General features: G+C 39.5%; 9 protein-coding genes and 1 pseudogene (2 of these 10 only partly in view). 3 read left to right on the top strand and 7 right to left on the bottom strand.

Annotated features, from left to right (window positions below; genetic code table 11):
- The 7 genes and pseudogenes from AC1M36_RS16465 to AC1M36_RS16495 form a co-directional block, all read right to left on the bottom strand.
- Positions 1-340: the 5' end (the start) of a 4'-phosphopantetheinyl transferase family protein gene (locus AC1M36_RS16465; RefSeq protein WP_336453350.1), read on the bottom strand. 392 nt of this gene lie to the left of the window's left edge; 340 of the gene's 732 nt are visible here — the first part of the coding sequence; its start codon is at positions 338-340; the stop codon falls past the left edge of the window.
- Between the two features lie 61 nt (positions 341-401).
- Entirely contained in the window at positions 402-10685 is a 10284-nt protein-coding gene (locus AC1M36_RS16470) for an amino acid adenylation domain-containing protein (RefSeq protein WP_431612935.1), read from the bottom strand.
- 29 nt (positions 10686-10714) lie between these two features.
- Complete coding sequence (locus tag AC1M36_RS16475) at positions 10715-18310, bottom strand: amino acid adenylation domain-containing protein (RefSeq protein ID WP_431612937.1); 7596 nt, start codon at positions 18308-18310, stop codon at positions 10715-10717.
- A gap of 32 nt (positions 18311-18342) precedes the next feature.
- Positions 18343-25983: an amino acid adenylation domain-containing protein gene (locus AC1M36_RS16480; protein WP_479846047.1), complete on the bottom strand. Its 7641-nt coding sequence runs from the start codon at positions 25981-25983 to the stop codon at positions 18343-18345.
- 49 nt (positions 25984-26032) lie between these two features.
- The gene (locus tag AC1M36_RS16485; protein ID WP_479846048.1) at positions 26033-36733 is read right to left on the bottom strand and encodes a non-ribosomal peptide synthetase; all 10701 of its coding nucleotides are present in this window, start codon (positions 36731-36733) and stop codon (positions 26033-26035) included.
- A 27-nt stretch (positions 36734-36760) separates the two neighbouring features.
- Positions 36761-49429, bottom strand: coding sequence for an amino acid adenylation domain-containing protein (locus tag AC1M36_RS16490; protein ID WP_479846049.1), 12669 nt, complete (start codon positions 49427-49429; stop codon positions 36761-36763).
- A 1761-nt stretch (positions 49430-51190) separates the two neighbouring features.
- Positions 51191-51310 (bottom strand): annotated as a pseudogene (locus tag AC1M36_RS16495) (group II intron maturase-specific domain-containing protein); the annotation flags it as partial.
- Between the two features lie 1029 nt (positions 51311-52339).
- Between AC1M36_RS16495 and AC1M36_RS16500 the strand changes: the two are divergent.
- From AC1M36_RS16500 to AC1M36_RS16510, 3 genes are all read left to right on the top strand, one after another.
- Positions 52340-52567, top strand: coding sequence for a mersacidin/lichenicidin family type 2 lantibiotic (locus tag AC1M36_RS16500; protein ID WP_336451716.1), 228 nt, complete (start codon positions 52340-52342; stop codon positions 52565-52567).
- A 219-nt stretch (positions 52568-52786) separates the two neighbouring features.
- On the top strand, positions 52787-56008 hold the full coding sequence (locus AC1M36_RS16505; RefSeq protein WP_336451701.1) for a type 2 lanthipeptide synthetase LanM family protein: 3222 nt from the start codon (positions 52787-52789) through the stop codon (positions 56006-56008).
- Between the two features lie 68 nt (positions 56009-56076).
- Positions 56077-57671, top strand: partial view of a peptidase domain-containing ABC transporter gene (locus AC1M36_RS16510; protein WP_098507776.1) — the 5' portion only. It continues 589 nt past the right edge of the window; 1595 of the gene's 2184 nt are visible here — the first part of the coding sequence; the start codon lies at positions 56077-56079; its stop codon lies off the right edge, out of view.

Raw genomic sequence — 57671 nt, forward strand, 5'->3', positions numbered from 1 at the left:
TCTCCGTATCTACTCCTATTCTCCCAGCCGAGGTGATGGCACATACTACCCATTCGCCAGAATGGGTAAGGTTAAAATCACCTTTCCATTCAGCTGGTTCTTTAAGAAAAGGCCGTCCATTTTCAAGACGCTCAACAATCAGTTCCTCCTCTGGCATTTGAAGAACAGTAGCAAGAGCATAGCGGGCTAGAAGTACTGCTAGAAGCGCCCTCATTTTGTCTTCATTTTTTTTAAATTTAAGGATTCTTACCTTGTCTGCCAGATGAATAGTCTCTAATATTCCATCAACTTCTATACTATCCCAACTTACCGAGTTTCTGACTGCATATAATGTAATCATGTTCATCACCCACTCTCTAGAGTGCCTATGCATTTTAAAACTGCATAGGCATCTTGTTTCACTAGTTCACAACCTTAATTTTTTCTTTGATCCAATTACCTATCTCTTCTACTATATACTCAGGAACATTACCAGGAAGCAGATACTCTTCCATAGTTCCAGGTCCTTCTCCCTCTACGTAAGCGTGATTTAACTTTTTATAATAGCTAAATACTGCATTCCTATTCTCCGACAAAACTTCCTTCCATTTTTCGAAATCATCTTCTGTTATATTAATATCCCTTCCTCCCTGAAGTACTAAGAACGGAAAATCTTTTAGTATCGGGGACTGGCTAGGAATATAATCTTTTAAACTATGCCACCATTTAACACTCGGAGCTAAGCGAAACTTTTCCGGGTTAATTTTATCGATAGGAAGATATTGAATCATCCTCAGTTGCTCTCTGCACAGTTTCAATTCTTCGGAAGATAAACCAGGTAAGTCTGTTTTATTCAGAAGCATCTCAACTGCAGAAACCTGGGGATTTGGAGCAGATAGTACAACTCCCCCTGCTATCCCTTCCATTTCTTTTCTATCCAAGATATCAGGAAGCATCCATCCTCCCCGACAGTGTCCGACCAGGAAAATGTCATCTACTTCTATTTTGTCTGTTTCCCTTAGAAACTTTACTGCCTGAACTGCATCTTCAGTAAATTCATCCGATACAGTATAGTCTTTAAAAAACTTAAAACGTTTGTTCGTTCGTTTTTCATAACGTAAAACAGCTATATTCTGGCTTGCCAGCCCCAGGGCAATATCTTTAAACGGCTTAAGTGCATATAAGCGCGAATCACGGTCTACCTCGCCGTCTCCAGGAATTAGGATTACTACAGGAATTGGACCTTTCTTCTTTGGTATTGTCAATGTAGCCGGAATTTTTATATCCCCTGAGCCTATAAGAACCTCTTGTTCGGTATATAATTCTGGCTTAACATAAGCTGGAATCTTATAAGACGGTTCAAAATTAGCAGTTCCTATTCCTTTTATCTCAGATCCAATCGGATCCTGAACGGTAAAGCTGTATTGTTCGGTATTCATTCTATTCCGTATGCTATCAGCTAAATCCTTCAAGATTGGGTATAGAAAAAGATCATTTAAGGTAAGCTTTATATTCAGTTCCTGCTGTAACCTTGAAACAAAGATTATGCCTTTCAGTGACTGTCCTCCCAATTCAAAGAAATTATCATTAATACCTATATTGGGAACATCAAGAATTTCTTCCCATAAATCCGATAATTTTTGTTCTATAGGATCAGAAAAAGAAAAAGTATACTTTCCGACCCTTCTTTGTTTAGGACTTGGGAGTCTATTCTTATCTATTTTTCCATTGCTAGTAAAAGGGAAAGAGTCTAGCTGCAGGAAGTGTTCTGGAATCATAAATTCCGGAAGCTTACTTGCCAGATAACGTCGCAGTTCACCTGCCTCCAATTCGCCGCTCAGAACAACATACGCACAGAGACTAGTATTTCCTTTTGTATCTTCTCGGCAGATAACTTTTACATCTTTTACATCAGGAAAATTCAACAAGGTAGCCTCTATCTCTCCAATCTCAATTCTATAACCGCGAATTTTCACTTGTTCATCCTGTCTGCCTAAATATTCAATTCGCCCATCTGGAAGCCATCTTGCCTGATCACCTGTACAATATATTCTCGCTCCTGGTAGTAGTGGATGATCAATAAAACGTTCCGCCGTTAGTGAAGGCTGATTTAAATATCCTCTTGCAAGTCCTTCACCTCCTATACAAAGTTCTCCAGGGACACCAATAGGCTGCAATTGACCTAATGGATTTATAATATAAACCTTTTTGTTATTTATAGGACGTCCGATACTTACTTTTTCCTCTACTTCATCAGAGAGTGTAGTACAAACCGTAGCTTCGGTGGGACCATAAGCATTTATAAATCGGCGATTATAGCCCCATTGGGCAATCAGTTCTTTCGAGCAAGGTTCTCCAGCTGTTACCAATGTAGTAAGGCTCGGCAATTCACTTTGCGGAAGCGCCCTTAAGTAAGATGGAGGCACTGTAAGAGTGTTTATGGATTTTATTTCCAGATATCGAACAAATTCTTCACCAGACAACAGTTGTTCTTTGCTACAAATAAATAGGGTAGCACCAACCAATAATGTGTGAAAAATCTCTTCAACTGATGCATCAAAGCTACAAGAAGCAAACTGAAGGACCCTGCTTCCCTCTCGTATGCCATATGTTTCAGCCATGAGCTGCAAATTACTTACGCCTCGATGCTCTATTAACACACCTTTCGGTTTTCCGGTCGACCCCGATGTATATATAACATAGGCCAGATCTTCTGCCTGATTGATATGTTCAAGATTCTCATCAGCTCCGTTATACACATGAGGCTGATCAATCAGAATAGTCTCTCCCGTAAAGCCTTCCATAATTTTCACACTACTTTGTGTTAAAAGGCGTTGAACCCCACTGTCTTCAAGGATATAGCGAATCCTTTCTTCAGGATATGACGGGTCAAGTGGGACATAAGCTCCACCTGCTTTTAGTACACCCAGAATACCGACAATCATTTCAAGAGAACGGTCTACCATGATTCCAACCAACTCTTCCCTAACCGTTCCTCTTTCTCTTAAAAGCCTTGCAAGTTGATTAGCCCTAGAATTCAACTCTCGATAAGTAAGCTGTTCGTCACCAAAAACTACGGCTACAAGCTCAGGTGTTCTCTGAACCTGTTCCTCAAACAGTTGATGAATTGCTTTACCATTCGGGAACGGCTTTTCAGTTTGGTTAAAAGTATACAGAAGCTGATGTTTTTCTTCCTCTGTCACCAGAATCATATCTGACAGCTTTTGTTCAGGATCTTCAACTATCTGATACAGCAGATGAAGAAAATGATCTCTCATTCTTTCTATAGTATCTTGGGTAAACAGGCTTGTACTGTATTCTAGTGTTATATAAAGAGATTCACCCTCTTGACATATCCAGCTTAGGTCAAACTTCGAGCTTTTCCATTCAATCTCATATGGCTTAAATTGCAGTTCCTCTCCTATAGCTATGTCCAGGTCAAAATTCTGCAAACTAAATGTCGTATCAAATATAGGATTTCGGCTAAAATCCCGTTTTAGATCTAACTTTTCTACAAGCTCTTCAAAAGGATAATTTGAATATTCGTAAGATTTCAAGGTTTCCGTTCTGACATTTGCAAGAAATTCACGGAAACTCAAACTTCCTTCCGGTCTATTTCTTAAAGCAAGAACATTAATAAATACACCAACTACTTCTTCAAGATCAGCATGAGGCCTACCGGCAATTGGAGATCCGACGATAATATCTTCTTTTTCTGTATATTTAGAAAGAAGTACATTATAGGCAGCTAATAAAGTCATATATAAAGTTGCCCCTTCTGAAGCTGAGAGTTCCTTCAACTTTTTCAAAATAGAGCTATCCACTGAAAATTCAAGGGTTTCTCCTTTAAACTGCCTTACAGGTGGTCGTGTAAAATCGGTAGGAAGATCCAACACAGGAAGCTCCCCTGATAACATATTTAACCAATATTCCTCATCGGTCTTTAACTTCTCAATCTGTTCATCTTCCTGCTGCCAAACAGCAAAATCTTTGTAGTTCAGAGTGATGTCCGGCAGGCTGTGCCCTTGGTATAAAGCACAGAAGTCCCTTAAAAGAATATTAGCCGAGATTCCATCAGCTATTATATGATGCATATCCATCATAATAAGTTGTCGATCGGGACTAATTTCAAGTAAAACAGCACGGAATAATGGAGCTTTTTGCAAATCAAACGGTACTATAAATTTATTTACAAGATTTTCAATTTCAGATTCTGATGCTCTAACAACATCCAAACTCCAAGGTATATCTTGATGATGAATAACTTGAGTAAGATGATTATCCTCCAAATGGAAAGACGTACGAAGAGCCTCATGTCTAGCTATCAATGACTTGAACGCTTTTTCAACATTTTCCGCACTCAGATTTCCTTTAGCTTCCATAACAATTGGCATATTATAATTCGTTCCATCGTTCTGGGCATCCAGCTGTTCGACTATAAACATTCTCTTCTGAGCGGCAGAAGCTGGGTAAGAAGGCCGTTCTGCAGCTTTCTGAATTGAAAGGTACCGAGTATTTTTTTCCTGTCGCATGAGCTGTGCTGTCCCAGAAACTGTAGGATTAGCAAAAAATTCACGTAATTTAATTCCTATGTTAAGCTGCTTATGAATCCTTGAGAGAAGAATAGTGGCATTAAGCGAATGTCCTCCCCTCTCAAAAAAATTGTCATGAACGCCAATTTGCTCAACTTTTAGGACATCCTTAAAAATAGCTACCAACTTTTTCTCAAGAGGATTACTTGGTGCTGTATATTTTGAAACCGGTAAAGTAAATTCTTTAACTTCTAACAGCTTTTTCTTATCTATCTTCCCGTTTGGATTTAATGGAATATGATCAAGTTGAATGACATGAGCTGGCACCATATATTCAGGAAGTTGTTCAAGTAAGAAACGCCGAATCTCACTGTAATCAGCTTTATTAGACGATACTATATATGCACATAAGTAATAACGCTTACTTTCACTCTCATGAGCCAAAACGACAGCTTCTCGAATTGATGGATACTGAAGTAGGCAGGATTCTATTTCGTTTATCTCTATTCGAAAGCCTCTTATCTTCACTTGATTATCTTGTCTTCCAAGAAACTCAATCTTGCCATCTGGAAGCCATCGTGCTACATCTCCAGTTGAATACATCTTACCATCTGAGTAAGGATTTTTCACAAATCTTTCTTCAGTAAGAGAAGGGTTATTCATATAACCTCTGGCTAACCCTCTCCCCGCAATATATAATTCTCCAGGAATGCCGACAGGCTGCACATTTCCATCGGGACTGAGAATTAAAATTTGGTTATTCCATATTGGTTGCCCAATCGGATATTCCATTTGATTTTCAAAGAGTGTGCAACTGGTTGCCACAACGGTATTTTCAGTAGGACCGTAATTATTTACGATTCTATATGGTGCGCTACTTACTTTTCTAACTTTCTCTCCGCCAATTAACAAAATTCTTAATGAGCTATTGTTGAGAGGGATGAACTGTTCTGCTAACTGGGTAGGCAGAAAGCTGATGGTTATTTCGTTTTTCTCAAAGTAGCTGTTTAAGGCAACTGCATCCCCCCTAATATCATCTTCTACTATATAAATAGAAGATCCGGCAATTAAATAAGGGAATATCTCCCATACAGAAGCATCAAAACCAAATCCCGCTAATTTTGCGCTTCGGTCTTTTGGCATGACTTGGAATTCGTGATTATGCCAAAAACACAGATTTACGAGAGAAAGATGTTCTACCATCACACCTTTAGGTCTTCCTGTTGTACCAGACGTATAGATAACATAGGCAAGATTGTCTGGCTTGATGATACTCTCAAGGTTCGGTTCATCTTCGTTTGATGAGGATAGCTGCTCTAAACAAAAAGTGTTCCCGCCATAAGATTCCGGAATTTGATTAAGCGTATGGACCACCAAATGATCAGCAGAACTGTCCTCAAGCATATAAACTTGTCTACCGACAGGCAATTTAGGATCAATTGGCAAAAAAGCCCCTCCTGATTTAAGAATAGCAAGAGTACTTACAACCATTTCTAAAGACGGATTCATAATTACTCCCACTACTGTCTCAGGACCAACGCCGGCTTTTCTCAACATTTTGGCCAGCTTATTTGATTGATTATTTAATTCCCCGTACGTAAGAACCTCATCTTTATATATGACAGCAGGATATCCAGGTGCTTTTTCCGCCTGTTCTTCGAAAAGCTGATGTATAGTTTTATTTGTTGGAATGTGTTTATAAGTGCTATTAAACTGTTCTAAGACCATATCCTTTTCATGCGGAGTGGCTATCTCAATGCTTTTTAATAACATATCAGGATTTTTAGTAATTTGTTCTAAAATCCATTCAAAATGCTTAAGCATTCTCTTAATAGTACTTCTTTTAAATTTTCCAGTATTATATTCCACTGAAATCCTTAAACTTTCCCCCTCTGTTGCAGCAAGTGTAAAATCATATTTTGAATTTCCCCACTCCCATTCGTAAGGGGTTACCGTAAGATCAGGAATTCCATCAGCAGACGAACTCTCACTTTGTAAAGTAAATATAGTATGAATAAGTGGATTGCTACCGGAATTTCGATAAAGATTCAGCTTTTCAACTAACATTTCAAAAGGATATTCTGCATGATCAAACGCAAGAACAGTTTCATTTTTTACTTTGGCAAGAAACTCATTAAATGTAAGACTAGAATTAGACTGCAAACGAATTGCCAATGTGTTGACAAACATTCCTACAATTCTTTCAAGATCAGTATGACCTCTACCGGAGATAGGAGTACCCACCACAATATCTTCCTGACTGGTATATTTAGAAAGGAAAATATGAAACGAAGCCAAGAGCGTTGTAAACAGCGTAGTTCCACTTCTGATAGAAAGGTCTCTTAATTTTTCCAGTAGAGTCGCATTTATTTCCGTATGAAAAGTCTCTCCCTTGGACAGTTTATCTGCACGCTCCGGAAAATCTGAAGGCATGTCCAAAACCGGTATCTCTCCAGTAAACCTATTTAGCCAAAATGCCTCCTGTTCTTGAATTTTCTGCTTCTGATCTTCTCTCTGTTGCCAAACACTGTAGTCCTTATATTGAACAGATAATTCAGGCAGCTTTTCGTTACGGTACAAAGATACAAACTCCTGAAATAGAATATTGGCAGACACTCCGTCAGAGATAATATGATGCATATCTAGACAGAGAATAAAATCTTCACTTGATTTCTCAATTAACGCTGCTCTAAATAGGCTACCACTTTGTAAATTAAATGGTCGTACAAACTGTTCTACCAGTACTGATTCATCTCTTCCTGAGGAAGAAATGATTTCAAACTGAAAATCGACACGCTGATGAATTTTTTGAACAATCTGCTCATCCTTAATATGAAAAGAGGTACGAAGAGACTCATGCCTATCCACTAATGATTGCATAATGGTCTCTACTTTTGTTTTCTGAAGTGCACCTTTAATTTCCAATGCAATTGGCATATTGTAGTGCGTGCTGTCATCCCCTTCAATTTCCTGAACCAGATACATCCGCTTTTGAGCATAAGATACTGGATAGAACTCGCTTTCAAGCGCAGGATTAATCGCCTCGAAGATGTTTTTTTCTAGAGAATTTATATGGTCTGCCAACTGCTTTACAGTTTGATTAGCATATACGTCTCTAAAGGAAATATCTACAGCTAATTCTTTAGATATTCTTGAAGTAAGCATCATTAATTTTAAAGAATGACCGCCTAATTCAAAGAAGTTATCATAGATTCCAATCTTCTCCCTGTTAAGAACTTCCTGATAAAGGACAACTAGCTGCTGCTCTAATTGTGTAGTTGCTTTTTGATGTCGAGGGTCATGAGTTTCCTGTATTTCCGGCAGACTGCCTTTGTCCACCTTCCCATTTGAGGTGAGTGGAATTTCATCCAGCTGCACAAATCTTGCAGGAATCATGAAACTAGGAAGCTTTTCCTGTAAAAATTTCTTCAACGCTACAGTTTCTACTTTCAACTCAGCCACATAATAAGCATATAAGTAAGATCCATTCGATCCTTCCCCTTTTAAAGCTACTACACAATTTTGTATGCCAGGATATTCAGCTAGCCTAGCCTCGATCTCGCTTAGTTCTATTCTATGTCCACGGAGTTTCACCTGTTGATCCGATCTTCCCAGATATTCCAAATTCCCATTAGGTAGCCAGCGTACTAAATCGCCAGTTTTATATACCTTACCTTCACCGAAAGGATTATCTATAAAGAATTTGTTTGTAAGCTCACTTTGATTTAAATAACCTTTGCCTACTCCATCTCCGCCTATATATAATTCCCCAGAAACACCCATTGGTTGGAGATGACCAGATTGGCTTACAACGTACAGCTGTGTATTATTTATTGAGCGACCTATAGGAATACAATCCAAAGAGTTTATTTGATGATCGGCTTCATACGTAGCAGCAAATACCGTTGTTTCGGTTGGACCATATACATTAATTATCCGGTTATCTCCTAGATAATTGACGGCTTTGCGAACATGTTTTATAGAAGCCTTCTCGCCGCCCATCAGGACTTTTCTCAAGTTTTTCAAACAAGATATCTGCTCATCTACAATTACATTAAACAATGCCGTGGTCATAAGGGATATCGTAATATTTTCCTCTTTCATTAACCTTGCAATTTCCTTAAGATCGCTAGCAGCTTTGTTTGGAGCAAGCACGAGTCTAGCTCCATTCAACAAGGCACTGTATATATCAAACACGGAACCATCAAAAGCATAATTCAATAACTGAAGAAAACGATCGTCCGTTGTGATTTCAATATAACCGTTATTTTTTATTGTTTTAATAACGTTTCGATGAGAAATTTGGCAACCTTTCGGTCTCCCAGTGGTACCAGATGTGTAAATAATATAAGCTGTGTCATCTGGTACATTTTCCTTTGCAAGGTCATCCTTTCCTTCCTGCATCCATTCGCCTTCTTCTAAAACAAGAGCATGACCTTTAAAGAAATTAGGAATTAGTTTTTGTACCTGAACGACTAAATGATCCGTACCACTGTCCTCCAACATATACTGAATTCGATCTGAAGGATATGTTGGATCGATAGGAAGATACGCACCACCAGCTTTTAAAATACCGAGCATGCTGATTATCATCTCTGCCGAACGTTCCATCAGAAGAGCAACTGTCTTTCCTCGAGATACTCCCGACTTTTGTAGATGTTTAGCTATCTGGTTTGCTTTTTCATTTACTTCTCTGTAGGTAATAGACCGCTCTCCGAACACTAGAGCTATCTGTTCAGGCAAGTGTTTTGCCTGTTCTTCAAATAACTCAGAAAGCACTTTATCCTTCGGATAATCTGTAGTAGTCTGGTTCCACTTCTCAAATATTTTTAGTTCTTCCTCTGTAGCAAGACTAATGTCTCCAATGGCAGTAAGAGGAGATTCTACTGCCACCTGGGCCAACTTCTCGAGATAAACAGGCAGTCTTTTAATGAGCTCTTTAGGATAGACAGCTCCGTTATATGTTATTTTTCCATTTAACTCTTCACCTGCATGGAGCTGAATCGCCAAGTCATAGTTTGTCTGTTCGTAGGCTTCCATTCCTGTTACAGTAAATCCAATCCCCCCCGTAGCATGTTCTACTTGCTCCGAAGAGTTTACTGGATAATTTTCAAAAGCCATAATATGGTCAAATAACATACCTGATACTTCCCCATTGCTTTGAATATCCGCAAGTGATAAATAATCATATTTTCCAGCAAGCAGGGATTGCTCTTGAACTTTTTTAATTAATCCCACCAGCGTTTCTTCTTCAGTAGCTGAAACCCTAACAGGAATAGTATTAATAAACAATCCGACAATCTTTTCGACCCCATAAATTTCTGAAGGCCTTCCCGAAACAACAGAGCCGAAAACTACGTCTCTGGTATCATTTAATTTTTGCAGGAGAATCCCCCAGAATGTTTGAATAAGTGTATTCATCGTAACCTGATTCATATTAGCCAACTGCTGTAACTGCCCCGTAAGAGATTCTCCCAGTCCAAAATGCAACTCTTCTCTAACATTTTCTGAAGAGTTAGATAGCTTATGATAAGGAATTCTCGATATCTCTTTATATTCGTGAAGATAGTTCTTCCAGAAAGATCTCGCCTCTTCTTCATTTTGTTCATCAAGCCACCTAATAAAGGAGCTGTACGGGATTGTTTTTTCAACTTTTACTGGGAGATTATTAAGATACATATAATAGAAATTGAATAAATCACTTAAAACAACATCCATACACCAGCCGTCCATCAGAATATGATGGCTGCTTATCAGTAGTAGATTTGTACTTTCTCCCGTTTTAAAAAGAGAAAACCGAATAAGCAGATCCCGGGAGAGGTCAAAACCTCTCTCCCGGTCTTTCTTTTTATATTCCTTTAGGTAAGCCGAACGTTGTGCCTCAGGCATATTTGAAATATCCTCAGTATAAACTGATGCTTCTCTGTTCTTTAATACAATCTGCATCGGACGCTTTATTTTTTCATATAAAAATATAGTTCTTAAAACATCATACTTTTCTATGAGAGCATTAACACTAGCTATTAGACAATCTATGTTCACAGAACCTTCTATATCAAAGGACAGTTGTTCAAAATACACTTGATTTTTCTGATCTTTAATTGTGTGAAATAACATTCCTTGCTGCATGGGGGATAACCGATAAATATCCTTGACGTTTTTTCTGTCAAACATCTACTTCACTCCTAATTTATTTATCTAGGCTATTTTTTTGATTCGAAAACTTCAAAAATATTGTCCAACTCGTCTAGAGTCATATCATTCTCACTGAAATCACTTGGAGTAAGCTCGATTTCATCTTTTTCGCTACAAAACTTCATCAGAGCGACTAGATTTTGACGATAAAGGCTTCCCAGCATCTTAATAGTTCTCTTACTAAATACCTTTGGATTGTAGCTGATATTAATCTGTAAAACTCCTCCTACCACCATTCCATTCCATTCAAGTAAATGCTCCTGATGGTTCTTTCCGCTAATTTGTCGGCCCATCGGCATGCTAGAGTAGAGTTGAACATCGTCTTCTTCAAAAGCTCCAAGGTAGTTAAAACTAATTTCAGGCTCTATCGTCTTTCCTATAGCTACACTTGAATTTAAATACTTGAAAACTCCATACCCAGCTCCCTTTTTTGGTACCTTTCGGAGGGTCTCTTTAACAGTCTTAATAACAGATGCCATATTGCCTGAATCCAGTTCAAAGATGACGGGGAATATGCTTGTAAACCATCCTACCGTTCTGCTTAGATCCATTCCATCTATCAACTCTTCTCTTCCATGACCTTCCAGACTAACGGCCAGAGTATTTTCTCCTGTCCACTCCTTTATTGTCATTGCGAGAGCAGCTAGAAGAAGATCATTAATTTCTGTCTGAAATACCTTGTGTACCTCAGTTAAAAGCATGATGGTTTCATTTTTGTTTAACAATATCCCTTCTATTTGTAAATCTTCATATAGATGCCTACCTGAATACTGATAGTCTTTAGGCAATGTTGGTATTGTCTTAGACTGAATGTTTCTCCAATAAACAACCTCTTTTTCATTTTTGCGACTCGATACGTATTGTGCAAGTCCATTAGCCCAATCCTGATAAGAAGTTGTTTTTGCCGGAAGAGAATCATCCCCTTTTTCATATAGGCGGTAAAAATCCTCAAGGAGGATCCTCCATGATACTCCGTCTATTATCAGGTGGTGAATGGCGATTAGCAAATGGCTACCTTCTTCTGTGTTGAACACTGCCAGCTTGAAAAGCGAGCCATTAGAAAACTGGATGCTTCCCTGTATTCGATTTGCCTCCTTCTCAATTAAAGAAACAGGATTTTCCATACCCCTAAAATCAAAGTTTTTTACAGTGCACTCAATCCCCTGTGTTCCCCGATTATACTGAGAGGAAGAATCCAAAGAAAAAGCAATCCGCAATGCATCATGATGCTCGCATAGTTTTCTGAAGCAGTTCTCTATTAATTCAGGCTTCCATCCTTCTTTCCTAAACAACATCATCGATTGATTAAAGTGCTCTGGCCTTTCAAATTCCTGTTCTAAAAACCAATGCTGTATAGGAGTAAGAGGAATTGTTCCCTCAATTGCACTCTGTTTGGCTTCTGTCTGGAAAGACTCAATAAATGGACTCAATTCATATATAGTTGGATTTTTAAACATTTCCATCATGTTCAGCTTTAAATTGAGCTCATTTAACCTTGCAGCGATCTGAATGGCTTTAATAGAGTCACCTCCCAGTTCGAAGAAATTATCATGGATTCCTACACGCTCCACCCGTAGAACTCCCTTCCATACATCTGCAAGCAGCTTCTCCATTTCAGAGAGAGGTGCAGTGTACTCCGTTCCTTCGTCCATCGTAAAATCAGGTTCTGGAAGAGATTTCTTATCTATTTTCCCATTAGGTGTAAGCGGTAGAGAATTCAGCCTTATAAAGTATGAAGGGATCATATATTCAGGCAGCTCTTTCTGCAGGTGCTGGCGCATCTCTGTAACCATCCAGTCTCTCTCAGAAACGATATAGGCACATAAATTACGATCCTTGAGAACAACGACTGCTTCTTTGACAAAAGCATGTTCAGTCAGCTTGGTTTCTATTTCTCCCAATTCAACTCGGTAGCCCCTGATTTTTACTTGCTCATCATTCCGGCCTAAAAACTCTATATTTCCATCGGACAGCCAGCGAACAATATCTCCCGTCCTATAAATCTTTTCATTCACTTGATATGGATTAACAATGAAACGCTCCTTTGTCATATCTCCTCTATTTAAATATCCGCGAGCTACTCCCTCTCCTCCTATAAAGAGTTCTCCTGGAACCCCTATAGGTTGCAGCTGGAGGTCTTTATTAAAGATATAAACACGCTTATTGGCAATTGGTTTTCCAATCACCACTTTATTCAGCTCTGGACTGCATTCGCCAATAGTAGCATCCACTACTGTTTCAGTAGGTCCATATGCATTTAAAAATCTCCTGTTTCTTCCCCATACTTTCACCAGATCTACAGGTAACGCTTCCCCGCTGGTGCTTAACGTATGTAAATCTGGCAGTTCAGCAAACGGAAGTGCTTTTAACATGGATGGGGGAATAAAAGGAATGGAATTTATCGCATTTTCTTCCAACCACTTAACAAACTCTTGCCCAGAAAGAAAAATCTCCTTATCACAGATATAAAGGGTAGCACCCGATAATAGCGTATGAAAAATATCTCCCACAGAAGCATCAAAACTGTAAGAAGCAAACTGAAGGACCCTGCTTCCCTCTCGTATGCCATATGTTTCAGCCATGAGCTGCAAATTACTTACGCCTCGATGCTCTATTAACACACCTTTCGGTTTTCCGGTCGACCCCGATGTATATATAACATAGGCCAGATCTTCTGCCTGATTGATATGTTCAAGATTCTCATCAGCTCCGTTATACACATGAGGCTGATCAATCAGAATAGTCTCTCCCGTAAAGCCTTCCATAATTTTCACACTACTTTGTGTTAAAAGGCGTTGAACCCCACTGTCTTCAAGGATATAGCGAATCCTTTCTTCAGGATATGACGGGTCAAGTGGGACATAAGCTCCACCTGCTTTTAGTACACCCAGAATACCGACAATCATTTCAAGAGAGCGGTCTACCATGATTCCAACCAACTCTTCCCTAACCGTTCCTCTTTCTCTTAAAAGCCTTGCAAGTTGATTAGCCCTAGAATTCAACTCTCGATAAGTAAGCTGTTCGTCACCAAAAACTACGGCTACAAGCTCAGGTGTTCTCTGAACCTGTTCCTCAAACAGTTGATGAATTGCTTTATCATTCGGGAACGGCTTTTCAGTTTGGTTAAAAGTATACAGAAGCTGATGTTTTTCTTCCTCTGTCACCAGAATCATATCTGACAGCTTTTGTTCAGGATCTTCAACTATCTGATACAGCAGATGAAGAAAATGATCTCTCATTCTTTCTATAGTATCTTGGGTAAACAGGCTTGTACTGTATTCTATAGAAATATAAAGCTCTCCTTGCTCAGTTTCAGCAATGTCCCAGTTAATATCATATTTTGTATTGTTATAATCCCAGCTATAGGAATTAAAAGATAATCCTGGTATTTCCAAGTTTTTCATTTCCATATTCTGCAAGTTCAACATTGTATCAAACAAGGGATTCCGACTAAAGTCTCTCTGTAAATTAAGCTTTTCCAAGAGTTCTTCATAAGGATAATCGGCATTTTCATAAGACTGCAACACCTGTTCTTTTACCTGAAGAAGGAACTCTCGGAATGTAAGTGTTCCTACAGGATGATTTCTAAGAGGGAGAACATTAATAAAAACACCTATTACTTCTTCCAAATCGGCATGTGTTCTTCCAGCAATTGGTGAACCAATGATTATATCTTCCTGCCCAGTATATTTTGAAAGGAGGATATTATAGGCTGCCAACAGCACCATAAAAAATGTTGACTCTTCTTCAGAAGAAATTTCTTTCAAACGAAGCACCAGTTCATTATTGACCCGAAAACTGAATGTCTTCCCCGAAAACTGTTTAATCGGCGGACGAATAAAATCCGTCGGTAACTCTAAAATTGGAAGCTCCCCAGAAAGTGTATTTAACCAATACTGTTCTTGTTTTTTCAATGATTCAACCTGACTCTGTTCTTGCTGCCAGACTGCATAATCTTTGTATTGTATTTGTAAGTCATTCAATTTATTTCCTTGATACAATTCTGCAAAATCCTGCAACAGAATATTTGTAGATACACCATCTGAAATAATATGATGCATATCCATCATTAAGATATTATGATCGTCCTTAATCTGCACAACTTTAACACGAAACAAAGGTGCCTTGCTAAGATCAAAAGGTTTGATAAAACTTTCAATAATATCTGGCATTTCAAATAATTCACCCTTGATTAATTCAAATGGGAATTCAACTTCTTCGTAAATTTCTTGCACAAGCTCTCCTTCTTTGAACAGAAACACTGTCCTGAGTGACTCGTGTCGGCTCATTAAAGAGCAGAACGCCTGATAAATCCGCTCTATATCAAGTTCTCCATTAACTTCAACAATAATCGGAATGTTATAACTTGTCCCACCTTTAGCTTCTTCAAGCTTCTGAGCTGCATACATTCTTTTCTGAGCAAACGACACCGGATAAAACGGCCTTTTGGATGCTTTTTTAACTGAACGGTATTCTTGTTTACCAGCAGCAGTAATAAAGGACGCCAGCTTTTCTACAGTTGGCGAAGAAAATATAGCCTTAATAGGAATTTCCGTATCTAGCTGCTTTTGAATCCTAGAGGCAAGGATCATAGCCTTTAGTGAGTGGCCACCAAGTTCAAAAAAGTTGTCGTAAAGGCCGACCGGCTGCACTCTAAGCACCTCTTCAAATATACTTGCAAGCACCTTTTCTGTTTCAGTTACTGGTTCAAAGTATTTCCTTTCTTTCTCTTTGAGAACCTGAGGTTTAGGAAGCTTACTTTTATCCACCTTCCCATTAGCATTGAGCGGCAACCTTTCCAGTTCCAAAATAAAAGTAGGTACCATATAGTCCGGAAGCTTTTTGGCAATACAATCACGAATTTCCTCGATATTGATTATTCCTTCAGCTGAAATATAAGCACATAAATAAGAATGGCCGTTAACATCTTGATAGTCCGTAGCAAAGGCTTTCCGTACAGCAGGGAATTCAAGAAGCTTTGTTTCCACTTCTCCGAGTTCTACCCTATGCCCTCTTATTTTCACTTGTTGGTCTATTCTTCCCAAGTACTCAAGGTTTCCATCTGGCATCCAGCGGACAAGATCCCCCGTCTTATAGATTTGATCGCCAGGCACGAAAGGATTCTCCACAAAACGCTCTTCTGTCAAGTCTGGTCGATTCAGATATCCGCGGGAGACTCCGTCTCCTCCGATAACCAGCTCTCCAGGAATCCCTTCCGGCTGAAGCTGACCACTAGGGCTTAAAACATAAGCCGATGTATTACTGATTGGCTTCCCAATCGGCACCGTATGGAGGTTAATCATAGACTCAGTAACAGGGCAAGCCGTGGCAAACACTGTTGTTTCGGTTGGTCCGTATACGTGAATGAGCCTGTCTTCTCCCATTGCCCTCAATGCTTTTCGCACATGTTTGACTGACACCATTTCACCGCCAAACAGGAGCTTTCGCAGCCCTTTTAGACTTTCAAGATCCACATCCACAAGCGTGTTGAATAGCGCTGTTGTCATGAACGAAATTGTTACCTGTTCTTCTTGGATTAGGCGTGAGAGCCGGAGAGCATCTCCAACCGTTTCCTTCGGAACGAGCACCAACCGCGCTCCATGAAGAAGTGATGCATAAATATCAAAGGTAGAACCGTCAAATGCATAATTGGACAACTGAAGGAACCGGTCAGTTTCTTTCACTTCCAAATAGCCGTTGTTAATGACCGTCCGGATGACATTCCGATGGGTAGTCAGATTTCCTTTCGGTTTCCCAGTAGATCCTGAAGTATAGACAATATAAGCTAAGTCTTCTGGCCCGGAAGCCCTACCTAGATTGGAAGAATCCCTTTCCTCTAAAGCTTCCTCAATTGTAAGAACCTTCCCTTCATAGGTGTCCGGAAGAACGCCTCCGTGAAGAATTACAAGTTCGGTTCCGCTGTCATCAATCATATATTGAATCCGTTCCGCCGGATAACCTGGATCGATCGGAAGGTAAGCAGCACCAGATTTAAGAATGCCCAGTATACCTGCAATCATTTCAAACGAGCGCTCCGTGAGAAGTCCGACCGTCTGCCCTTTCTTTACTCCCTGCTTTACCAAGCTACGTGCAATCTGATTAGCCATTCTGTTGAGTTCCTTGTATGTGAGAACCTTATTTTCAAACACCAAAGCGACATTATTAGGTGTTTTCGCTGCCTGCTCCTCAAAAAGTGAACAGATGGACTCTTCTTTTGGATATTGGCTACAGATGTTATTCATATCTATTAGTCTTTTTATCTCTTTTTCAGATATAATCTGTATATCTTTTATCTTGATTTCCGGATTCTCGATGATTTGAGTAGCAATCTCTTGTAAATGTCCGGGGATATTTTTCATCCATTCAGAGTTATAGACATTGCCATTGAATATTATCTTGCCGCTAATCTCATCACCAGAATGAACCTGAATGCTTAATTTATAATTTGTCTGTTCAAAAGCCTCGAATCCCACAATGCGGAAACCTAACTTTTGTTCTTGATTATGATCAAAATCATCCATAGCTACAGGAAAATTCTCAAAAGCTACAATATGATCAAACACCTGCTCACCAAATTTGGTGTTTTCCTGTATTTCTGCCAACGAAACATAATCAAACTGACTGGAAGCAAGTGCCTTCTCCTGTGATTTCTCTACTAACTGATGAAATGTATCATTCTCACTGCTTGTAATTCTTACAGGAATCGTGTTTATGAATAACCCAACAATCTTTTCTACATCTGGAATGTCCGCTGGTCTGCCAGAAACTATTGAACCAAATACAACATCGTCAGTGTTATTCAATTTCTGCAGCATAATACCCCACATCGTTTGAAAAACGCTATTTACTGTAACTTGTTTAGACATGGCAAGCTGCGATATTTTCCGAGTTATATCTTTATTAAAGCTGAACTTTATTTCTTGATGCATAAAATCTGTGGGTTCCTGCGCAGACCAATTATATGGAATTCCCTTAACACCGCTATAGCCCTCAAGAAACTTCTTCCAATACCCTCGGGCTACTACATCATCCTGCTCATCCAGCCATTGAATGTATGTACTATACGGCAGCCCTTTTTCCAGATAAATAGGTATCTCCTGAATGTAATCGACATAATACTTAAAAAGATCATTTAAGATAATGCTCATACACCAGCCGTCCATTAAGATATGGTGGTGACTCAATATTATTTGAAACTGGTTCATTTTTGTTTTTAATACGGCAAGGCGGATGAGCATATCACTTTGGAGATTAAAGCCCTTTTGTCGATCCCTCAATTTATATTCTTCTAGAAACATCGTTTTCTCTTCTTGGGACATATGTGAAATATCTTCAAAGCTTACTCTGGTTCTCCGGTCTTTTAATACAACCTGAGTTGGCTCTTTAATTTTGGAGTAAAGAAAAACCGTCCTTAACACATCATACTTTTCAATCAAACGATTGAAACTTTCTTCCAAGAAGGGGACATTAAGTTCCCCTTCAATTAGAAAGACCATCTGTTCAAAATAAGTATCATTATTTTCATCTTTTAGTGCGTGAAACAGCATCCCTTTTTGTGTCGGGGATAACTGGCATAAATCCTTTACCCTAGAAACGTCAAACATCAAATCACTCCAGATCGTATAGTATTTTTCAGTTACTTAACACTCTTTAAAGCCTCAAATACATCATCCAAATCTGATTGAGTCAGCTGACTCATACTAAAATCACTAGGTGTTGGTTCTGATTTCTCTTTTGCCACACAATGGTTGATAATATGAAGAAGATGACTTTTATACTGGTCAAGAATGTTTTCGACTGTCCCGACATTGTATTGGATAGAGTTAAACATAAGATTAAGCTTTAATTTCCCATCGGTAACAATTGCAGTAAGTTCAATACCCGTGCCATGTTTATTCTCCAAACTAACTGGTTCTCCCATTGGCATCACAGGGTATTTCGCTTTGCTATTAATTTCAAACTGTCCCAGATAATTAAAAATAATTTCTGGTTTTATCTTATATTTTATTTTATTTTCTTCCGCTGGAACCAAATACCTGAGTACACCGTAACCTGCACCTTTGCGGGGTACTTTTCGTAATGTTTCTTTTACTCCTTTAATAACACTACCAAGATCGCTTGAAGGCACATCAAATACCACAGGAAACATGCTTGTAAACCAGCCAATCGTCCTACTTAAATCTGCTCCTTTTATGAAATCTTCACGACCATGGCCTTCTAAGCTGACTGCCATCCTATTTTCTCCTGTCCATTCCTGAACTGTTAGAGCAAGCGCCGCAAGAAGAAGGTCATTAATTTCAGTCTGGTAGGCCCGATGGGCTTCTGTCAGAAGCTGGTGTGTTTCTTTTTCGTCAAGGCTGAAGTGCAGAGCTTCTATTTTACTGAAGCTTCCATCGTTTTCCCTGTCCTTCGGCAGGGGAGCCACTTTCATAGATTCGACACCTTCCCAGTACGGAATCTCTTTTTGTATAGCCCTGCTCCTTGCATACTCAGACAGCCCACTTGCCCAAGCACGGTAAGAGGTGGACTTCGGTGGAAGAACTTCTCCTTTCTCATATAGACGATAGAAATCCTCCAGAAGAATCCTCCAGGACACTCCGTCTACCACAAGATGATGAATAATAATTAATAAATAACTTCCTACGTCAGTCTCAAAAATCCCCAATTTTATCAGCGGACCTTCTTCGAGATTAAGGCCAGCCTGGAGGTAATTCGCTTCTTTCTCAATTAAAGGTTTTGCATCTGTTACTCCCCTAAAGTCAAATCGCTGAAGAGTAAAATCAATAGCTTCCGTTCCCCGGCTGTACTGCTTCGAAGAAGGATAAACCATTCGGAGCGCATCATGATGCACGCAAAGTTTGTGGAAAGCCTCTATCACCGCTTCACTATTCCACTCTTCCTCTCGGAACAGCATCATAGATTGGTTAAAGTGTTCTGGTATAGGAAACTGCTGTTCAAAAAACCAACGCTGTATCGGCGTCAGAGGTACATCGCCCTGAATTAGGCCTTGCTCTGCAGATGCAGCTGCGAACCGAATATATGGAACAAGCTCGTATACTGTTGGATTTTTAAACAAGTCTTTCATCTCGAATTTCAATCCATGTTCGTTCAGCCTAGCTGCAATTTGGATCGCTTTAATGGAGTCTCCTCCCAATTCAAAAAAGTTATCATGAATGCCAACTCGTTCTGTCCGGAGTACTTCTTCCCATACAGTTGCTAAGAGTTTTTCCCTATCTGATAGAGGTGCTGAGTACTCTTCCCTCAGTGGCGCCGCACTTGTCGGCTCAGGCAGTGCTTTTTTGTCAATTTTTCCGTTAGGAGTAAGCGGGAAGGATTCGACCTCAACAAAATACGAAGGAATCATATAGTCAGGTAAAACTTCTCGCAGATAATTTCGAATGGAAGAAACCGTAACCTTCCCTAAAGAAACTATATATGCACAAAGATAGCTATAATCTTGCTCATCTATTACGGAAATAACAACGGCTTCCTTAACGGCACTATAAGTTAAGAGACGACTTTCAATCTCTCCTAATTCAATACGATGCCCGCGGATTTTGACCTGGTCATCCATTCTTCCAAGGTACTCCAGATTCCCATCTTCCAGCCATCGGGCCAGGTCACCTGTTTTGTACATCCGCTCTCCTGGTTGAAACGGATTTTCGACAAAGCGCTCTTCCGTTAGCTCTGGACGATTCAAATAACCTCTAGCCACACCTTCCCCGGCCACATACATTTCACCGCCAATTCCAACGGGTAGGAGGTTCTTCTGTCCATCCAGCACATACACCTGAAGAGTGGGAATCGGCTTTCCAATATTGCTGATGTTAGTCTCGATTTCTTTTTCAGTAATTTCCTTATACGTGACATGAACAGTCGTTTCCGTAATCCCGTACATATTAATCAACTGAGTAGAAGGATAGGCTGCTTTCCAGTCCTTCAGCTGCAGAGGGGACAGCTTTTCACCCCCAAAAATAACTTTACGGACCGGCATCTCGGCTGCCCTCACCTTTTTCATCTGGTGAGAAAGCTGATAAAATGCCGTAGGCGTCTGATTCAAGATGGTCACTTTCTCTTTGAGAAGCAGCTCAGCAAAAGCCTCCGGATCCCGAGCCACAAAAGATGGAACAAGAACTAACCGGCCTCCATACAACAAGGCACCGTACATTTCCCAAACTGAAAAATCAAAACAATAGGAGTGGAACAATGTCCAAACATCTTCTTCCGAAAAGTCAAAGAGATTCTGATCGTTAAACAAGAGACGTATCACGTTTCGGTGTTCCACCATGACTCCTTTCGGCTGTCCAGTAGATCCCGAGGTATAGATGATATAAGCCAAATCATCCGGACCAGCTTCCGCTCCCAGATCCGCAGAATTTTCTTTCTCCCATTCCCGTTTCCAAAGCTCCAGTACCTGTCCGGAATAATGGGCGGGAACGTCTTCTGCATACTGGACAATCAACTTTTCGGCCCCGCTATCTTCAAGCATATAGCGGATTCTTTCCTCCGGATAATCCGGATCAATCGGAAGATAAGCTGCACCCGCCTTTAATATACCGAGGATACTTATAATCATCTCGGGTGAACGATCGACTAGAAGGCCTACTATCTGTTCGCGACCTACCCCCTGCTTCTGAAGAAAGCGGGCCACTTGGTTAGATTTTCTATGCAGTTCGCTATAAGACACAGAACCTTCTTTATACTGTAAAGCAACTTTATCTGGAACTTTTTTTACCTTGTCCATAAATATTTCATGAATAGTCTTTTCCCTTGGATATTCTGCCTCCGGAGGATTAAACTCTTTCAAAATCTGACTACTCTCATATGGAGTAGCTAATTGAATATTGAATATTAGTTTGTCTAAATCATCAGTAATCTGTGAAAGCAGATAAGAGAAATGAAGGTACATTTTCTCTACCGTTTCTTTTCTGAATATACTAGTACTATACTCTATCATTACCTTCAGTGAACTATCTTCTATTATGGTCCATGTGAGATCATATTTTGCATTCCTCCTACGCCAAGAATATGGCGCCACATTTAACCCAGGAATATGAATCTCATCAATTTTCATATTTTGCATAACCATCATTGTATTAAATAGAGGCTGACGACTAAGATTTCTTGGTATATTCAATTTTTCTATGAGCTCTTCCAGTGGATAATCCGCATGTTCAAATGCTTTTAGAATTCCAGATCGAACATTTGCAATAAATTCTCTAACAGATAAAACTCCTTTTGGTTCATTTCGAAGTGGTAAAGTATTGATGAACATCCCGACAACGTCTTCTAAATCTGAGTGTTCCCTTCCCGCTACAGGAGAACCTACCACAATATCCTCCTGTCCTGTATATTTAGAAAGCAGAATAGTATATGCTGACAAAAGAATCATATACAATGTAGAGCCTTCTGCTGCTGAAATACTTTTGAGCTTCTGATATAACTTACTATCCAGTTCAAACTCTAAGGTTTCACCAAAAAAGGACTGCACAGGAGGACGGGGAAAGTCTGTCGGTAGTTCAAGAACCGGCGGATCACTTTTGAAACAGTCCAGCCAATATTCTTCTCCGGCTTTTATTCTATTTTTATATTCAGCAGTCTGTTGCCATTCAGCAAAATCCTTATACTGAATTCTTAAAGAAGGCAGCTCTTTACCCTGATACAATTGGATAAATTCCTGTATAAGAATATTTACAGAAATGCCATCTGAAACGATATGATGAAAATCCAACATGAAAAAATAGCGAGTCGATTCCACTTTCACCAAAAGTGCCCGAAAAGGAAGGCCTGTTTCTAAGTCAAACGGTCGAATAAACTCATCAATAATTTGTGGCAATCTCTCTTCTGTTATTTCTTTTAGTTCAAACTCAAAATTGCAATGGGACTCAATACGCTGAATTAACCGATCATTCTTAAGGTGAAAAGTGGTTCGTAGAGGTTCATGACGGTCAACCAAGCTGGATAGTGATTGGTGAAGTCGATCTATATCTAATGTTCCTTCCAGCTCTAAAATTAAAGGCATATTATAATGAGTAGATTGTGTGCCCCCCTCAATTTGTTGGACTACATACATTCGGCGCTGAGCAGCAGAAACCGGGTAGTATTCCCTCTTTGGAGCCCGTTTAATAACATGGAAATTCTCTTTATCTGAATCCCTAATATATTGGGCCATATCCATTAGTATTGGGTTTTCAAAAATCTTCTGAATTGGGATACGGGTTTCAAACTTTTTGTGAATGGCCGCAGCCAACTGTGTAGCTTTTAATGAATGGCCACCAAGCTCAAAGAAATGGTCCCTTCTCCCCAGCTGTTTTATGTCCAGTACTTTACTCCAAATTTCAGCAAGCTCTCTTTCGGTATCATTAATTGGTTCCTCATACTTGCCAACTCTCTCTTTTTGTGGTTCTGGTAGTCCAGCCTTATCAATTTTCCCATTAAAAGTAAGGGGAAATCGGTCTAGAAAGACATAATAAGCAGGAATCATATATTCTGGCAGCATTCCCTTTAAGTAAGTGCGTATAGAATTTTGACTCCGTACTTCATTAGTAACCATATAAGCGCATAGATACGACTGCCCCTGATTGTCGTTCCTCGCAATTACACACGCTTCCTTAATGTATGGAACAGCAAGAAGTCTGGCTTCAATTTCTCCTAATTCAATGCGGTGCCCGCGGATTTTGACCTGGTCATCCATTCTTCCAAGGTACTCCAGGTTTCCATCTTCCAGCCATCGGGCCAGGTCACCTGTTTTGTACATCCGCTCTCCTGGTTGAAACGGATTTTCGACAAAGCGCTCTTCCGTTAGCTCTGGACGATTCAAATAACCTCTAGCCACACCTTCCCCGGCCACATACATTTCACCGCCAATTCCAACGGGTAGGAGGTTCTTCTGTCCATCCAGCACATACACCTGAAGAGTGGGAATCGGCTTTCCAATATTGCTGATGTTAGTTTCGATTTCTTTTTCAGTAATTTCCTTGTACGTAACATGAACAGTCGTTTCCGTAATCCCGTACATATTAATCAACTGAGTAGAAGGATAGGCTGCTTTCCAGTCCTTCAGCTGCAGAGGGGACAGCTTTTCACCCCCAAAAATAACTTTACGGACCGGCATCTCGGCTGCCCTCACCTTTTTCATCTGGTGAGAAAGCTGATAAAATGCCGTAGGCGTCTGATTCAAGATGGTCACTTTCTCTTTGAGAAGCAGCTCAGCAAAAGCCTCCGGATCCCGAGCCACAAAAGATGGAACAAGAACTAACCGGCCTCCATACAACAAGGCACCGTACATTTCCCAAACTGAAAAATCAAAACAATAGGAGTGGAACAATGTCCAAACATCTTCTTCCGAAAAATCAAAGAGATTCTGATCGTTAAATAAGAGACGTACCACGTTTCGGTGTTCCACCATGACTCCTTTCGGCTGTCCAGTAGATCCCGAGGTATAGATGATATAAGCCAAATCATCCGGACCAGCTTCCGCTTCCAGATTCGCAGAATCTTCTTTCTCCCATTCCCGTTCCCAAAGCCCCAGTACCTGTCCGGAATAATAGGTAGGAACGTCTTCTGCATACTGAACGATCAGCTTTTCGGCCCCGCTATCTTCAAGCATATAGCGGATTCTTTCCTCCGGGTAATTCGGATCAATCGGAAGATAAGCCGCACCCGCCTTTAATATACCGAGGATACTTACAATCATTTCTAAGGATCGCTCAGTTAAGATTCCTACAATCTGATTCCGCTGTACTCCTTGCCTTCGAAGGCTCCTTGCCACCTGATTGGCCATTCTATTTAATTTGGAATAGCTAACTTCCTGGTCACCAAAGACCAGAGCAGTACGAGAAGGCATCATAAGCACCTGTTCTTCAAAAAGTGCTGAAAGAGTCTTTGTTTTTGGATAAGTTCCGCCAGTAGAATTAAACTTTTCCAAAATTCTAGTTTTATCCTCAACAGAAAGCATATCTATTTCATCTACCTGTACATCAGGTGAATGAACAACCGTATTTACCATCATTTTTAAATGTGAAAAAATGGCATGTATTGTATCTTGTGTATACCTACGTTCATTAAAAATAATTTTTATTATTAAATCCTGGCCAGGTCCAATAAGGAGATTAAAGTCATAATTTGTCTGATCAAATGCGTCCACTTCCGTTAAAGTGAACCCGTATTTATCCATACCTTCTCTGCTTTGAATCGAATCATCAAATGGATAATTTTCAAAAACAACCATGTGATTAACCAATTGATTTCCCGTTTCTTTACCGGATTGAATATCAGCAAGGGAAACGTAACTAAAAGGTTCTGACCTAAGAGCCTCTTCCTGCAGCTGCTTAACTAGCTGCAGGAAGCTCTGGCCGGCAATTTTTTTAACCCTCACCGGCACTGCATTAATAAATAAACCAACGATTTTCTCAACACTAGGTATTTCTGATGGCCTACCAGAAACAATTGATCCAAAAACAGCATCCGTAGTATTGTTATATCTTTGTAGAAGAATGCCCCAAATTGCTTGGATAACCACATTTAAAGTGACCTTGCACTGTCTGGCTAAATCATTTAGCTTCTTGGTAATATCGGTTCCGAGCCTAAAAACAATCTCTTTCCTTTCATAACCTAGTAAAGCCTCAGAAGTACTTCTGCTTGGAAGGTTTGCAATTTGATTGTAGTCTTTTAAATAGTTATCCCAATAAACCCGAGCTTCTTTCTGATCTTGCTTTTGTAACCATGAAATATACTTACTGAATTCAGCTGGTTTTTCCAGCTTTGGCTCTTCCCCATTACGGATTTTCCCATATAAATCGAATAGTTCATTTAAAACAATTCCAAGAGACCACCCATCCATCAAAATATGGTGGAAGCTCCATATAAACGTATAATCTTCTCTACTAGTCTGAAAAACAGCAAATCTCATCAGTAGATCTTTCGAGAGATTAAAACCCTTCTTCTTATCTTGTGATTTATAGTATTCTATTATTGAAAACTGCTCTTCTGCAGGTTTAGAAGAAAGGTTTTGATAAGCAATTTTTATGCTCCTCTCTTTTAGAACAACCTGTTTAGGTTTACTAACCCCCTCATGAAGGAAGACGCTTCTGAAAATAGCATGTCTTTCAATTAACAAATTGAAGCATTTTTCAAACACAGGCAAATCTAAACTGCCTTTGAATTTAAAAGCCATCTGTTCAAAATAGGCATCACTATCACTGAGCAATGAATGGAAAAGCATACCTTCCTGCATTGGAGATAGACTATATATGTCATCAAATTTCTTCTCTTTCAAATTATCCCTCCATCCCATAAAGCTAGTGTAACTTTCTCAAGATGAGAATTTAGATATTATCTATAAGCTGAGATATAGCATCTAGCTCTTCAAATGTAAGTTCTTCATCAGAAAAATCACTAGGTGTTTTTTCTACATCTGTCTTTCCGGCACAATGATTGATAACGGCTTTTAGCCATTCCTCATATTGCCTAATTACACTTTCAATAGTCTTATAATGAAATTTTTGAGAATCATAACTTACTTGAACTGTTAATTGACCTGAAGTGATAAAACCATTGAAGTCCAGTCCATTTGAAAAATGATTAATCGGGCTTACTTGAAAACCCATTGGCATCGTAGAATGCGTCTGGGTGCCTTCGATTTCAAACCTACCAAGATAATTAAAGCTTATCTCCGGTTTTCTCTTTCCTTGCCATTTGAACACTCTTTTATCAGAAAGGTATTGAAGTATCCCATATCCTGCCCCTTTATTTGGTATTTTCCGCAATGTTTCTTTTACTCCTTTAATAACACTGCCAAGATCACTTGAAGATACATCAAATACTACTGGAAACATACTTGTAAACCAACCAACCGTCCTACTTAGATCTGCTCCTTCTATGAAATCTTCGCGGCCATGTCCTTCTAGGTTGACTGCCATCCTATTTTCTCCTGTCCATTCCTGAACTGTTAGAGCAAGCGCCGCAAGAAGAAGGTCATTAATTTCAGTCTGGTAAGCCCGATGGGCTTCTGTCAGAAGCTGGTATGTTTCTTTTTCGTCAAGGCTGAAATGCAGAGCTTCTATTTTACTGAAGCTTCCATCGTTTTCCCTGTCCTTCGGCAGGGGAGCCACTTTCATAGATTCGATACCTTCCCAGTACGGAATTTCTTTTTGTATAGCCCTGCTCCTTGCATACTCAGACAGTCCACTTGCCCAAGCACGGTAAGAGGTGGTCTTCGGTGGAAGAATTTCTCCTTTCTCATATAGACGATAGAAATCCTCCAGAAGAATCCTCCAGGACACTCCGTCCACCACAAGATGATGAATAATAATTAATAGATAACTTCCTACGTCAGTCTCAAAAATTCCTAATTTTATCAGCGGACCTTCTTCGAGATTAAGGCCAGCCTGGAGGTAATTCGCTTCTTTCTCAATTAAAGGTTTTGCATCTGTTACTCCCCTAAAGTCAAATCGCTGAAGAGTAAAATCAATAGCTTCCGTCCCCCGACTGTACTGTTTCGAAGAAGGATAAACCATTCGGAGCGCATCATGATGCACGCAAAGTTTGTGGAAAGCCTCTATCACCGCTTCACTATTCCACTCTTCCTCTCGGAACAGCATCATAGATTGATTAAAGTGTTCTGGTATAGGAAACTGCTGTTCAAAAAACCAACGCTGTATCGGCGTCAGAGGTACATCGCCCTGAATTAGGCCTTGCTCTGCAGATGCAGCTGCGAACCGAATATATGGAACAAGCTCGTATACTGTTGGATTTTTAAACAAGTCTTTCATCTCGAATTTCAATCCATGCTCGTTCAGCCTAGCTGCAATTTGGATCGCTTTAATGGAGTCTCCTCCCAATTCAAAAAAGTTATCATGAATGCCAACTCGTTCTGTCCGGAGTACTTCTTCCCATACAGTTGCTAAGAGTTTTTCCCTATCTGATAAAGGTGCCGAGTACTCTTCCCTCAGTGGCGCCACACTTGTCGGCTCAGGCAGTGCTTTTTTGTCAATTTTTCCGTTAGAAGTGAGTGGGAAGGATTCGACCTCAACAAAATATGTAGGAATCATATAGTCAGGCAAAGTTTCTTTTAAATGATGCCTGATTGCTGAAATAGTCCAGTCAGATTTCGTAATAAGGTAAGCACATAAGTAAAATTGAGCCTTTTCATCTCTATTGACTACAACAGTTACATCAGCAACAGCACTGTGTGACAGCAACCTATTTTCAACCTCTCCTAATTCAATCCGGTGTCCCCTAATCTTCACCTGTTGATCAATCCTCCCCAGGTACTCAAGGTTTCCATCTGGCATCCAGCGGACAAGATCTCCCGTCTTATAGATCTGATCGCCAGGCACGAAAGGATTCTCCACAAAACGCTCTTCTGTCAAGTCCGGTCGATTCAGATATCCACGGGAGACTCCGTCTCCTCCAATAACCAGCTCTCCAGGAATCCCTTCCGGCTGAAGCTGACCACTAGGACTTAAAACATAAGCCGATGTATTACTGATTGGCTTCCCAATCGGCACCGTATGGAGGTTAATCATAGACTCAGTAACAGGGCAAGCCGTGGCAAACACTGTTGTTTCGGTTGGTCCGTATACGTGAATGAGCCTGTCTTCTCCCATTGCCCTCAATGCTTTTCGCACATGTTTGACTGACACCATTTCACCGCCAAACAGGAGCTTTCGCAGCCCTTTTAGACTTTCAAGATCCACATCCACAAGCGTGTTGAATAGCGCTGTTGTCATGAACGAAATTGTTACCTGTTCTTCTTGGATTAGGCGTGAGAGCCGGAGGGCATCTCCAACCGTTTCCTTCGGAACGAGCACCAACCGCGCTCCATGAAGAAGTGATGCATAAATATCAAAGGTAGAACCGTCAAATGCATAATTGGACAACTGAAGGAACCGGTCAGTTTCTTTCACTTCCAAATAGCCGTTGTTAATAACCGTCCGGATGACATTCCGATGGGTAGTCAGATTTCCTTTCGGTTTCCCAGTAGATCCTGAAGTATAGACAATATAAGCCAAGTCTTCTGGCCCGGAAGCCCTACCTAGATTGGAAGAATCCCTTTCCTCTAAAGCTTCCTCAATTGTAAGAACCTTCCCTTCATAGGTGTCCGGAAGAACGCCTCCGTGAAGAATTACAAGTTCGGTTCCGCTGTCATCAATCATATATTGAATCCGTTCCGCCGGATAACCTGGATCGATTGGAAGATAAGCAGCACCAGATTTAAGAATGCCCAGTATACCTGCAATCATTTCAAACGAGCGCTCCGTGAGAAGTCCAACTGTCTGCCCTCTCTTTACTCCCTGTTTTACTAGGCTATGTGCGATCTGGTTAGCCATTCCATTTAGCTCTTGATAGCTAAGCTTCCTGTCTTCGAATATCAGCGCTACATTATCTGGATTTTTCGCTACTTGCTTTTCAAAAAGCTCCTGCAGCGATTTATCCTTTGGATAATGTTTCATAATATCGTTCTTTAACAGCAGCTGTTTCTTTTCTTTTTCTGTTAACAGTTCAATATCATCCAACAGACAATCTGGATTACTAATGATTTGTTGCAAAATATGATTATAATGATTAGCCATTTTTTTAATGGTTATTTCTTTAAAGAGACTAGATTTATACTCTACTGTAAACTGGAGTGTTTCCCTTTCCACAAATGCCCAGGTCATATCAAACTTTGAAATAGACCAGTTCCATTTATAAGGATGTAAATGAAGTCCAGGTATTTCAACTTGGTTATCTATATTCTGCAAAGTAAACATAGTATCGAATAATGGATTTCTGTCCAGAGTTCTGGAAATATCCAACTGTTCAATGAGTTCTTCGATAGGTATATCTGCATTTTCAAAAGCATTCAATACTTCATGCTTAACTTGTGATAGAAATTCCTGAAAAGATATATTCCCTGCTGATTTATTCCGAATTACTAATGAGTTAACGAACATACCAACAACCGGTTCTAACTCTGCATGCGGTCTCCCCGCTATTGGCGTCCCAATCAATATATCATCTTGGTTTGTATATTTTGAGAGTAAAACATGATAAGCAGCTAGTAGAATCATATACAATGTTGTGCTATCGTCATTTGAGAAGGCAGCCTTTAGTTTTGCAAGCTCACCAGCAGACACTTCAAAGTTTAGTGTTTTTCCCTCAAAGCTTTGTACTTTTGGCCGTTTATAATCCGTGGATAGCTCTAATACAGGTAGTTCTCCTGACAGGCGTTCAAGCCAGTAGGATTTCTGCTTTTTCAAATGCTCCTGCTGAGCTATTTCACGTTGCCAGCCCACATAATCTTTATATTGAACCTCTATTTTTGGAAGTACTTCCCCTTGATACAGGAGAGAGAGATCTTCTAAAAGCACAGCCACTGAAATACCATCTGAAATGATGTGATGCATATCTAACATCAAAATGAAGCGGTTATCCTTTAGTTTTACAAGACTTGCTCGAAAGAGAGGAGCGCAACTTAAATCAAAAGGCTGTATGAAAGACCTTATCAGTCCTGGCATTTCTCCTTCATCAGCCTGCATAAAATCCATACTCCATTTAACTTCAGAATGAACTTTTTGAGTGAGCTCCTGCTTGTTCAAATGAAAAGAAGTTCGTAGTGACTCGTGCCTACTTATCAGGGACTTTAATACAGAAGCTAACTGGTCGACATTTAAGTTTCCTTCTATCTCAATAATGGCCGGCATATTATAGTGAACTCCAGATTCTCTTCCCTCCAACTGATTCACAGCAAACATACGCCTTTGAGAAGAGGAAACTGGGTAAAAAGGTTTTTCTTCCATTGGAAGAATAGATTTATACTGTATTTCTTTCGAATCATAAATCAACCTGGTCATTTCCTTCAGAGTGGTCGAAGTGAATATCTGTCGTAGAGAGACTGCTTTATTAAATTCCTTCTGAATCCTATGGACCAGAACAGATGCTTTTAGAGAGTGTCCGCCTAATTTGAAAAAATCATCTGTGCGACTGACATTTTCGATACCGAGCAGTTCTTTCCAAATCTCAGCCATTTTTATTTCTCTTCCTACAGGTAGTTCGTAATCCACTTGGAGATCTCTGTATACAAAAGGATTTGGGAGCGCTCTTTTATCAACCTTTCCATTTGTCGTAAGCGGTAGTTCTTTCAATCTTATAATGCTAGTAGGGATCATATACTCTGGTAATTTCCTTTTTAATTCCATCTGTAGATCCTGTTCGGACCACTCTGTCTCTGACACTACATAGGCACATAAGTAGGATCCGTACTCGTGGCTATTTGCTGTTATCACAACAGCATTTTGGATATCCGGATTTTCAAGTATCCTGGTTTCAATTTCTCCTAGCTCTATCCGGTGTCCTCTCAATTTAACCTGCTCATCCATTCTTCCAAGATATTCAATATTTCCATCTGGTAACCAGCGTACCCAATCGCCCGTTCTATATAACGTTCCATTTCCAAAAGGATTTTTAACAAACCGCTCGGCCGTAAGACCTGGAAGATTTAGATAGCCTTTTCCTACCCCTTCTCCTCCAATACACAATTCGCCAGGAACGCCAATAGGCTGAAGCTGGAGATATTGGTTTACTACATATAGAAAAGTATTATTTAAAGGCTTTCCAACCGGAACCGTTCCTGTAACCTTTACTGCTGAATCTACAGCATATGTTGCTGCAAAAACTGTCGTTTCAGTAGGCCCATATCCATTAATCAGTCGGTTTTCTCCAAGGTAGTCAAAAGCTTTACTTACATGTTTAACAGAGGCCTTCTCTCCACCAAAAATAATTTTCCTCATGCCTTTCAAACAAGAAAGTTCCAAGTCGACAAGCGCATTAAATAGGGCTGCCGTCATAAAGGAAACAGTAATATTCTCATCCTGGATATATCCCGACAGTGCTTTCATATCTAATGCCGTTTCCTGTGGAATCAATACAAGAGTTGCTCCATTCAGCAGAGCACTGTAAATATCGAATACAGATCCGTCAAACGCGTAATTAGAAAGCTGCAGTATTCGATCTGTTTCTAAGATTTCAATATATCCGTTGTTTATAATTGTCTTAATAACATTTTGATGAGCAGTAAGATTTCCTTTAGGTTGTCCGGTCGATCCTGAAGTATAGATGATATAAGCTATATCTCCCGGTTCATTTTTATTCAATAGATTATGACTGGATTCCCGAGCCCACGCTTTCTCACTAAGAATTAAGACCTGACCCATATAACCCTCTGGAATTAATTGCTCACTCTGTACTACTATGAATTCTGTTTGACTGTCTTTAAGCATATAACGAACCCGTTCTGAAGGGCTGCTTGGCTCAATTGGGACATATGTTCCTCCCGCTTTCAAAACCCCGAGCATGGCTACAATCATTTCAGCTGATCTTTCCAAGATAAGCCCTACTGTATGGCCGCGAGCGACCCCTCTTTTCTGCAGACTACGGGCCACTTGATTCGCCTGTTCGTTTAATTCTTTATAAGTTAATAGACATTTCTCCATTGAAATAGCAATTTGATCAGGAGCTTCAGCTGCTTTATCCTCAAAGATCTCATGAATCGTTTTAGATCTCGGATAGTGTTCCTTTCTTCCACTGAACACCTCTACCAGAATATCGACTTCTTCTTTTCCAGCCAACTGAATATCAGCAATTGGCATCTCAGGACTGCTGATAATCTGCATGAGAATATGATTAAAGTGGCTTTGCATCCTTTCAATCGTTTCCCTTTTAAACAGGGCTGTACTGTATTCAATCGATATGGAAAGAGCGTCATCCTCAATCACAATCCAGTTCAAATCAAATTTCGCATTTCTCCAGCTCCAGTTATATGGATGAATATGTAATCCCGGAATATTCAACTTAGCAGCATCCATATTCTGAAAAGTAAGCATGGTATCAAACAGAAGATTTCGATTCATCGAGCGGTGTCCACCCAACTGGTCTGCCAGCTCTTCGATTGGATAATCTGCATGTTCATAAGCTTGCAAAACATTCTGTTTTACTTCGCTTAAAAACTTTGAGAAAGTCCATTTATCATCAAGGACATTCCTCAATGGAATTGTATGGGCAAACATACCGACGATTCCTTCAGTATCAGCATGAGATCGTCCTGCAACCGCTGTGCCAATAGCAATTTCTTTCTGTCCTGTGTACTTTGACAGCATGATATGATAAGCCGCTAAAAATGTCATAAATAAAGTGGCTCCGCTTTCGGTTGATACATCCTTTAGCTTCTGAATCAGATTAGGAGCTACCTCAAAGGTGCTAATCGCCCCCTTGTAATCCTTTTCCGCAGGTCTGCAGTAATCAGTCGGAATCTCAAGTATAGGCATTTCCTTCTGAAAAATATCTGTCCAGAAAGATTTCTGTTTATGGAGACGCTCTTTTTGAGTCGCACTCTGCACCCAGACAGCATAATCTTTATATTGAAGTGGAACCTCTGGAAGCTGATTCCCCATATACAGTTCTGCTAGTTCCTGCATAAGAATGTTCATGGAGATTCCGTCAGTAATGATATGATGCATATCAATCATTAGTAGGTGACGTCTGCTGCTCAACTTGATGATGCCTGCTCTTATCAAAGGAACTTTAGTAAGGTCAAAAGGCTGTATAAAAGAAGCTATAACTTGTTCAACCGCATCTTCTGTACACTCCGTGATTCTTAGACTAAAATCAGCTTTTTGATGTACTTTCTGCACAATCTCTTCTTCTCTTGCAATGACTGTTGTGCGTAGTGACTCATGTCTTTGAATCAGAGACATAAAAGCTTGATTTAATTGTTGCAAATCTAAATTACCGTGAATTTCAAATACACCAGGGACGTTATAACTTGTATTTTTTTTGTGCTCTTCAAGCTTTTCTACCAAATAAATTCTTTTTTGGGAGGATGTCGCTGGGTAATAATCACTTACCTTTACCGACGGAATTCGGTCAAAAGTGCCTTTCTGGTTGCTCTGTATATAATCAGCCAGCTCTTTTACTGTCGGCCGCGAAAATATCACCTTGAGAGGCAACTGGACTTTAACCTCTTTATGTAGACGCGAGGCGAGTAGCGTAGCCTTGAGTGAATGTCCGCCAAGTTCGAAAAAGTTATCATAAAGGCTCACTTTCTCGACACCGAGTATATCCTGCCAAATCTCTGCTATTGTTTTTTCTGTTTCTGTTTCTGGATCCTTATATAGTTCTATCACGCTACTAGGAGCAGGCAGCCTACCTTTGTCCACCTTCCCATTTGAGGTGAGTGGAATTTCATCCAGCTGCACAAATCTTGCAGGAATCATGAAACTAGGAAGCTTTTCCTGTAAAAATTTCTTCAATGCTACAGTTTCTACTTTCAACTCAGCCACATAATAAGCATATAAGTAAGATCCATTCGATCCTTCTCCTTTTAAAGCTACTACACAGTTTTGTATGTCAGGATATTCAGCCAGTCTAGCCTCGATCTCGCTTAGTTCTATTCTATGTCCACGGAGTTTTATCTGTTGATCCAATCTCCCCAGGCATTCCAAATTCCCATTAGGTAGCCAGCGTACTAAATCGCCAGTTTTATATACCTTACCTTCACCGAAAGGATTATCTATAAAGAATTTGTTTGTAAGCTCACTTTGGTTTAAATAACCTTTGCCTACTCCATCTCCGCCTATATATAATTCCCCAGGAACACCCATTGGTTGAAGATGACCAGAGCGGCTTACAACATACAGCTGTGTATTATTCATTGGACGACCTATAGGAATACAATCTAAGGAATTTACTTTATGATCAGCTTCATACGTTACAGCAAATACCGTTGTTTCCGTTGGACCATAACCATTAATTATCCGGTTATCTCCTAGATAATTGACGGCTTTGCGAACATGTTTTATAGAAGCCTTCTCGCCGCCCATCAAGACTTTTCTCAAGTTTTTCAAACAAGATATCTGCTCATCTACAATTACATTAAACAATGCGGTAGGCATAAAAGATATCGTAATATTTTCCTCTTCCATTAACCTTGCAATTTCCTTAAGATCGCTAGCAGCTTTGTTTGGAGCAAGCACGAGTCTAGCTCCATTCAACAAGGCACTGTATATGTCAAACACGGAACCATCAAAAGCGTAATTCGCTAACTGGAGAAGCCTATCGGCCGTTGTAATTTCAATATAGCCGTTATTTTTCACTGTTTTAATGACGTTACGGTGGGAAATCTGGCAACCTTTCGGTCTCCCAGTGGTACCAGATGTGTAAATAATATAAGCTGTGTCATCTGGTACATTTTCCTTTGCAAGGTCATCCTTTCCTTCCTGCATCCATTCGCCTTCTTCTAAAACAAGAGCATGACCTTTAAAGAAATTAGGAATTAGTTTTTGTACCTGAACGACTAAATGATCCGTACCACTGTCCTCCAACATATACTGAATTCGATCTGAAGGATATGTTGGATCGATAGGAAGATACGCACCACCAGCTTTTAAAATACCGAGCATGCTGATTATCATCTCTGCCGAACGTTCCATCAGAAGAGCAACTGTCTTTCCTCGAGATACTCCCGACTTTTGTAGATGTTTAGCTATCTGGTTTGCTTTTTCATTTACTTCTCTGTAGGTAATAGACCGCTCTCCGAACACTAGAGCTATCTGTTCAGGCAAGTGTTTTGCCTGTTCTTCAAATAACTCAGAAAGCACTTTATCCTTCGGATAATCTGTAGTAGTCTGGTTCCACTTCTCAAATATTTTTAGTTCTTCCTCTGTAGCAAGACTAATGTCTCCAATGGCAGTAAGAGGAGATTCTACTGCCACCTGGGCCAACTTCTCGAGATAAACAGGCAGTCTTTTAATGAGCTCTTTAGGATAGACAGCTCCGTTATATGTTATTTTTCCGTTTAACTCTTCACCTGCATGGAGCTGAATAACCAATTCGTAGTTTGTCTGCTCAAAAGCTGTAACTCCGGTTATTCTAAATCCCAGTTCAGGATCACCATTCACCCCAGACCAGTCCATTGGATAATTCTCAAATGCAAAAATATGATCAAATATTGGCCCTTGTGCTGCTTTCACTGATTGAATATCTGCCAGAGAAATAAAGTCATAGTTTTTCGCCTCTAATGAAGCACACTGCACCTGACTAAGGACCTCGACGACCGTCTCATCATCTAATGCTGCAATCCGGACAGGGATGGTGTTTATAAACAATCCAACAATTTTTTCTACTTCAGGAATATTTGACGGCCTTCCAGATACCACTGAGCCAAAGACAACATCATCAATATCATTCAACTTCTGAAGTAGAATTCCCCATAAGGTCTGGATAAGAATGTTTAATGTCACATGCTGTGATATAGCCAACTCTTTCAGCTTCCTTGTCAATACTGAATTTAATCTGAAATGAAGTTCTTCCCTTCTATATTCACTTGATAGATTGGATTTTTTATAGGGGATCCCCGACAGATTCTCATATCCATTTAAATATCCAGCCCAGAAAGCCTTTGCTTCTTCTTCATTCTGCTCTTCCAGCCACCGTATATAAGCACTAAATGGCATTGATTTCTCATTTTGGTTTAATTGGCCGTGCTGCTGACATCTATACTCCTCAAACAGTTCCTTAAGCAATAATCCGATGCTCCAGCCGTCCAATATAATATGATGAAAGCTCAACAGAATCTGATATGTAGCGTCTCCTGTCCGAATTACCACCATCCGAAAAAGGAGATCCCGGGAAAGATCAAATCCTCTTTCCCGGTCCTTACGCTTTAGGTTCATCAGAAAATCATACTGTGCACTTTTGCTTAGGTTGGATATATCCTCTACTTGAACAGATGTTTTTCTACTTTTTAGAACGAGCTGTGTTGGCTCCTTTACTTTTGAGTACAAAAAGACTGTACGTAAAACATCCTGTTTTTCAACGATTCTATTCAAACTAACTTCAAGATGTTTTACATTAAGATTTCCTTCTACCTCCATCGTCATCTGCTCAAAATAAGCATGGTCCTTTGGATGATTTAAACAATGAAATAGTATTCCATGCTGCATCGGAGATAGACGGTATAGGTCATTTACGTTTTTTTTATTAAACACACCCTATAACCCCCAATGTAATATAAATTAATTCTTCTCTTCAAAAGCCTCAAAGATATCGTCTAAATCACTTGCGGTCAATTTGGTCATGCTGAAGTCGCTTGGAGTCCTCTCTGTTTCTTCCTTACTTTCACAATGTTTAATCAATAAAGTCAGATAATGTATGAAACGTTCTCCAAAGAATTTTATGCTGCTGCTATAAAAACTCCTCTGATCATAAAGCAATATCATTCTTAGCTGCTGCCCAGAAACATAACTGTTCATTTGAATAGGATAAGGATTCTCATTAATCATACTAATCTGTTTCCCAATCGGCATGTTAAATATCTCATGGTTAAACTGACCTAAGTAATTAAAGCTGATTTCCGGTTTGAGATTAAATTTAAAGTCCGTATCGTTTTCAAGAGCCAAATATTTAATTACCCCATACCCCGCACCTTTATTTGGTATATCGCGAATGTTTTCTTTAACCGCTTTGATTACTGAAGAAAAATGGTCTGAGTCTAGTTCAAAAACAACCGGGAACATGCTTGTAAACCATCCCACTGTTCTGCTTAAATTTACTTTTTCTAACAGATTTTCTCGACCATGACCTTCTAAGGTAACGGCCATGCTGTTCTTGCCAGTCCACTCTTTAACTGCGAGAACAAGTGCAGCAAGCAAAAGATCATTTATCTCTGTCTGATAGGCCTGATGAGCATTTGTTAAAAGGATTTTAGTTTCTTCTTCACCCAGACAGAATTCTTCTAATTGAGTATTCCCGTAGAGAGAAGTCCCCGTAACACTTTGATCTTTTGGAAGAGGCGGGACAATTTTCGACTCTAATTTTCTCCAATAAGGAATCTCTTTTTGAAGCTTTTGGCTCTTTGCATATTTATATAGCTCTTTCGCCCAAGATTGATATGAAGTCGTTTTAGCAGGAAGAACTGATCCTCCTTCATCATGCAGATACGAAAAATCCTCCAAAATAATACGCCATGAAACACCGTCAACAACCAGATGATGGATGACTATCAGAAGATAACTACCTTCTTCGGTATTGAAGATAGCAAGTCTTACAAGCGGCCCCTCTGAAAGGTTAAGACTGCCCTGTATCCGTGTTGCTTCCTTCTCTATCAAGGCCTCTGCATTCTCCGCTCCATAAAACTCCAGCACTTCAATAGTTAAATCTATACCTTCCAGTCCTCTGTTATACTGTGAAAAAACTTCACGTGAGAAAACCATGCGAAGGGCATCATGGTGCTCACAAATCTTCTGCATGCTATCCTTTACGGCTATAGGATTCCAACGCTTTTTCCGGAAAAGCATCATGGATTGATTAAAGTGTCCTACTTCATGATACTGCTGAGAAAAAAACCATTTCTGCACTGGCGTGAGCGGAACATCCCCCTCAATCAATCCTTGTTCCTCATTAGCCTGGCTAGACTGTAAATAAGGGATCAAATCCGATATGGAAGGATTCTTAAATAAGTCCTTCATATCGAATTTCAACCGATGTTCATGAAGTTTTGCCGCAATCTGAATAGCTTTAATTGAATCTCCTCCTAGTTCAAAGAAATTATCATGGATACCAACAGCCTCAATCTGTAGGACCTCTTGCCAAGTTTGAGCCATTATTTTCTCCAATTCTGTTTTAGGTGCAGTGTAATTCTCAGCGCTCTTCTTTAATTTCGGCTCAGGTAGAGCTGCGTAATCAAGTTTTCCGTTTAAAGTGAGCGGAAAAGAGTCTAGCTCGACAAAAAAAGCAGGTATCATATATTCTGGTAGAGTTCTCAATAAATGAGCCCGTAGCTCTGAAACGCTCCATTCTTTGTTTGAGATCAAATACGCACAGAGGTTCAAGTTTCCGTCCTCAGTTTTTCTTGAAGAAACAATAGCTTCTTCAATTGAAGGATGGGCCAATAAGCAAGCTTCAATCTCTCCCAGTTCGATTCGGTAACCCCTTATCTTGACTTGGGAATCCTTCCTTCCTAAATACTCTAAATTTCCGTCTGGAAGCCAACGAGCGAGATCTCCTGTCCGATACATTCTTTGTCCAATCTCAAAAGGATTTGTCATAAACTTCTGACATGTCAACTCTTCCATGTTTAGGTAACCCCTTGCAACTCCTGTACCGGAGATGTAGAGTTCGCCTGGCACTCCTGCTGGCAAGAGATTTATTTGATTATCAAGTACATAAGCTTTTGTAAGTTCTAAAGGTGCTCCTATATTGCTGATATAAGATGTTTCAGCTGGATTCATCACTTTATATGTGGCATAAACTGCTGTTTCAGTTGGGCCGTACATATTAATAATCTGTGTATCAGGATAAACCTGTCTCCATTGCTCCAGTTGGTTGGGATATAGGGCTTCTCCGGCCAGCATAACTTTCCTTATCTTCAAGTTGTAGAAAGTTCTATTAAGTTCCGCAGACATTGGAACGAAGGAAGACGGTGTCTGACACATAATAGTTACCTTCTCTTTTTCCATAATTGTTAGAAGCTTTTCTGGGCTTCTGCTATCCATTTGAGATATTACAACCAGCTTTCCTCCCCTCAGCAAAGAACCGAAGATTTCCCATACTGAGACGTCGAAACAATAGGAATGAAAGAATAGCCATATATCTTCTTCATCAAAATCAAATATGTTATTTTGATTACAGAAAAGACGTACTGCATTCCTATGCTCCACCATTACCCCCTTTGGCTTTCCTGTGGAACCTGAGGTATATATCAGATACGATAAATCTTCTGCTGAAGCAGTTTCACTCAGATTATGAACTTCAAAAGATGCAGCTAGAATATCATCGATTTTCAAAATACTTCCATTAAATTCTGTAGGAACAAATGTAGAATTAGTACAGACTAAAACCTTTGATCTGCTGTCATTGAGCATGTACAATATTCTATCCTCAGGATAGCTCGGATCAATCGGCATATAGGCTGCACCCGCTTTTAATACCCCTAAGATAGCTACAATCATGTCAATGGACTTTTCGAATAACAACCCTACAATCTGATTTTTTCCGATCCCTTTATTCCTTAAAGCTCTGGCCAGCTGATTTGAACGTGCATTAAGAGCTCTATATGTGATTTGCTCGTTGCCAGAAACAATTGCAACGTTGTCAGGGCTTTTATTCACCTGTTGCTCAAACAAGCCATGCAGAGTTTCAACTTTCGCCTGCTGAAACCCGGTCTGATTAAACTTTATAAGAACCTCCTGTTTTTCACTTTCTGTAGCCAGTTGGATATGACCAATCAGGATATCAGGATTTTTTAGAATCTGATCAAGAATATGAATGTAATGGGTAACCATTCTTTCCACAGATTGTTTTTTAAACAGACGAGTGCTGTATTCTACCGACAAACGGAGATTTTCAGTTTCATCTATAACCCAGCTAAGGTCGAACTTTGATGTATCCATTTCTAACTGCATTACGTTAAGTTGTAGTCCATCATGATCCGTTTGAAATTTCTCCATGTTCTGAAGAATGAACATTGTATCAAACAAAGGATTTCGATTTAACACACGTTGGAGCCCCAGTTTTTCGACCAATTCTTCAAATGGATATTCACTATGTTCTTGTGCAAGAAGCACCTCATTTTTCACCTGATTTAAAAATTCGCTAAATGATTGTCCAGCATTTGATTTATGACGTAGCGCCAGAGTATTGACAAACATGCCGACTACTTTTTCCGTGTCTGAGTGAGAACGCCCTGCAATCGGTGAACCAATCACAATATCATCCTGACCTGTATACTTATGCAGAAGAACATGATAGGCTGCCAGCATAGTCATGTAAAGAGTCACATCTGATTGAGAAGAAAAAAGTTTAATCCTTTCCGTAAACGCTCTACTAAAATCCATCTGCAGCAAATCACCGTCGAACTTCTGTACCTGTGGTCTCGAATAATCAGTATGCATATCCAGCACAGGAATTTCGCCTTCAAAACGTTTTTTCCAGAAAATCTCTTGACGCTTTAAGGAGTCAACTTGACTCTGTTGCCAAACCGCATAATCCTTATATTGGATAGTCGCCTCTTGAAGCTCCCGTCCGTGATAGAGATCATAGAACTCCTGAAGCAGTATATTTACAGATATTCCATCTGAAATGATGTGATGAAAATCAATCATGAGTATATGCGATTCAGCATTAATCTGTACTAACTGCGACCTTAATAGAGGGGCACAGCTTAAATCGAATGGTCGAATAAACTCTTTTTTAAGAGTATCAATATTTGGATCCTGCGCAATGACATGCACCAGCGGCCAATCCAAATTATTATGAATTTTTTGTACAAGCTGTTCTTCTTCGAAGTGGAATGATGTCCTTAAAATTTCATGTCGTTGAATTAGACAGTTTAATGATTCTTGAACCTTTTCAAGGTCCAGCTTTCCATCTACTTTTAACAGTATTGGAATATTATAATGAATTCCCTTTTCCTCCATCATCTGCAAAACATAAATTCGTTTCTGCGCAAAAGAAACAGGATAGTACTCTTTTTCGGTAGTACGCCTAATTGCCTCAAAAGAGCTTTGAGACTGCTCATCGATATGTTGAGCTAGCTTTTTAACTGTTGGGAAACTAAAAATTCGCTTCAGACTTACTTCTGTTCTCATAATTTTATGAATTCTGGCTGAAAGAATCGTAGCTTTAAGAGAGTGCCCTCCAAGTTCAAAAAAATTATCATTCAGGCTTACCTGCTCTACCTGCAAAATTTCCTTAAATATTTCGGCCAGCGCCTTCTCTGTATCCGTGACAGGTTCTACATAAAGCTTTGTTCCCTTATTTTTACTTCTTTCTGCGGGAAGCCTATTTTTATCCACTTTTCCATTTGGAGTAAGCGGAAGCTCCTCAAGATAGGAAAAATGAGTTGGAATCATGTAAGCTGGCAAGTGTTCTGCCAGATACTCGCGCAAAGAAGCTTCCAATACCTCTCCCTTCCAGACGATATAGGCACAAAGGTAAGAATGCCCCTGACTGTCTATTTTCATAGTGGCCGCCGCCTCGCGGACCGCTGGAAATTCTTTTAGTCGACTTTCAATTTCTCCAAGCTCAATCCGGTGACCTCTGACTTTCACTTGTTGGTCTATTCTTCCCAAGTACTCAAGGTTTCCATCTGGCATCCAGCGGACCAGATCCCCCGTCTTATAGATTTGATCGCCAGGCACGAAAGGATTCTCCAAAAAACGCTCTTCTGTCAAGTCTGGTCGATTCAGATATCCGCGGGAGACTCCGTCTCCTCCGATAACCAGCTCTCCAGGAATCCCTTCCGGTTGAAGCTGACCACTAGGGCTTAAAACATAAGCCGATGTATTACTAATTGGCTTCCCAATCGGCACCGTATGGAGGTTAATCATAGACTCAGTAACAGGGCAAGCCGTGGCAAACACTGTTGTTTCGGTTGGTCCGTATACGTGAATGAGCCTGTCTTCTCCCATTGCCCTCAATGCTTTTCGCACATGTTTGACTGACACCATTTCACCGCCAAACAGGAGCTTTCGCAGCCCTTTTAGACTTTCAAGATCCACATCCACAAGCGTGTTGAATAGCGCTGTTGTCATGAACGAAATTGTTACCTGTTCTTCTTGGATTAGGCGTGAGAGCCGGAGAGCATCTCCAACCGTTTCCTTCGGAACGAGCACCAACCGCGCTCCATGAAGAAGTGATGCATAAATATCAAAGGTAGAACCGTCAAATGCATAATTGGACAACTGAAGGAACCGGTCAGTTTCTTTCACTTCTAAATAGCCGTTGTTAATGATCGTCCGGATGACATTCCGATGGGTAGTCAGATTTCCTTTCGGTTTCCCAGTAGATCCTGAAGTATAGACAATATAAGCTAAGTCTTCTGGCCCGGAAGCCCTACCTAGATTGGAAGAATCCCTTTCTTCTAAAGCTTCCTCAATTGTAAGAACCTTCCCTTCATAGGTGTCCGGAAGAACGCCTCCGTGAAGAATTACAAGTTCGGTTCCGCTGTCATCAATCATATATTGAATCCGTTCCGCCGGATAACCTGGATCGATCGGAAGGTAAGCAGCACCAGATTTAAGAATGCCCAGTATACCTGCAATCATTTCAAACGAGCGCTCCGTGAGAAGTCCGACCTTCTGCCCTTTCTTTACTCCCTGTTTTACCAAGCTACGTGCAATCTGATTAGCCATTCTGTTGAGTTCCTTGTATGTGAGAACCTTATTTTCAAACACCAAAGCGACATTATTAGGTGTTTTTGCTGCTTGTCCTTCAAAAAGTTGAGTTACAGTACGATCTTTCGGAAAGTCCACCGAAGTTTCATTAAACCGTTTAAGTAATTTGTCTATTTCTGCTTGTTCCAAAAGAGCAAGGGTGGAAATTTCACTTTGAATATCTTCAGAAAGCGCCTCTAAAATAAATTGAAAATACCTTAATAACTTTTTTAAGACAATCTCTGAGAAACCAGACACCACTCTTATTTCAAATCGGTCGAATGTAGTTGACACGGAAAAATCAAATAATGTATTCGTTTTCTCATAACTATTAACCCCATATGATAAAGGCGAACCTTCCAATCCGTTATACACATGAAAATCTACAAAATTAAAAACGGCATCAAAAATAGGATTTTCATTTACTTCTGTTCTCCCTATCAGCTCAGCAATTTTTCTAAAAGGAAAACGACCCTTGCTCTTTAAATCCACATGCTTACGGTGGACTTTCGTAAGCAGTGATTGCCATGTTCCAGATTCATCTATCTCTATGCGAAAAGGTGTTGTATTCAGGAAACAACCAAGTACCTTCTCTGCATCCTGTGTAACTGGCCTCGCATTCTCAATCAATCCTATCGTCAAATCATTTTCATAGGTAATCATCCGCATCATAAACAGATAGGCTGTTAAGCAAAGTATCTTTAGAGTCGTTCCTTCTTCCTTAGCAACTTTCTTCAATCTCTGCAGTAGGTCAGAGTCGAGCTCCATAATATAAGCTCCCACTTCTTGCTCAGCTCCATATGGAAGTTCAAGCCTTTTAAAATCTGACAACTCCTGCTGCCAATAGGTCGTTAGGTCTTCTTGCTGTGAAACAACCATCTGATCCACTACATAATCCTTATAGCTACTCTTCAGTCCTACCAATTCCACAGGGCCGATTTTTAACCTGAAATATACATCTACCAACGCTGTCATAAACGAGGCAACACTCCAGCCATCCATAATGGCATGATGGACTATCCAAGCAAAAGTGACCTGACGGTCGTTTAACCTATATACACGAAGCCTCCAAAGGGATCCCCCTTTTAGCTCAAACGGATTCTGACGATCTTCCAAAAGAGAACGCTCAATAAAATCCTCCTGCTCTTTTTCTGTATATACTGATAGATCATGCTCTATAATATCGACTGGAACTGACTGGTAGACAACTTGAAGAGGCACAGGTCCTTCATCTAAGAAAAAGCCCGTTCGTAAAATTTCATGTTTATTCATTAATAAGGTCATAGCTTCAGTTAATTTTCCCAATTCAAATGAATCATCCTCTAGCTGATAAACAAGTTGGTCGTGATAAAGCGCCTTTTCTGGATTTCTCATAGAATAAAAAACCATTCCCTGCTGGATATCACTCATTGGATAAACATCTACTACTTTATGAACTAGGGAAGTGTGTTCCTCAAGGAACCTGTTCTTCAGGTCCTGTAGTTCTTTTCTTTTTTCTATACGTTTACGTTCTTCTTCCAGTGAACCATTTTGTATACCAGCATACGCGACTAGCTCTTTTATAGTTGGATGTTCATACAAATCTTTGATCTGAATAGTCCAGTCCATTTTCCTGTTCATAAGACTAATCAATCCGATTGCTTTAATAGAGTCTCCCCCCAGATTGAAAAAGCTGTCACTTATGCCAAGGGAGGTACCTAAAAACTCTTCCCAAACAGACCGTATACGGCCTTCCAACGGATTCCGGGGCTCCTCATGGATAGTGCCTTTCACTTCTGGGGCCGGAAGCCTGTGACGGTCTACCTTACCATTGGCAGTGAGTGGCATCATTTCAAGCTGAATAAAATAAGAAGGAATCATATAAGACGGAACTTTTTTAGCCAAATCCGCTCGAAGCTCAAAAGTACTCAATTCCTCTTCAGCCGTATAGTAGGCGGCCAAAGCTTGCCCTTGTTCCTCTTCGAAGGCTTGTACAAAAATTTCTCTGATTCCACTACAAAGAAGTAGCTGGGTTTCAACCTCTCCTAATTCAATACGGTGCCCGCGGATTTTGACCTGGTCATCCATTCTTCCAAGGTACTCCAGGTTTCCATCTTCCAGCCATCGGGCCAGGTCACCTGTTTTGTACATCCGCTCTCCTGGTTGAAACGGATTTTCGACAAAGCGCTCTTCCGTTAGCTCTGGACGATTCAAATAACCTCTAGCCACACCTTCCCCGGCCACATACATTTCACCGCCAATTCCAACGGGTAGGAGGTTCTTCTGTCCATCCAGCACATACACCTGAAGAGTGGGAATCGACTTTCCAATATTGCTGATGTTAGTCTCGATTTCTTTTTCAGTAATTTCCTTATACGTGACATGAACAGTCGTTTCCGTAATCCCGTACATATTAATCAACTGCGTGGAAGGATAGGCTGCTTTCCAGTCCTTCAGCTGTAGAGGAGATAGCTTTTCCCCCCCAAAAATGACTTTGCGGACAGGCATCTCGGCTGGCTTCATCTTTTTCATCTGGTGAGAAAGCTGATAAAACGCCGTAGGCGTCTGGTTCAAGATGGTCACCTTCTCTTTAAGTAGAAGCTCAGCAAAAGCCTCCGGATCCCGAGCCACAAAAGATGGAACAAGAACTAGCCGGCCTCCATACAACAAGGCACCATACATTTCCCAAACTGAAAAATCAAAACAATAGGAGTGGAACAATGTCCAAACATCTTCTTCCGAGAAATCAAAGAGATTCTGATCGTTAAACAAGAGACGTACCACGTTCCGGTGCTCCACCATAACTCCTTTCGGCTGTCCAGTAGATCCCGAGGTATAGATGATATAAGCCAAGTCTTTCGGACCAGCTTCCACTTCCAGATCCGAAGGATCTTCTTTCTCCCATTCCCGTTTCCAAAGCCCTAGTACCTGTCCGGAATAATGGGCGGGAACGTCTTCTGCATACTGGACAATCAACTTTTCGGCCCCGCTATCTTCAAGCATATAGCGGATTCTTTCCTCCGGATAATCCGGATCAATCGGAAGATAAGCTGCACCCGCCTTTAATATACCGAGGATACTTATAATCATCTCGGGTGAACGATCGACTAGAAGGCCTACTATCTGTTCGCGACCTACCCCCTGCTTCTGAAGAAGGCGGGCCACTTGGTTAGATTTTCTATGTAGTTCACCATACGACAAACAATCTTCTCCCAGAGTTAAAGCAATCTTGTCTGGCGCCTTATTAGCCCGCTCTACAAAAAGACTTACCAATGTTTTTTCCTGAGGATAGTCAACTTTCTGGTTATTAAACTGATGCAGAAGAGAAAATGTTTCCTCATTTTCGAGAAGCTGTTCATTCCTAAACCGCTGATCTAAATTATCAATCAAAATGTATAAAGCACGTTCAAAATAGCCTAAAAGTCTTTTAATAGTTAAATCCGAAAAAGAAGAAACAATCCTGATTTCAAATTGATTTAGAGTTGTAGAAATTGAAAAATCAAATAAAGTATTGGTTTTTTCATAACTCTCTTTTCTAGGGGTTATGGAATGCTTCTTGATATTTTCATATGTGTGAAAGTCTATGAAATTAAATAAAATATCAAAAACAGGGTTATCCAAAGCACTTGAAGCACCTATAGCTTCCGATATTCTTTTAAAAGAAAGACGTCCAAATTTTTTCTTATCAATTTGTTTTTTATGAACTTTCCTTAATAGCGTCTCCCAAGTCTCTTCTTTATCTATAGAAATCCTAAAAGGAATTGTGTTTAAAAAACAGCCGAGCATTTTTTCAGCATCCTCAGTAACCGGCCTTGCGTTCTCAACCAAACCTATAGTTATATCACTTTCAAACGTGATCAACTTCATTACAGAGAGGTAGGCAGTCAGACACATTGTTCTTATAGTAGTCTTCTCTTTTTTAGCAACTCGTTTAAGTTGTTGAAGAAGTTCTGGATTTAGCATTTTAGTAGTTGTTTTAGTTTCCTGTGTAGCTTCAAATGGAAGTTGAAGCCTCTTAAAATCTTCCAACTCCTTCTGCCAGTAAGTCGTTAAATCTTTCTGCTGGGAAACAATCATCTGGTCCACTATGTAATCCTTATAGTTGCTCTTCAGTTGAGACAGTTGTACAGTACCAGCTTTTAACTTGAAATATACGCCTACTAACTCCGTCATAAACGAGGCAACACTCCAGCCATCCATAATGGCATGATGGACTATCCAAGCAAAAGCGACCTGACGGTCGTTTAACCTATATACCCGAAGCCTCCAAAGGGGTCCCTCTTTTAGCTCAAACGGATTCTGACGATCTTCCAAAAGAGAACGCTCAATAAAATCCTCCTGCTCTTTTTCTGTATATACTGATAGATCACGCTCTATGATATCGACTGGAACTGACTGGTAGACAACTTGAAGAGGCACAGATCCTTCATCTAAGAAAAAGCCCGTTCGTAAAATTTCATGTTTATTCATTAATAAGGTCATAGCTTCAGTTAATTTTCCCACTTCAAATGAAGTATCCTCTAGCTGATAAACAAGTTGGTCATGATAAAACGCTTCTTCTGGATATTTCAAAGAATAAAAAACCATTCCCTGCTGGATATCACTCATTGGATACACATCAACCACTTTATAAGCTAAAGAGACGTGCTCCGCAAGGAACTTACTCTTCAAATCCTGCAATTCTTTTCTTTTTTCTATTCGTTCCTCTTCCAGTGAAAAACTTTTTGCACCGGCATACGCGACTAGCTCTTTTATAGTTGGATATTCATACAAATCTTTAATCTGAATAGCCCAGTCCATTTTCCTATTCATAAAACTAATCAATCCGATGGCTTTGATAGAGTCTCCTCCCAGATTGAAAAAGCTGTCAGTTACACCAAGAGAGGTGCCTAAAAACTCCTCCCAGATAGACCGTACACGGCCTTCCAGCGGATTCTGGGGCTCCTCATGGATAACACCTTTCACTTCCGGAGCCGGAAGCCTGTGGCGATCAACCTTACCATTGGAAGTGAGTGGCATCATTTCAAGCTGAATGAAATAAGAAGGAACCATATAAAATGGGACTCTTTTGGCCAATTCCATTCGGAGTCCCGAAGGACTCAATTCCTCTTCGGCTGTATAATAGGCAACCAAAGCTTGTCCCTGTTCCTCTTCAAAAGCTTGTACAAAAACTTCTCTAATTCCGCTACAGAGAAGTAGCTGGGTTTCAACCTCTCCTAATTCGATCCGATGGCCACGGATTTTAACCTGGTCATCCATTCTTCCAAGGTACTCCAGATTCCCATCTTCCAGCCATCGGGCCAGGTCACCTGTTTTGTACATCCGCTCTCCTGGTCGAAACGGATTTTCGACAAAGCGCTCTTCCGTTAAATCCGGCCGGTTCAAATAACCTCTAGCCACACCTTCCCCAGCCACATACATTTCACCACCAACTCCAATAGGTAGGAGGTTCTTCTGGCTACCTAGCACATACACTTGAAGGGTAGGAATCGGCTTTCCAATATTGCTGATGTTAGTCTCAATTTCTTTTTCAGTGATTTCCTTATACGTGACATGAACAGTCGTTTCCGTAATCCCGTACATATTAATCAACTGCGTGGAAGGATAGGCTGCTTTCCAGTCCTTCAGCTGTAGAGGAGATAGCTTTTCCCCCCCAAAAATGACTTTGCGGACAGGCATCTCGGCTGGCTTCATCTTTTTCATCTGGTGAGAAAGCTGATAAAACGCCGTAGGCGTCTGGTTCAAGATGGTCACCTTCTCTTTAAGTAGAAGCTCAGCAAAAGCCTCCGGATCCCGAGCCACAAAAGATGGAACAAGAACTAGCCGACCTCCATACAACAAGGCACCATACATTTCCCAAACTGAAAAATCAAAACAATAGGAGTGGAACAATGTCCAAACATCTTCTTCCGAGAAATCAAAGAGATTCTGATCGTTAAACAAGAGACGTACCACGTTCCGGTGCTCCACCATAACTCCTTTCGGCTGTCCAGTAGATCCCGAGGTATAGATGATATAAGCCAAGTCTTTCGGACCAGCTTCCACTTCCAGATCCGAAGGATCTTCTTTCTCCCATTCCCGTTTCCAAAGCCCTAGTACCTGTCCGGAATAATGGGCGGGAACGTCTTCTGCATACTGGACGATCAGCTTCTCGGCTCCGCTGTCATCAAGCATATAGCGGATTCTTTCCTCCGGGTAATCCGGATCAATCGGAAGATAAGCTGCACCTGCCTTTAATATACCCAGAATACCTACAATCATCTCAACCGAACGATTAACCAGGAGACCCACTACCTGTTCGCGGCCTGTCCCCTGTTTCTGAAGAAGGCGAGCCACTTGGTTGGATTTTCTATGCAGTTCACTATAAGACAGGTTATCTTTTCCTATTGTCAAGGCGATCCTGTCTGGTGTCTTCATAGCTTGCTCATGGAAAAGATCTACAATTGTTTTTTCTCGCGGGTATTCCGCCATGGTATTATTGAAATCTACTAATAACTTCTGTTTCTCCACGTTTGATACAATACTAATTTCCGAGAGTTTAATTTTCGACAACCCCTTCCATTAACCTTTTATAATATTCAAGAAAACGGTAAATAGTTTCTTCTCCTAAAAGAGTAGTGTTGTATTCCAGTCCTAGCAAAAAAGAATTTCCCAGTGATAAATATGTAAAAGAAAATCAAATTTGGATGTATAATTACTTTCAACTTACAAACCAATCTTCAGATCACCAATTTTGTAATAATCAATGAGTTCATTTTGATAAATGAACATCGTCTGAAATGATGGTGATATACTGTGGATTAGCCTGTATAGAGGTGCAGCAGCAATGAATAAAGAATAAATTTGTAAATATAAGGTGTAACATTTATTCTTTTACAATGTTGATGAATTTTTTCCAAAAGAGACTCTATCTGCATTTCCTTCATGAGTGAGTACGACTGCTTTTCTGGAATTATATAGAAATTCAATACAAGAAATCTTACATCTATCATTTTTCAATATTCAATCTTTTAAGAGAAGCAGCTCTCCTATCGAAGATAAAGTGGTTCAACCAATTAACGTATTATAAATACTGAAACTCAATCCTTTTAAGTGATGCTTCCCTTCCGTTTCTAAGCTGCTGATGTGTCCCTATGAGTTCTTTTTCAAATAAATTAGTGAATCACCCGTCAGTAATTATATGATTGACAGATTCATCCAGAATGGAATAGTCCCTGTCAATCATATAAATTTTTATACAAATTAATGAATCGTGTAACAAATCAAAAGGCGTATCAGCTTTTTTAGATAATCTCTTGCTTTTTAGATTCTTTGTTTCCTTCTACATAAGAAAAAAGAACCACAACGCGAATGGTAAATTGATAATTCTGATAATATAACATTGAGTTGTCACCAAATATTTCAAAATGAATCTGTTAATTCTCATGTCTATTTACCATTTATTGCTCCTTTAAGTACTCCACATGCAGTAATTCTTTAAAATGAGGGGTAAATGTGGAGGTATAGAAAGAAAAGTATGGGACTTTCTAATACACAAACTATAGACTTGTCTGCAAAGGCATCAAAAGAGTTCATCTCTTTTAATTTCATTAGAGTGCAGAAGTTCGGTATCATTATAATTGCAAAATAGCAAATTGATCTTTGCTTCCTCATTTGGAAGCAGAAAAACAAAACACCGGAAAGCTCTCATTAATATCTCAAGTAGAATACTGGGAGCGTCTTCAGTAAGCGAAATATCATTCTGGTAAAACGCTTCTGAACCGCATCCATGATCCATAGATTCTAAAGACTTGAACCGAGATACATTCTATGAGGAAACCGTAGAAAGACCTCCTATTCTGAGAGCAGTTTTAGTATTACAAAATGTAATTTTAAAATACTTTACATCGTCCATACTTCTTAGTTTTTCTTTTAAGACTTCAATAGTTTTAGAATCCCCTAAATATTCGACCTCCCTCAAAATATAAAAAACCGAATAATTTTATATAAAAAAACTACATTTTTCTCAATACAAGTAAAAGTTTACCACTATTTATTAACTTTTGAATAGAGTTTTTTTATATTATTAGTAATAATTTAAATATTAATAATAAATTTTAAATAAAATATAAAATCCCAACATATAATCAATTGAGATAGAGGTAGGAGACTAACTTCTGTCGGCCTCAAACCACCGTACATACGGTTCCATATACAGCGGTTCAAAATTATACGCAATTGTTCATAATCTTATCCTTAGGCTCTTCAATCCTTGTTTTCGCAGTATCCCTTTCAAAAAACTCTCTATTTGTATGCTTTCTCTCCAGCACCTAATTATTTCCTTAGATTTTCGACTCCACTTCTTCGGTTCTTCCACTCCTTCCATAGAATCATTCTCAGTCTACGTGTAAACCCACCTTCAAGTTCTTTTAGTTTCGATGGTGTATCCATGAGTTTGTAGTATCCTCATTCAATAAAGTACTAATTCAATTCTTTTATTCGGTTTTCCATCTTTATATATTACTTTCTTAACATCATTTCCCGAGTTCTGCTTTGGATCTTAAAATACTTATTTGGAAAATACTGTTTTTTAAAATTTATCTAGAATAATATTAGATAAAAGCAGAATCAATGGACCACCGTATACAAAATTTATCATAAGCCTCCTTGTGAAGTTCCTTCTGTGTTTAGGTTGACTAATCCGTGTCCATTATTCCTGCTTGTAGGTATGTATAGATTAATCTAAGATGCTTAATCTTTTGAGAGTGTGTCATCATAGATCATAGGTCTGTCATAGTTTTACCTTATCGAAGAATTTTTCAAAATCTATGTCTATTACCACCTATAACCTTCTTCTATATAAACTTGCTCCAATCTGATTACATCATGTGAACGTTCCCCCAGACAAAATTCAAGACTTAGAAAAAAAACGGAGCGTATATACTCGTTAGAACTTTGGAAATAGACTGTTGAAAAGAAAGCTTACCGCCTTCCTTCAGACTATGATATACCCTTATCTTAAGCTACAGCTACTATCACCCTTACCTTACAGTCCAGATCTTCACCTAGGTCGGGTACAAAAAACTTTCAGCCAGTTTGCCAACAGCTCCTTAAGTGTCAAATGCATATGTAACAGATCATTTTCCCAAAATAAAAATATAAAATATAAAATGCAATTATATATTTTATATATAAATCACTGTATTTCTCACTATAAAAGAGGTAATTTCACAAATGATAAAATCATCTAATACTGAAATCTCCCAGCTAAGTGCCCTACTCTTTCAACAGCAGAACTTAGCAAAATACCAGTAATCCTCCCTGCAGGGAATGCTCTTACAAACCTTTCATCTGGCCTACCAATAGCTCTTAAGTGTCAAATACATATATAACGGATAAAATTTAAAAATTTCAAAAAATATAAAATATATATTGCTTTTTTATATAAAATGTTATAAATTTACTTCGAGGGGGGTGAATTACATGAATGATAAAATTATCCAATACTGGAATGATCCAGCTAAACGTTCTACTCTTTCAGCAGCAGAACTTAGCAAAATGCCAGTAAATCCTGCAGGAGATGTTCTTGCAGAACTTTCAGACGCTGATCTTGATAAAGTAGTGGGTGCTGCTGGTTGTGGTGGTACTTGTACATGGACAAAAGATTGCTCAATTTGTCCATCATGGTCTTGTTGGAGCTGGTCTTGCTAATAGCATAAGCTGTTCGAATCACGATCAGATGATTTAAACAGCTAGCACTATTACAAAAATACTTATTTCAGTTCTTTGCAATACCTTTAGAAAGAAGATAGCATTGCTATCTTCTTTCTAATTCTAAAGGTATTTTATATTTTTACATGATACCCCCAATCCTCTATTATTATTCTTACATAATTATTAAAGATTTTATTTACATATAGGAGTGATCCCATGCTTGCAAATCAAGCTTTAAAAAAGGCATTTTTCATAGAAGAAAGAGTCCAAAAGAGCACAACTAGTAATCTCGCTCAAGAAATGCAGCCTGATGACTATTCTAATCTCCGGATCAGCAACTGGATAGACGGGATAGGCAAAAACGAAGATCTCTTTTTAAAAAACTTACATTTACATAATATAGAACACAAGGATTTATATAAAATAATGATAAGTAATAACTATGACTTCGATTCCAGTGCTGAGTGGCTTGCTATTGTTGGTGAATTAGAAAGATTTAATCATCAGGAACCGGAATTGCCACACATTCTCAAAAAAATAATTACTCTTAATCCAAATGAGCCAATTGCTTTTTTTAATTTTTTACTCCCCTTTTTAAAAATTGGGGTTGAGAGAATAGAAAAAGCAGTTTCATTATCTGAAAAAAAACATGGTTTCTCATTATCAAAAGAAAAGGTACTTTTCCAGCTTGTGCGTAATTTGGCCGAAACACTCAGCAAAGTGAGCTTCCGAACTCTAACTTTGGAATTGAATATAGCAAGATTAAAAGAGCTTCTTGTCGGAGAAACACCTCAAGAGCGTTATAAATATTTTTCCTATACACTTTTAACCGATAAAAATTACTTAGCACAACTTTATAAGCAATACCCTGTCTTAGTAAGAATTCTTTCAGGAAAGACAATTAGATGGGCAGATAATTTTGCAGAAATTTACGATCACCTTCTACATGATAAGAAGACAATCGAACAGCATTTTTTTAATGGTACTCCTATAACGGCCATGGAGGATATAAAAACGAACATCTCCGATTCACACAACGGCGGGAAAGGAGTAGTTATCATAGAGTTCAACGGTAACAGGAATCTAGTGTATAAGCCAAGGCCTTTAAAAATCGATGAACAATTTCAACAGCTTTTGTGCTGGTTTAACGAACTAAAAGAGAAAAAATTGGAGCTTCTACCTATCACTCTACTAGATAGGGGTACATACGGCTGGAGTGAGTTTATAGAACATAAAGAATGCTCAACCGAACAGGAAGTAAACAACTTTTATCGTAGAATGGGATATTATTTGGCACTTTTATATTCTATAAATGCTATTGATTTTCACAACGAAAACCTGATTGCCAGCGGCGAATATCCAATGCTAATTGATCTAGAAACTCTCTTTAATCAAGATGCCGTACAGTCAACCGAGTCAGTTACTGCTCAAGAAGTAGCACTTAAAACACTAAGTCAATCTGTTTTGGCTACCAATATCCTACCAGTTTTCACGTTATTCAATAAAGCTGAGGGACGGGGCCTCAACATAAGCGGGATGGCTAACGGTGAGGAACAGATTTATCCTTCCAAAGTACCAGTTATCCAGTCGAATAACACAGATGAACAAAAAGTAGAACGTGGATACATTAAAATTCCTGCCAGCTCAAATTATCCAACATTAAATGGTAAAAAAGTAAGTGTCACTATGTATATAGATGACATGATGGCAGGATTCAAGGAAGCCTATGATTTACTGGCCGCGAACAAAGATTGCCTAAAAAATGAGATCAGCCGATTTAAAAATACAAAAGTAAGGCAGGTATTGCGGGCTACTAACAGATACGGAAACCTTCTCGCTATCAGCTATCATCCGGACTATTTACGGGATGGCCTAGACAGAGAGATGCTTTTAGGAAAATTATGGCTTGATACAGAAATGCAACCAGAATTAAAGCAGGTTCTTCTCGCGGAAAAAGCAGACTTGTTGGAAGGAGATATTCCGTATTTTACAACAGAACCAGGACAACCCCATATCTACGACAGCCACGGGCGTTGCTATGAAAACTACTATAAAACAAGTAGCTTGGCAAAAACACTCGAAAAAATAGATGGGCTTGGTCCAAAAGATTATGAAGAACAGCTACAAATTATTAAACTTTCAATGCTGGCACTTGAATCATCTCCATCAGATAAAAAGTCAAGTTACATCCCTTCCATTCCGGATAACCAAATAGATCGAGATCCGTTCTTAGAAGAAGCAAAAAGAGTAGCGGATTACCTGATAGACAAGTCTATACAAGGAACAAATAATGGACAAGAGGATGTCTCTTGGATTGGGACTCGCCTTACTGACAATGCAGAAAGCCTCTGGAGAATTGCTCCTCTAGGGAATGATTTATATGATGGAATAAGCGGTATTGCTCTGTTTTTTGGTTATTTATATAAATATACTAGAGATTCGAAGTATAGGGCCTATATACAAAAATGTTTACCTCCTATAAAAGACTCTCTTCAGGAGATATTAGCTTATCCTAAGTATGCTTCATTAGGCGCTTTTACTGGAGTATTATCTAATATTTATACGCTTAACCACCTAACAAAAATATTAGATGAACCTTCCTTAATGGAAGCTGTAAATAAAGTGATGCCAAAGCTCATTGAATCTATTCCATATATACAGGAAGTGGATATTATAGATGGTTCAGCAGGCTCACTTATTGTCTGTCTAGATCTTTACAAACAGACAGGAGATGAAATCTTCTTGGAAGCATCAAAGAAATTCGGAGAACATATTCTTCAAAAAGCTATACCTCAAACTATAGGCATTGGTTGGAAGATATCCGTCTCCGAAGATGCATTACCTGGTTTCTCTCACGGAACTTCTGGTATTGTTTGGGCCTTGCATGAACTTTATCAACTGACCGGGGAGCAAATGTTATATGATACCCTCAAACAAGGATTAGCTTATGAACGAAGTCTGTACATGGAAGACAAAAAGAATTGGGCCCTCCCAAGCGCTGCTGAGCTGCCTCAACTCCCTTGTGCTTGGTGTCATGGAGCATCGGGTGTAGTTTTATCTCGTCTGCTATTGAAAGAGGCAGGTTACTCCGATTCTCTTATTGACATTGAAATCAGAGACGGTTTAGAGACCATTATAAAAGAAGGATTCGGTAGAGACCATTCCCTTTGTCATGGAGATGTAGGAAATTTAGATGTGCTGTTGCTGGCAAGCAAAGTACTTAAAGAGGATATTTGGAAACAGTACAGCTATGCAGTAGGAGAACATGTATTGGATGAAATTCAACAAGGTGGTTGGAAAAGCGGTCTCCCTCAGTACCTAGAAACATATGGTGCAATGGTAGGCATTTCAGGTGTCGGCTTAGGACTACTTAAGCTTTATGATATAAACGGGGTTCCTTCAATAACTCACTTAGAATCTATAACAGCACTAAAATAAGTTTTGAATTTCAACTACCTATAGCTCTAGATATCTAGAGCTATAGGTAGTTTATAGGAGGTTAAATAATGTCATCTAGACAGAAGCAAAAAAGAATAAAGCGCTGGACAAATGTTCCGGTTATCAGGCAGGTGAGTCAAAACGAATGTGGGCCAGCCTGTCTTTCTATGATTTTTGCTTTCTACGAACTTAAAGTTCCTCTTTACATTCTTAGCGAAGAGTGCCAAGCATACAGAAACGGAGTCAGCGCATTAACTTTAAAGAACGTCTCAGAAAATTACGGATTCAAATGCCGTGCTTTTAAGATAGAAAAACTGGACCAACTCCATCAAATTACTTTGCCTGCTATCCTACACTGGGATCACAGCCATTATGTAGTTTTGGATAAAATCAAATCTGGATCAGCAATCATTATTGACCCTGCTCAAGGCAGAAAAAAAATAAACCTAACGGAGCTAGAGCAGCATTTTAGCGGAATAGTGCTTACGTTTGAATGCACAGAGCGAGTAAATAAGGGATCCAGTAATAAGAGCAGTAACAAAATGCTTCTCTATTACGCTATGATTAAACCGAAGTACAGCATTTTAATGATTATATTTTCCATCCTTGTTCAGGCCCTTAGCCTGACCGTACCCTTTATGATAGGTTATATTGTCGATAGGTATATGGATTTTGAAAAATCCTCTATAATCAGCAATATTTTTTTAATTATAGGAGCCATTTTTGTTACTAGCCTACTTTTTTCCTATATTAGAAGTATTCTATTTGCACAGCTTCAAAGACATATCAGTACTAAGCTATCTGCAGATTATCTAACACATCTATTAAAACTTCCGCTTACCTTTTTTGAACAACGGAATACAGGAGACCTTGCAACAAGACTGAACAATATCTCGATGATTCGGGAGATCCTATCAACTACCGGAATCGCAATAATTTTGGATGTAACAATGATTTTGATATGTCTAATTACCATGTTTACACAGTCAGTATTTTTAAGTGGAATAACCTTAATAATCGCCATAACTGAAATTTTTCTGATGCTTCTCTTTTTAGGTTCAATAAGAAGCTATTCACAACAAGAATTGGCGGTTCAGGGGACCGCTCAAAGTTATTTGATGGAAGGACTACGTAGCATTCTACTAGTTAAGTCTACACGAAGGGAAGACAAAATTCTTAATGGCTGGACAGAACTATTCTCGGAGCAAATGAATTACTTCTCCTTAAGGTTTTCTCGAAGTGGTCTTTTAAACAGCATTGTAAGCAGCATGGGCTTAGTTGCTCCGCTACTTCTTTTAATGCTGGGAATGAGGGAGATTTCTAATGGATTTATGACTATCGGTGCCCTAATAGCATTTAATTCTTTAGCTCTCTCCTTTTTAACGCCCATTAATTCTCTCATTACTTACTTTCAATCCTTTCAAATTTTGTTCAGTGCTTTTGAAAGGGTCTTTGATGTACTCTCTGCAAAAACAGAGCAAAATCTACAACTTAGCGGAAAAACAAAAATCGATTTTAAGAATACTCCTATAGTTTTTGATGATGTAAGCTTCGCCTATAAAGGAGAATCACCTGTCTTACATAACATTTCATTGAGTATAGAACCAGGACAAAAAATAGGTATTGTAGGACCGACTGGTAGTGGAAAAAGCTCTTTAATTAA

It is taken from the genome of Bacillus sp. Medicinal_06, assembly GCF_056711665.1.

What these genes read in the sequence shown, in the direction of transcription:
- AC1M36_RS16500 (WP_336451716.1), top strand. Translation starts at nt 52,340, where the DNA reads ATGAATGATAAAATTATCCAATACTGGAATGATCCAGCTAAACGTTCT.
- AC1M36_RS16475 (WP_431612937.1), bottom strand. Translation starts at nt 18,310, where the DNA reads ATGTTTGACGTTTCTAGGGTAAAGGATTTATGCCAGTTATCCCCGACA.
- AC1M36_RS16505 (WP_336451701.1), top strand. Translation starts at nt 52,787, where the DNA reads ATGCTTGCAAATCAAGCTTTAAAAAAGGCATTTTTCATAGAAGAAAGA.
- AC1M36_RS16470 (WP_431612935.1), bottom strand. Translation starts at nt 10,685, where the DNA reads ATGTTTGACAGAAAAAACGTCAAGGATATTTATCGGTTATCCCCCATG.